Below are 55935 nucleotides of genomic sequence, written 5' to 3' on the forward strand. Positions count from 1 at the left end.
CCGTTACCTACCGGCCCGGCGCACACTGGACACGTGGATTACACCGCCCAAGACTTCACCCCCGAGCAGATCGAGCGCTCGCGTGCCTACAAGCACGACGTCCGTCCGCTGCTGATCATCTCCACCGCCCTCGGGCTCGCCGTGCCGCTGGTCCTCGGGCTGACGCCGGCCGGGGCCGGGTTGGTGCGGGTGGCCGGGGACGTCGCGGGCGGGGGCTGGGTCGCCCAGGCGGTGCTCGGCAGCCTCGCCATCTCGCTGCTCGGGCTGCTCCTCAGGATCCCGCTGAGCATGTGGGGCGAGACCGTCAGCCGGCGGTGGGGTCTCTCGCGACGCGGCTGGGGTCTGTTCGCCGCCGACACCGCGAAGGGCTTCGTCATCGGTGCGGTGCTCACCGCGGCGGCTGTTCTCGGCCTCTACTACCTGCTGCGTCACGCCGGCGACGCCTGGTGGGTCTGGGCCGCGCTCGCCGCCGCCGGGCTGGCGGTCCTCGGGTCGTTCATCATGCCGGTGCTGATCGAGCCGTTGTTCAACAAGTTCCGGCCGCTGCCCGAGGGCCCGCTGCGCGACCGTCTCATGGCGCTGGTCGAGGAGTCCGGCGTCCCCGTGAGGGACATCCTCGTCAGCGACAGCTCCAAGCGCACCACCGCCGCCAACGCCTACGTCTCCGGCTTCGGCAAGACGCGCCGCCTCGTCGTGTGGGACACCACCACCGACAGTCTCGACACCGACGAAGTCGCCGCCGTCGCCGCCCACGAGCTCGGGCACGCCGCCCGGCGGGACGTCCTCGTCGGCACGCTGCTCGGCGCGGTGGGCGCCGCCCTCGGGGTGGCGCTGCTGGCCGCGGCGCTGCACTGGACCGCGCTCCTGGACGCGGCGGGGGTGACGCACGCCGACGACCCGCGGTCGCAGGCGCTGGTCCGCGCGATCCTGGCGGTCATCGGCCTGCTGGGCGAGCCGTGGGGTCTGGCCTTCAGCCGCCACATCGAGTCCCGCGCCGACGGCTACGCGCTCGATCTGTTCCGCGAACCCGACACCATCGTCCGCATGGAACGGTCCCTCGCCGTCCAGAACATCGCCGACTTGCGTCCGCGCCGCTACGAGATCCTGCTGCGCTACACCCACCCGCCGATCCCCGCGCGCATCGCGCACGCGCGCCGTTGGGCTGCCGAACAAGGTGTGCCTATTCCTAAGCCACTTTCAGCGACATCTAAGGAAATCGGCGAGACTTAGAGGTGGGGCAAAGGGACTGAAGGAGGTGGAAGCCCATGAATCCCCGCCCTTGGTACGGACCAGGACACCACAACATGCACCAGGGCCTCGGTTGGGGTGGCTGGACGTTGTGGGTGTTGTTCATGATCGCGCTGTTGGCATTGGTGATCATGGCGATCATCTGGCTCGCGCGCAGTCTGAGTGCCCACAGGCAGGACACGGGCATCGGCGCCGGCACTGGGACGGCCTCAGCCGAGCAGATCCTCGCCGAACGGTTCGCGCACGGCCAGATCGACGAGAACGAGTACCGGACCCGACTCGCGGTGTTGCGGGGCGGGCAGCCGACGGTGGCCCAGGGACCGCCGCCGTCGCAACCGCCACCGGCCGGGCCACCGCCCGCGCCGCCACCGCCGGCCTCACCGCCGGCACCGCCGGCACCGCCGGCACCGCCACCCGGGAACCCGTAAGCAGTCAGAAGAACAGCAACGCCGGATGCCGAGGATCGTCCATCCGCGCCGTCAGGGACGCGGCGCGCGATGGATCGATCTCGGCGTCGTAGCGCGCGTACGCGGGCAGGCTCCACGCCATCGCCTCGGGCGTCCGGCGGGCCAGCGCGCCCTTCGACAGCCACAGGTGCACCGACACGTCGAACGGCAGCCCCACCCCGAACAGCAGCGCGCCCTCCAGGATCAGCACGCCGCCCGGCGGCAGCTCGACGTACTTCGCCCGGCTGGCACGGTCGCGCGCGGCGTCCCACAGTGTGGGCAGCACCCGTCCGGAACCGCCCGCGGTCAGCGGATCGAAGACCTCCCGCATCAGGCCCTTGACGTCCAGCCACTCGGTGTAGAAGACGTCGGGATCCTCGCGCCCGTGCTCCAGCCGCAGCGACCGCGGACGCAGGAAGTCGCCCGCCGAGATCCGCAGCACCGGCCGCCCCACCGCGGTCAGCGCGGCCTCCACCGACGCCGCCAGCTCGGCCGTGCCCGACCCCGGAGCGCCGTCGATCGCCACTCGCGTCCACGACGCCGCCGGCCCGTCACCCGCGTAGGCCGCATCATCCGTGTCGCCCGCGTCAACCGCATCAGCCCGCGGGGCAGAGCCGGCAGCCTCAGCCGCCTTCAGCACAAGGTCCGCCACACGCTCCGTCAGCCGCTCCGGCGAGATGGGTTCAGCCCGCATCAGGAATCCGCGATCGCCGCCACGATCGACACCGACGCCGCCCGTCGCCCCGGCAGCACCGCCGCCAGCAGCCCGGCCACCGACGCCAGCGCCACGTACCCGGCCAGCGTCACCATCGGCACCGACAGCACCGCGCCGCCCTCCACATTCCCGATCAGCTCCTCCAGCGCCCACGCCACGCCGACGCCGAGCGCCACCCCCAGCAGGGCGCCGACCGCCGACATCAGCACCGCCTCGACCGACAGCATGCGGCGCATCTGGCCGCGGGACAGGCCCAGCGCCCGCAGCAGCGCCGACTCGCGGGTGCGCTCCACCACCGACAGCGACAGGGTGTTGGCGATGCCCAGCACCGCGATCCCCACCGCCAGTCCCAGCATCGCCGTGAACAGCGACAGCGTCGCGTCGGCCGAGCCGGCCAGCGAATCCTTCTTCTCCGCCAGGCTCCCGGTGTGCAGGAACGAGTACTGCGACACCACCGAGTCCACCGCGGTGCGCGAGTCCACCAGGCTCACCCCCGGTGCGGCCAGGATCCGGATCTGGGTGTCGCCGTCCGGCTTGAACACCGCCAGGAACTGCTCACGCGGCAGCAGCACGTCGTACCAGTCGACGCCGTGCCCGGTGGCCACCTGGTAGATCACCGCCACCTGCGCCGTGACCGGGCCGGCGGAGGCCGTGTCGATCGTGATCGGATCGCCGACCTTCAGGTGCTTGAGGTCGGCCATCTCGTTCGACAGCCCCACGGTCCCCGGGCCGAACTGCGCCAGCGATCCGGACTTCACCACGGGTTTGAACAACGTGCCGTAGGCCGAGGACTCCACCGCGCCGATGTCGATCGACGTCCCCGACAGCACCGCCCGCGCGCCGTCCACCGCCGCCACGTGCTGCAGCTGCGGCTTGGCCCGCAGTTGGTCCGCGACCTGGAACGGCACCGTCTGCCCGGTCCCCGGCGGGTCCACGGAGTAGTCGTACGGGTTGTGCGCCTCGATCCACTGCGACTGGGTCACGTGCACCGAGTCCTGCGTCACCGTGAACAACGACATCAGCGTCACGCCGATGGTCAGCGCCGCGGTGGTGGCCGCGACCCGGCCCGGGTTGCGGCGGGCGTTGGATCCGGCGAGCCGCGTCGGCGTCCCGAAGAACCGGCCCGGCAGCCAGCCCAGCGCCCAGATCATCGGTCCGATGATCAGCGGCCCGGCCACGATCAGCGCCGCGAACACCAGGGCGCCGCCGAGGCCGATCAGGGTCACACCGTCGACCAGCTCCTTCTTCCCGGTCCCCAGCACGGCCAGCGCGATCCCGGCCACGCCCAGCACCGCCGAGACCACCACCCGGGTGCGTCCCACGCGGCCGTGCGTGGTCTTCACCTCCTGCTGGGTCCGCAGCGCCTCGATCGGAGGCACGCTGGTCGCCATCCGGGCCGGCAAAACGGCGGAGGCCACCGTCACCGTGAACCCGACGGCGATGCCGAGCAGCACCACCCCGCCGGTCACCACGATCCCGCCCGGCGGCAGCTTGGTCGTGGTCAGCACACCGACCAGGGCGTGCAGGCCCCGTGCCACGCCGATCCCGCCCACCACGCCGACCGCCGAGCCGATCAGCCCGACCAGCGCCGCCTCCGCCACCGTCGCGCCGAAGATCTGCCTCTTGTGCGCTCCGATGCAGCGCAGCAGCGCCACCTGCCGGATCCGCTGCGCCACCAGGATGGTGAACGTGTTGTAGATGACGAACGCCGCCACCAGCAGCGCCACCGCCCCGAAGACCTCCAGGATCTGCGTGACGTGCGCGGCCGCCGGCGCACGGTGCTCCAGGACCGCCTTCGTGTACTGCGCACCGGTCAGCACCGTGAACTCGGGGCCGCCGCCCAGCGCCGCGCTCACCTCGGAGGCCAGGTGCTGCTGCGAGGCGCCCCCGGTGGCGTGCAGGTCGATCTGGTCGTAGCCGGGCCTGCCGGTCACGTCCAGCGCCACCTGCGGCAGCAGCCCGACCAGGGTCCAGCCGTTGGCGCGGTTGTCCACCCCGTACTCGGCGACGCCGGCGAGACGGAACGTCCGCACCGACAGGTCGTGGGCCACCACCTGGATCGTCTGCCCGACCCGCAGCTTGTGCTCGGCCGCGGTGTCCTTGTCGACGACCGCGTCACCGGGCCCGGCCGGCCCGCTGCCCGCCACGATGGTGCCCGGGAACAGCGCCGGGTCCGCGGGGAAGGACACGGCGTTGCCGGTCAGGCCGTCGGTGCGCATGGCCTTCCCGTCGGCGTCCAGCAGCGGGGCCGAACCCCGCACCTGCCCGGCGACCACGGCGCCGGACCCGACCCGGGCCTGGATCCGCTCGGCCACCGCCGGCGTCAGGTCGGTCGGCAGCTTCGGCGGCGCCGTGGTGTTCGGGTACACCGCCGACCCGGTCTGCTGCACCGCCACGTCCACGTTCTGGGCGGCGCGCGCGTAGCCGTAGTCGAAGGCCCGGTCGATGGAACTGGTCAGCAGGAACGTCCCGGTGACGAAGGCGACACCGAGCACGATGGACAGGCAGGTCAGGGCCAGCCGCACGGCGTCCGCGCGCAGCCCGGCCAGAACTACCTTCGGCATCGGCGCTTCCTCCGTGGTCCCCGCGTGGTTCCGTGACACAGCCCCTTGGCGTGTCGGGTCATCGTAACTATCCTGTCCGGCCCGGGGCGGCGCCGCATCGTCCGGCGGGAGGGGGGCGGCGTCAGCCCTCAGGGCTACGCGTCCGCGGCTCACCAGCTCTCGGCGGCCTCTTCCAAGCCCCGCGGCGTCCGGACCGCTCCGCTCACCTTCAAGGCCAGGAACGGATAGATCAGCACCGACAGCATCCCGGCCCCGACCATCGCCGCCGCGTCGGACGACTTCAGCGTGCCCCGGTCGACGCCGATCGAGGTGATGGCGACGATCAGCGGCAGCCCGGTGGCCGCGTAGAGCGCGAGGGCGCGGCGCAGGCGCGGGGACGAGCCCTCCGGCGCGGTGAGGAAGCTCGGCAGCCCGCGGGCGACCAGCATCAGCGACAGGAACAGCGGGACCAGTGCGAGTGTGCCCCAGTCGCCGGTCAGGGCGTCGAGGTCGTAGCCGATCCCGGTGTCGATGAAGAAGATCGGGATCAGGAACCCGAAGCCGATCGCCTCCAGCTTGGCGGTCACCCGCTCGGTGCGCTCGGCGTTCCCGCTGTGGAAGAGGATCCGCATGATCACCCCGGCCGCGAACGCGCCGAGCAGCATGTCCACGCCCAGTGCCACCGTCGCGGCGATCATCACCATCAGCAGGGCGATGACCAGGCGGACGGCGAACTGCCCGGAGCTCTCCATGGTGGCGTCCGCCAGCCGGTTCAGCGCCGCGTGCCGCCCCCGGACCGCGAACAGCACCCCGGCTGCGGCGATCAGCGCGAAGGCGGTCAGGTAGATCATGGCCTGCCCGGGCTTGCGGCCGTCCAGGAACAGGGTCATGGCGACGATCGGCGCGAACTCCCCGACCGCGCCGACCGCCATCACGGCGTCGCCCAGCGGGCTGCCCAGCTGTCCGGCGTCGCGCAGCACCGGCAGGATCGTGCCCAGGGCGGTGGTGGTGAGCGCGATGCCGATGATCGCGCCGCTGCTCACCGAGGAGGCCAGCAGCAGGCCCACGCCGACGCCGATCACCACCGACATGGCCCAGCCCTGCAGGGCCCGGGTCAGCGGGCCGCCGCGCAGCCGGTCGAAGTCGATCTCGTAGCCCGCCATGAAGAACAGCATCGCCAGGCCGAACTGGGACAGGGAGTGGACCAGGCCGTCCTGCTTCGCCCAGCCCGCCACGTCCGGTCCGGCCAGGATGCCGAGCACGATCTCGAACACCACCAGCGGCACCGGGGCCCAGCGCCCGACCGCGTCGGCCAGGGGCGGCGCCACGACGGCGATCAGGGCGACCAGCAGCAGCGTCGACTCGGAGGGGGTCACAGAGGGATTCTCCGGGGGTTCCCGCCGCAGGTCGGGGAGCGGAACCGGGGCCGCGTGGCGTTCACCCCGACGGAGCAACGGCGGCCGCCCAGAAGGGGCAGGCGGCAGGAACGGGGGTTGGAATGGCCTTGGGGGCACAGAGGAGAAGGAGGGCACCACCATGGCGCAGTACACGGCGGACCCGGGCGCGAGGCGCGGCAGCCCGTGGGCCTACGGTCTGACCCTGTTCGCGGGGATCATGATGGTCATCAGCGGCGTCATGGACCTCTTCTACGGAATCGCCGCCGCGGCGAAGGACGACATCATCGTCAGCACCCCGAACTACTGGTTCAAGCTCAACACCACCGGCTGGGGCTGGATCCACATCATCCTGGGCCTGCTGCTCATCCTGGTCGGCGCGAGCGTGCTGATGGGCCAGACCTGGGCCCGCTACGCCGGCATCGTCGTCGTCGGGCTGGCCGCGATCGGGAACTTCGTGAGCCTGCCCTACTACCCGTGGTGGTCGGCGATCCTGCTGGCCATCGACGTCTTCGTGATCTGGGGCCTGGCCACGGCCAGGCCGGTGGAGTCCGTCTGACCCGGCGCCGCGACCGCCCTCGAACCGTTCCACGACGGCTCAAGGGCGGTTGGCGGCGTGCTTCACTCCTTTGGCATAGTCAGGCGGCATGGCAGAGCATGAACACGAGCACGACGAGTGGGGCAATTCGCCCGGCCGCTTCCCGCCGTTCGAGACGATCGAGATCGACCCGCACGACATCGGCCCGGTCCACACCTTCTACGCGCCCAAGCACGACGGGCTGCCGGACCCCGGCGAGATCGTCTGGACCTGGGTGCCCTACGAGGAGCACGACGGCCGCGGCAAGGACCGGCCGGTGCTGCTGGTGGCGCGCGGCAAGCACACCGGGATGCTGCTGGGGATCAAGCTGACCAGCAAGTGGCACGCCGACGCCGACAACTGGGTCAGCATCGGCACCGGCGGCTGGGACCGCGAGGCCCGGGAGTCGTGGGCGGTCATCGACCGCGTCGTGCGCGTGCACCCCGAGGGGATCCGGCGCGAGGGGCACGAACTGGACCGCGGTGACTACGACACCGTGATCGAGCATCTGCACAAGCGCTACGGCTGGACCGGCGAGGGCTTCTGAGCCCCGCTCGCTGTCCACGAGCACTGCGAAGCCCCCGAGCCTGAGCTCGGGGGCTTCGCAGTGGATGACACGGGGGTCCGGTGCGGATCAGTAGCCGTACCAGCAGGAGCCGCCGCAGCGGGCCGCGACGACGGAGTCGAGCGAGCCGTAGCGGGCGGCGGCGTAGCGGACGCCGGCGATGATGTTGTCGACCGGGTTGTAGATGTTGGTGTGGCCCGGCAGCGCGTAGGCGTTGAACGTCGGGGCGATGGTCTGCATCAGGCCGATCGACGGGTGGCCCGCGGCGGCGTTCGAGTCCCAGCCGTTGGTGGCGCTCGGGTTGCCGCCCGACTCGTGCATCACGGTCTGGTAGATCGCGTTGTACGACACGTAGTAGCCGTGGGCGTTGAGGATCGAGATCGCCTGCTTGATCCAGCCGTCCAGGTTGTTGGCGTAGGAGCCGGTGGCCTGGGTGGCGGTGGCCGACTTCGTCGTGGTCTGGGCCGGCTTGGCCGGCGCCTTCTGCACCTGCGACTGGACCACCGGCCGGCTCGGCGCGGCGGCCGGAGCGGTGGAGCCGTCCGGCAGGGTCAGGACCCAGCCGATCAGGATCAGGTTCGGGTCCTGCAGGCTGCGGCCGTCGTGCTGGGCCTTGCCGGCGTTGGCCTTGAAGATCTCCGGGTAGCGGTCGCCGTTGCCGAGGGTGGCCTGGGCTATGCCGGAGAGGGTGTCGCCGGCGTGGACCTTGTAGGTCTTCGGCTCGGCCTTGGGCGCGGCGGCGGGCGCGGCGGCCGGGGCGGCGGCGGGCGCGGCCTGGACCGTCTCGGCGACCGGAGCGGCCAGGGTGGAGGCTGCCTGCGCGACCGCGGCGGCGACCGCCGAGGCGGGGGCCGGGGCCAGGGCGGCCGGCGCGGTGGCCGGGGCGGACTTCGGCGCCGAAGCCGGGGACAGGGTCACCGCCGAAGCGACGGTCGGGACGGCGACCGCGCCGAGGGCGGCGGCGGTCAGGGTCAAGCCGCGGGACCGGCGGCCGAACACCAGGGGTGTGCGCATGTGTGTCGTTTGTCTTCCTCTTTGGCCGCCTACCGGGTTAGCTGACGGGTTCGAGCAAAAGAGGTTGCTCTACCACTTCGGAAGCGGATTCACCCCATTGGGACGTGGGTCCCCGGTTCCCGTCCGGCGCTTTGCGCGCTTTTGGGATTCGGCGTGCGCGCCGGTGTCCCGATTCTTCGGGTCTGGGACCGGCGCAACTGGTCTGTGACCGTAGCGGTCCGAACTGGGAAAACGCACGTTGATACGGTCACGAATGAATAACGGTGCGGTGCGTAGCTGCGTGTTCTATATCCAGTAGTTGATTTATGAGAGGACAGATTGGGCGAAAGCGGACATTGATGGCGATACCGCGAGCGGCGGGACGCTCTGTGAACAGACCTGTACTGCGGACTCGCCAGGAGGCGGCGTGCGGGAGGACACTTCGATGCGTGAAGGACGCACCAGCGATACTCGGCCGCCAGCAGACGCTCGAGAAGTGCATGGCGGCGTTGGCTGCCGGCGGCGGCGTCCTGGTGACCGGACCGGCCGGGATCGGCAAGTCCGCACTGCTGGACGCGATCGGCTCGGCGTGCGCGGCGGCCGGGCAGCTGGTGCTGCGCAGCGCCTCTTCCGCCGCCGAGTCGTGGCTGCCCTACCTCGGGCTGTACGACCTGTTCTCCGACGCCGTGGCCGCTCGCCCCGAAGTCGTGCCCTACCACCTGCGCCCGGCCTTCGACGGGGTGCTGCTCCGGTCGGTCCCGGACGGTGCCGCCACCGACCAGCTGGCGATCAGGGTCGCCGTGGTGGAGGCGCTGCGCGCGCTGTCCGCCGAGCGGCCGGTGCTGTTGATCCTGGACGACGTGAACTGCCTGGACTCGGCCACGGCCGAGGTGCTGGCGTTCGCGGTCCGCCGCCGCCAGGGCTCGCGGGTCCGGGTGCTGGCCGCCGAGCGGCTGTCCGAGGGCCAGGAGCCGACCTGGTGGGGGCTGCTGCCGGAGGACGCGGTGGAGATCGCGCTGGGCAACCTGCCCGGGCCGGTGGTCTCCGAGCTGCTCCGCACCCGCCTGGGGCTGCGGCCCACCGACAAGCTGTCGCAGCGGATCCGCGACGCCAGCGGCGGGAACCCCTTCTACGCCCTCGAACTGGGCCGCTCCGCACTGCGCTCGGGGACCGTGGTGCACGCCGGCGACCCGCTGCTGGTGCCCGAGCGGCTGCGGGGGCTGCTCGCGGACCGGCTGCACGCGCTGCCCAAGGCGGCGCGCGAGGCGCTGCTGGTGATCGCCACCGCCGCCCGGCCCCCGCGTGAGCTGCTGGCCGGTCACGAGTGGGGGCTGTCACAGGCGCTGGCGTCCGGGATCATCGTCAGCGGCCGGGACCTGGAGCCGCGGTTCGCGCACCCGCTGATGCGCGAGATCGTCTATGCGGACGCCGACGTCGAGGCACGCCGGGCTTGCCACGCGAAGCTGGCGCGGGCGCACGACGATCCGCTGGAGCGCGCTCGGCACCACGCGCTGGCGACGGCGGAGGCGACGGAGGAGCTGGCCGCCGAACTGGAGGAGGCCGCGCGGATCGCGGTGCACCGCGGGGCGCCGGGGACGGCCGCGGAGCTGTTCCGGATGGCGGCGGAGCGGACGCCGACGGAGGGCGGGGGTGGGGACTCCGGGGCTGCCAGGGCTTCCGGGGCTTCCGGGGCCGCCGCCGGGGTTGCCGACGGGATGTCGGAGGTGAAGCCTGATGAGGCTGGTGGGGGTAGTAGGGCCGGTGGTGTCGGCGACGTCGTGAGCGCTCCGGCCGGGTCGGACGTGTCGGCTGGATCGGGCGCGTCGGGCGTGTCGAGCGCCTCGGGCGTGTCGAGCGCGTCGGCTTCCCCGGACGCGTCGAGCGTCCCGGCTGCCCGTGCCGCCGGCCGCCTCCTGGAGGCCGCTCGCGCCGCGTTCGACGCCGGCCTGCCCCGGCAGGCGCGCGAGGCCGCCGAGTCGGTGGCGTCCGGACCGGATCCGGCCTCCCGGGTCGGCGCCCGGCTGCTGCTCGTCGAACTCGACGACGACATCGCCGCGCAGGCCGTGCTCCTGGAAGCCGCCGAGGCCGACGCCGCCGGGAGCCCGGAGCTGCGGGCCCGGGTGAGCCTGCAACGCGCCGACCACGCCTACCGTTCCGGCAACATCGACGCGGCGCTCGAAGCGCTGCGGCGCGCCGAGGAGTACGCGCTGGCCACCGGCGACCGCAACCTGCGCGCCGAGTCCATCGCGATGCGGGTGCCGGCCGAGATCCAGGCCGACCCGGAGCGCGCCATCGAGTCGCTGGAGCAGGCCGAGGCCCTGGGCGCGGGCCGCGACCTGACGCTGCCCTCGATCGCCGTCCGCAAGGCCCTGATCATCTGGTTCCTGCGCCGCGGGGACGTCGCCGACGCACTGGCGACCGCGGCCCGCCTGCGCGCCGACGTGGAGCGCGCCGGCCGCCTGCGCGACCTGGGCGACGTGCTGCACCTGGTGGCGTCGGTCAACGAGCGCGCCGGCCTGTGCCGCCAGGCGCACGAGGCGGCGTCCCTGGGCAGCCGGCTGCGCGCCGAGACCGGCTCCTCCAGCGTGCAGGCGCTGATCCTGGCCGCCGCCGGCGAGCTCAACGGCGGCACCGCCGAGGCGGCCGCGGACGTGGCCCAGCGCGCGATCGAGGCCGGCACCGTCTCCGGCGACTCGGAGTACACCGGCTACGCCCACGCCTTCCTGGGCCGCGCCGAACTCCTCCTGGACCGCACCTCCCAGGCCGCCCACCACCTCGCCCGCGGCCGGACCCTGATGCGCAACGTCGGCATGGTCGACCCGGCCACCTTCCTGGTCGACGCCGACCTCGCCGAGTCCCTGGCCCGCTGCGGCTCGTTCACCGCCGCCGACCGGATCCTGGACGAGGCCCAGGAGATGGCCCGGCGGCTGGAGCGGGACGTCGTGCGCCTCGGGCTCACCCGCGCGCGGCTGCTGCGCCACGGGCTGGCGGGCGACGCGCGCGAGGCCGCGGACCGGCTGCGCGACGCGCTGCCGGCGGAGCACCCGTACCCGCTGGAGATCGCCCTCGCCGTGGTGACGCTCGGCGAGCGACCGCGGCGCGCCCGGCGCCGGGCCGCGGCGCGCGCGGCGTGGGAGTCGGCCGCGACGGCGTACGCGGCGGCGGGATGCGGACCGTGGCTGCGGTTCGTGCAAGGCCGGCTGGAGCGGCTGGACTCGCCGGCCGAGCCGCTGAGCGCGACCGAACGCCAGATCGTGGAACTGGTGCGCTCCGGCGCGACGAACCGCCAGATAGCGGCGGCACTGCAGGTGTCGGTGAAGGCGGTGGAGGGGAACCTGACCCGGCTGTTCCGCCGCTTCGGCGTCAGCAGCCGGGCGGAGCTGGCCGGGGCGGAACCGGCCCGGGCGGAGCGGACGGAGCGGGTCTGATCCGTGTGGGGAGACTCACCCCCGGCCAGGAATAGGGCGGGATAGTTCACGGTTGAACGACATGTGCGGGCCCGTCCCCCCGGGGCCCGCACCTCGCTATGTGACCCCCGGCACAGACGAAGGAAGCGAACACATGCGTGTCGAGATCTGGAGTGACGTCGCCTGCCCCTGGTGCTACATCGGCAAGGCACGCTTCGAGCAGGGCTTGGAGGCCTTCGCCCACAAGGACGACGTCGAAGTGGTCTTCCGCTCCTTCGAACTCGACCCCTCCCTGCCCAAGGGCACCGTCTCCGACGTGATCCCGATGCTGGCGAAGAAGTACGGCATGTCGCTCGAGCAGGCCCACCAGGCCGAAGCCCGCGTCGCCGCGAACGCCCACGACACCGGCCTGGACTACATCCTCGGCGCCCACGACGTCGGCAACACCTTCGACATGCACCGCCTGATCCACTTCGCCGCCGAACAGGGCCGCCAGAAGGAACTGGTCGGCATCCTGTTCGCCAACCACTTCGCCGACGAGCGCTCCCTGTTCGACGACACCCGCCTCCTGGAACTCGCCGTCGAGGCCGGCCTCGACAAGGACGAGGCAGCCGCCGTCCTCGCCGACGAGACCCGCTACGCCGACGCCGTCCGCGCCGACGAACGCGAAGCCGCGATGCTCGGCGCGACCGGGGTCCCGTTCTTCGTCCTGGACCGCAAGTTCGGCGTCTCCGGCGGCCAGCCCGCCGAGGTGTTCACGCAGGCCCTGGAGGAGGCGTGGGCGGCACGGACGCCGGCGCTGAAGGTGGTCGGGGAGGCGCCGGAGGGGGCGGTGTGCGGGCCGGACGGGTGCGAGATTCCGTAACCAGCCGCAGGAGCTGTTCGATCGGCACTCCCGGCGACCGATGCCCGTCCCGGCCGGTCATGCCCCGCGACGCTGCCAGAACGTTGAGCACCGCTTCCTCGACCACGGCTTCGTAGAACGCGTCCATCCGGTTCCAGGGGATGAAGCGCAGTTCGCCATAGCCGGGTTCGGCCTCCTTGTCCGGGAATCCCATACCGCTGCCGAACGCTTCCTCGTTGGCGGTGGAGAAGGCCAGGAAGAGGTCGCCGGAGAAGTGCGAGCCGGTGGTTCCGGTGCGGGCCAGTCCCAGTGGGACGCGCCGTGCCAGGGCCGTGCACTGCTGCGGGAGCAGTGGGGCGTCGGTGGCGATGACGGCGATGACCGAGCCGGCGCCGGGTGGTCGGCGTTGGCCCGCGGCCTCTGTGGGGTTGTCGGCGGACAGCCACGGGCCCACGTGGATGCCGCACACTGTCAGTTCTCTGCGAGAGCCGAAGTTGGCCTGGAGGAATGCGCCGACCGTGTAGGTCTCGCTTCCGTAGGCGACGCGGCGGGAGGCGGTGCCGTTGCCGCCCTTGAAGCCGTAGCAGATCATGCCGGTGCCGCCTCCGAACGAGCCTTCCGGGACGGGGCCGGGGCGGGCGGCGTCGATGGCGGCCACGGCGTGGTGGGGCTGGACGGTGGGGGCGTTGATGGCGTTCAGGTAGCCGTCTCAGGTCTCGGCGACGACCGGCAGCAGCCATTCGGCGGCGATGGGGGGCTTCTCGCGGGCCGTCCAGTCGATCACGCCGCGGTGCGCCGGGCCGATGGCGTGGGTGTTGGTGATCAGGACCGGGAGGCGGAGGGTGCCGGTCTCGGTGAGCCAGGCGGTGCCGGTCATCTCGCCGTTGCCGTTGAGGGAGTGCCAGCCCGCGGCGCAGGGTGTTTCGACGCTCGCGGGCGGGCGCGGCAGGATCGCGGTGACGCCGGTGCGGACGTCGTCGCCCTCGATGAGCGTGGTGCAGCCGACGTGGACGCCCGGGACGTCGGTGATCGCGTTGTTCGGCCCCGGGGTGCCGGGCAGCGGCAGGCCGAGGTCGCGGGCGCGGGGTGCACGGTCAGTCATCAGGGTCCTTCCCTAGCTGCGGGCGTTGAAGGGGGCTGATGGTCTGTCAACGAGAGCTACGCCATGTCCTGCTCCCACTTCGCCAGCTCCGCCGGGCTCCCGTACCGCACCGACGACGCGATCCGCGAGGCCGAGCGCATCCGCGGCCGGCTGCCCAGCTCCGCCACCGTGGCCGACGGCATCGGCGCCTCCGAGTACCGGCTGCGCTGGCATCAGGCCCACCATCTCGGCGTGCTCGGCGAGCACCGGATCGCCGACGAGATCCGGCGCCGGGCGCTCGAACTGCCCCAGGCCGGGCCGGACCTGGTGGGGCGGGCCGTCCTGGAACTGGACGAGGCGGCGATGTTGCTGCGCAAGGGCGAAGTCGAGCATGGCGCGGCTCTGATCCGCCAGGTGTGGCGCTCGCTCCCGTCCGAGTTCCAGCACGGCCAGGTACCTCGCCGCATCAGCCAGATCATGAGCGAAGCGTCGGCGGCGCAGCGGTTGTCGCTGGCGGGATGAGGCACCGGTCCGTCGCGGGCGCGAGCGTCCGTTCTCGATGAAGCTCACATGCCGCGTGGACACCCCGCTTGCCGAGGAGATCTCCAGCTGGCTGATCCGCCGATCCCGGCGCGGCGTTCGCAGCAGGCCGCTGAACCGGACGTCGGTTGTGGCTTACGCGCTCCCCTTAACAACGTGTGATGATGTCGCGTCAAGAAGAGGGGTCTCCCCATCTCCTATGCAGCGTAGTAGATTCCTTTTATGGACGATCCGGGAGGGATGCTTCCCGCCGCAGGAATCTATTGCTGCGTCCCCCACATCGACGACGACGACCAGAGCACCGTCGATCGCCGTGAGCTGCGATGCCGCGACTACGCGAGGACGCACGCGATCGGTGTCGCGCCGGCCGCGGTGTACGCCGACACCGCGCGAGCCGTCTGGAAACCCGAGGGCGCGCGCCCCGGGTGGGACGCGCTGCTCGCCGCGGTCCGGCGCAAGCAGATCAGGGCTCTGATCCTTGACAGCCCGGGCGCGCTGGCCCGGCACCGGGCCGCGGACCTGGCCCGCCTGCTGAGGGCCTGCGCCCAGCACGGGGTCGCGCTGCACAGTGTGGGCGACGCCTGGAACCTGGCCGATCCGGGCGACCGGCGCGCCCTGCTGGAGCGGGCGACGGCCACGAAGCGGTCGGCGCAGGCCGTGTCGCGGGCCTCCCGCGCCGCCCACCAGGACGCGGCGGCGGCCGGCCGCCCGCACGGTGGCGGGCGCCGGGCGTTCGGGTACGAGGCGGGGATGGGAGCGCTGATCCCGGCCGAGTCCAAGGTGGTCCGCGAGGTCTTCTCCCGGTTCCTGGAGGGCGAGACCCTGCGCGCCATCGCCCTGGATCTGAACGCCCGCGAGGTGCCGACCTCGCTGGGCTCGGCGTGGACGGTCGGCGGCGTCGCCCGTATCCTCGACGCCCCGCGCTACGCCGGCATCCGCGTCTTCCGCGGGGAGGTCCGTGCCGAGGGCGGCGGCTACCAGTTCGGCGCGTGGGAGCCGTGCGTCAGCGTCGAGGAGTGGGAACAGGCCCGCGCGCTGCGGTCCGGCGGCACCGCCAGGGCGGCCGGCGCCAAGGCCCGGGGCCGTGGCGGAGACCGCCGGGACGGCGACGCCGCGCGCGCCGCGCAACGCCACGACTACCTGCTCACCGGACTCGTGGAGTGCCTGACCTGCGGACACAGCATGGTCGGCTCCATCGTCGGCGGCTACCGCATGTACGCCTGCGCCTCGACCCGCGGCCAGCCGCCGGAGCAGTGTGCCCGGTCCATAGGCGCCGCCTCCTTCGAGGGGCACGTGGAGCAGGACGCGATCCGCATCCTCGAACACTGGGACGCCGCGCGGGTGGCGTCGCTGCCGATGGTCGGCCACCGCCGTCCCGAGATGATCGGGGCCGGCGGCGCGCCGCCGCCGGGCCAGGCACCGTACGACGCCCTGCACGCCGGTGTGGTGGTCCGCTCGGCCGCCGCGATCGACGGCATCGTCACCGGTCCCGGCGCCGGCCTGCACTGGCCTCGCGTGCCGCTGCGCCGCCGGGCGGACGTCCTGCGCTTCCTCTACACCGTGATCCGCGTCGGCCCCAAGACCACCAGCCGCGGCGTCTTCGACACCGGACGGATCGCGTTGGTGCCGCATCCGCTGTAGGCGGACACCGGCGCGGGCCCGGCCCTCCCGAAGGAGAGCCGGGCCCTGATCCCGTCGCCGCTATGCGGTCAGCTCACGTTCAGCGCGTTGTCGTCCAAGACGAAGGACGTCTGCAACGAGCTGTCCTCGGTGCCGGTGAACTTGATGGTCACGGTCTTTCCGATGTAGCTGGACAGGTTGTAGGAGTGCGCGGCGTAGCCGGTGGCGGCGTTCGCGTTGGAGAACGTCGCCAGGGTGCCGAGCACGGTGCCGGAGGAGTTCAGCACCTGCACCGTGAACTTGTCGTACGCGGTGCTGCCGGACTCGCTGGTGTCGATGTGCAGGAAGAACGACAACGTCGCGCTGGTGCACGTGGCCGGGATGGTCACGGACTGCGAGGCGGTGTCGGTGTGCGTGCTGCCGTAGCCGTCGAACCACGCGTCCCACGAACCGGTGTGGGCCGGCTCCGAGGACGCGTTGTTCAGCACGCCGCTGCTCAGCGACCACGGGGTGGCCGCGCCGCTCTCGAAGCCCCCGTTGCCCAGGAGCTGCGCCGCGGTGCACCCGCCGCCGCTTGAGGTGACGGTCCACGAGAACGTGGTCGAGCCGGTGGCGGTGCCCGAGGAGGCGGTGACCGTCACGGTGGAGGTCCCGGCCGTGGTCGGGGTGCCGCTGATCAGGCCGGAGGAGCTGATCGCCAGGCCGGCCGGCAGGCCGGTCGCCGAGTAGGTCAGGGTCTTGCCGGCCGAGTCGGTGGCGCTGATCTGCTGCGAGACCGCGGTGCCGACGACGCCGGACTGGCTGCCCGGGTTCGTCACGCTCACGGTCTCGCCGGTGCTCCCGCCGGAGGCGAAGGCGGTCACGCCGTTCGGGGTGCCCAGGCCGGTCGGGCCGTCGTAGCCGGCCGCGGCGGTGCAGAAGTACGACGGCGAGCACGAGCCGTTGTCGCCACTGGTGACGTCGTACAGGCTGCCGGTGTGCGCGTAGGCGTAGGAGGCCGGGATGTCCGACGCGCCGGGGGTGCCGGCCAGCGCGTACACCGAGGCGATGATCGGCGAGGACGCCGAGGTGCCGCCGTACACCGCCCAGCCGGAGCCGCCGTAGGTCTGGTAGACCGCGACGCCGGTGGCCGGGTCGGCGACCGCCGACACGTCCGAGACCATGCGCTTGGCGCAGCCGGTGTCCTTCTGCCAGCTGGGCTTCGCGACGTCCTGCGAGCAGCCGGAGCCGGCGCCCTCGCTGGAACTGGTCTTCCAGACCGACTCGGTCCAGCCGCGGGTGGTGCCGCTGGACCGGCTCAGCGCGGTGCCGCCGACCGCGGTGACGTACTGCGACGAGGCCGGGTACGACGTCCCGGCGGCGTACGCGCCGTCACCGGAGGAGGCGGTGATCGCCACGCCCGGGTGGTGGAAGTACTGCGAGTCGGCGGTGCCCTCGCTGCCGTCCTCGGTGCCGCCGTAGCTGTTGGAGACGAACTTCGCCCCCTGCGCCACGGCCTGGTTCACCGCGGTGCCCAGGTCGTCCATGCTCGCCGAGGTGGCTTCGACCAGCAGGATGTGGCAGCTCGGGCAGACGGCCGAGACCATGTCGACGTCCAGGGAGATCTCCCCGGCCCAACCGCTGTCCGCGCTCGGGTAGTTGGTGCCGCCGTTCTGGTCGATCTTCTTGAAGCAGCCGTTGGCGGTGGTGCACGCCGGCAGGCCGTAGGTCGACCGGTAGGTCGCCAGGTCCGACTCGGCGTTCGGGTCGTCCTGCGCGTCGACGATCGCGACCGTCTGGCCGGACCCGCCGCTGGACGGCAGGTTGTAGGCCGAGACCAGGTCGCTGCGGCCGTAGCCGGACGGTAGCGCGTTCGGTGACAAGGCCATGCCGGTGTTCGGCAGCTTGTCGGTCCGGCGCAGCGCCAGGCAGGCCGCGTGGTGCGGCGCGACGTGCTGGTCGCAGACGTTCACGGCGGGCACCTGGGACGTGCTCGCCGCGGCGGTCTGCGCCGTCGCCTGGGCGGCGGCCTGCGGGACGGCCTGGGCCGGGGCGGTGGAGCCCAGGGTGACGAGGGCGAGTGCGCCGACCAGCGCGTAGCCGGTGCGCAGCAGAACCCTGCGGGTTCTGCCGGGTGGCAGGTGGGACACGGAGTCTCCTGTCGTTGTGGGACGATTGGGACCGTGCTGGGTTGCGGCGCGCGCCCGTCTCCGGCCCGTTTTCGGGCAGGAGTGAGTCCGGGAGGAACGCCGATTCCGCCCCGGTGCCGCGAACGGCCAGTACTAAGGTGGGCAGTACTGAGGGGCTAGTACATCGCGGACCGTAACAACGCCCTGAAACACGGTCAAGGGTGTGTCGACGGTCAAGGGTTGGACAAGGGAGACCCTAGAGGGTGCCCTCTCGGCGTGCGGCGGCAATTGTGCCGTCGCCGTGAGGTCGGCAGCGTCTTGACAGGTCAGGCGCCCGGATCGATGGTGTAGACCACATTGCAGGGGCCACTCGTCAGGGAGCGTCGATGCGCGCACGACTCAGAGGTCTCAGATTCCTCGCCGCGATTGTGACGTCGGTCACCGCGGCCCTCACCCCGGGCGCGGTCGCCACAACCGCCGCCGCCGCTACGAGCACCCCCCTCCAGGTCTACGGGGCATGGCACTGCTCCGACGACGCCTGTCTGTGGGGGACCGTCCGCGACATGACGGACTTCGACACGAACAACCACTGGCTCATCGACCGCGGGGACGGCCACCCCTCGGTCAACGTGGTCGTGCTCAGCTTCGTCAATCCCCTGAAGCTGCTGAACGGCACGAACGACGCCGGCGACGCCGACGGCGTGCCGGTCGGCATGACCCCGGCGGTGGTGAACTACTTCACCAGCCACGGCGTCCGGGTGATGCTCTCGATCGGCGGTATCACGTACGTGTCCGCGTGGGACTCCGCACTGAGCCAGAACGCCGCGTTGCTCGGCCAGAAGGCGGCCGCGCTCGCGACCCGGCTGGGCGTCGGAATGGAGATCGACTACGAGAACAGCTCGAGTCCGAACCTGGCCGGGCTGCAGAGCTTCGTCAGCGCCTACCGGGCCGCGCATCCGTACGACGCGACCGGTGCCGACCCCACGGCGCGGTTCACGATCGACGTGGCGGCCGGGGACCGGTGGCTGATCGGGCTCGACCAGTACGCCACCGCCAACTGGCTCACCACGGCGAACCCGGTTCTGGACTACGCGAACGCGATGGTGCCCAGCAAGCAGCCCTCGGCCTCCACCGCCGAGTCCAACTGGCAGGAGCACCTCACCGGCAAGGCGAACTACAGTCCGCCGATCCCGCCGCTGGCGCCGGCGAAGTTCACCGGCAGCCTGTACATCGCGGAGGGGTCGCAGGTCCGGCCCGAGTGCACGGACTTCGGCTCGTCGCTGCAGAACGCCACCGGCAGCTGGGTGCAGTCGGCCGCGCCGAACGGGGCCGGGACGACGCCGGGCATGCTGGGCTACATGTTCTGGGCCGCGGAGAGGCCCTCGACCCGGGGCGTGACGACGGATCCGCCGAACACGTGCCAGGGCGGGGTGGGCGTCGGGGCGGCGACGTTCAACGTGCCGATCCCGATGCCGGCGCTGCGACAGAGTTGACGGGTTCTGATTCGCTGGGGCCCCGCCGTGTGCGGGGCCCCAGCCGTGCCGGCTTCGGCTGCTCGTGTCCTCGGCCCAGCAAAGGATGTGGCGTGGTTGACGCAGCGTTCCACGGTGTCGCGGTCCCGGTAGTGCTCGGCGTCGAAAGACACCGGCCGGCCGCCGGCGCCGCCAGGCTTCTTGCGGTTCGCGGCTTGATCGGGGACGTTACTTGTTCCACTCCGGCGTAAAGAGGGCATTCGCGGCGAACGTGACTGCCGCGGTGGCCGGTTCCCATGTCCGCGGATCGGTCCCTCGGATCAGGCAGCACGCGACGAGCCCGAGCGGCCACAGCCGCCACCGGTCGTCGCCCAAGCTGCGGGCCACCGCTTCCGCGCGGCCGGGATCGAACCCGGCGACGAGCGTCGCGGCCGTTCCGAGAGCCGCGTCGCGGGCCGGGCCGGCGGGCACCGCCTCGGCGATCCGGAGCAGCGCGTCCGGCAGGGTGCGCGCACGGTCCGGGTCCGCGGCCGCGCGGGCGGCCGTCGACAGGAGGTCGACCACCGCGAAGAAGTCCGGATCGTCCAAAATGCTGTTCTCGGCGTCGTCACACAGTCGGCCGGCCAGGTCCGGGGCACGGTCGGCGATCGCCTCCGCGAGCTGCACCAGCACGGCGAACCGGTGCTCGGTGTCGACGATCGCCCGCGCCCGGCCCGCTGCCAGGTACGGGTCGGTCGCGGCGGCTGCCAGCACCGATGAGGCGGTGGGCGGTGTCGCGGCCCTGAGCTGCGCGCCCACCTCCGGGTGGCTGACCGCCAGCCGCGCCAGCATCTCGTCTCGCTGATACTTCCACGTCAGCCCGGTGGCGATGCGTTCGGCGAGGTCGGGGAAGGCGCCGGCCAGTGCGGCCGCGGCATCGACCGAGTAGTAGCCGTATTCGGTGTCGGCGACGTGCAATGCCGATTCGGCCAGGCGGCGCGCCCGGTGCGGATCGGTGGCGACTGATGCCAGGGCGAGGTGCGCGAGCATCTCGACGAAGGGCGACTGATCCACGAAGCCCAGGTGGAAATGTTCGGGAGAGAACTTGGCAGCTTCGGCTTCCTCCGCCAGCTGCCATCCCCGGCGCGGGTCGGTCGGCGCGACCACAGCGGCCACAGCGGCCAGCGCCGGAGGGAACCATTGCACAGCGTCACCGTCGACAAAGGTCCCTTGCCGGACGCGGCGTCTCTCCCGGCGATCGAGCGGCTCCGTGATGCTGCGGGCGATCTGCTCGGCCCGGTGCGGATCGAACATCGCGACCGCGCAGGTCACCTTGTACAGGGCTTCCGACCGTTCCGCCCGGTCGGTCAGTGCGGCGGCGGCGATGACCGCCTCTTCGGTCAGTTCCCGCGCGCGCCCGGCGTGCGCCGCCGCGATCACGGCGGCGACACGGGCCAGTGCCGCCGGCCGCTCCTCGTCTGACGGGACGCTTCGGGCCAGGCGCTCGCCCTCTGCCGGGTCGACCGCCGCCACCGCTGTGGCGAGGACGGTCAGATCGTTGGACTTCCAGCCATCGGACTCGTCGGCGGAGTGGATCAGGCGCTCGGCGGCCCGCACGTCGATCCGGCACACCGTCATCAGCATCTCCCACCGGTCGCCGGCCTCGACCTGCGGAGCGAGGTTGGCTATCAGGCGTCTGGCCTGCTGTGGATCGGTCGGCCAGACGGCTTGGGCCAGAGCGATCCGCGCCTCGCCGGACCAGCCGGTCTCCGGGATGGCGTCGACCAGCCGCTCGGCCATCCGCGGGTCGTGGTCGGCCAGCCGGAGCGCCATCGCCCACAGCACGCGCTGCGCCTCATCAGCCTGGTCGCCTGCGCCGGCGGCCAACCGGATGAGTTCGTTCGCCAGGTTCCGACCGTGGCGCCGGCCGGAACCAGCCTCGGGACCGCCTACTGCGCCGGCTGTGGCGGCCATGGTCTCGGCGACCGGGGCCGAGGACGCGACCGCGACCCGGGCCGAAGCCGTCTCCGGCCCGCCGGCCGGTACCGGCGCGGCGACCGTCGCCACCACAGTCGGCGCGACGGGCGGCGCGGGCGCAACCGTCGCGCCCGCGACCGACCCCTTGATCATCGCCAGCGCCGTCCGGGCGTCGGGCCGGGCTGTGTGATCCTTGGCCAACAGTGCGAGCACCAACGAGGTCAGGTAACCCGCATGCTTCGGCGGTTCCGGGTGCTGAAGGACGACCGCGGACATCACCGCGGTCATCGAGTCGCGGGCGAACGGCGACACTCCCTCGGTCATCTCGTACAGGGTCGCGCCGAGCGCGAACAGATCCCCGGCCGCCAGGTCCCGGCCGTCCAGACGCTCTGGCGCCATGTACGGCAACGACCCGATCACCGTGCCCAGAGTGGTCTGGGCGGTGTCGACATGGTGTTTGGCGATCCCGAAGTCGGTCAGCAACACGGTGCCGTCGTAGGCGAGCATGATGTTGGCCGGTTTGATGTCCCGGTGCACGATCCCGGCATCGTGTGCCGCCGCCAACGCCGACAGCACGGCCTCGGCGATCGGCCCGGCCTCGTCCGGGCTCAGCCGGCCGCGCGCGGCGAGTTCCTGGTGCAGCGACCTGCCCGCCACCAGTTGCATCACCAGCCACGGCGCGCCGCGTTCGGTGACCACGTCGTGGACCGCCACGATGTGCGGATGGTCGCGCAGCCGGGCGGCGTTGCGTGCCTCGTGTTCGGCCCGGGCCACGGCCTTGTCCCGCTCGGCACCGGTGGCCGACGGGTCGAGCTTCACCTGTTTGACGGCCACCTCCACCCGCAGCGCGGTGTCGAACGCCGCCCAGACGGTCCCGAACCCGCCGGCCGCCAGTTCCCGGTCCAGCCGGTACCGGCCGCCGATCAGCTCAGGCACACGCCCTCCATCCCGAGGTCCCACCATCTGGCGGGAGCCACGCATGGCCCCCGGCGGACAGCGTACTGAGGATTCAAGGCTCTGATCAGATCGGCACCGCTTCAGGTCGCCGTGAATGCGTCGTACACCACCGTGTCTCCCGTCCCGCACGCGGGCGGAGCCTAGTCGTGCGCGGCCTGCTTGCTGCGCCACGTGCTCTTCTTGGCCTGGTTGCCGCAGCGGTCCATCGAGCACCAGCGGCGTGTCCCGGGGCGTGAGGTGTCCAGGAACCAGGCGCCGCAGTTCGGGCCGGCGCAGTCGCGGACGCGGGCCAGCAGGGGCGAGGTCGCCAGGTCCAGCGCGTCGCGGGCGATGAGGGCCAGGAGCGCCGCGACGGGGTCGGCGGCGGTGTGGGTGAGGGCGCCGTGGACGTCCAGGACGGGGTACGGAGTCGGCGCGGCGGCGATCGTGTTCAGCAGGCCGCGGGCTTCGGGCGGGCAGTCGGCGGCGCCGGTGGTCCGGGCAGCTTTCAGCAGCGCGTAGACGGCTTCACGCGTCTCGTGAGCGGTGCGGAGAGCGCGCGCGGAGGGCGGGGGGATCGCGATGCCGGTGGTGTAAGGGCCGAGCTGCGACACCCAAGCGGCGAGGGCTTCCGGCGCGTCGAGCTCCTCGACCTCCCCGGCGGATCCGCGCCATCGCAGGGTTCGGATGAAGTCGAGGCTGATCCGGCCGGAGCCGGTGCGGAAGGCGGGCGTGCTCACCCCGGCAGTCTAGCGCGGAACCGGTTTAACTGGTGTACGGTGTCGGGAACTTGTTAAACCGGTTCCCTGGGGGGATAGTGCTGCGTCGGCCTTTGATCCTGTTGTTGTCTGTGGCGTGCGGCGTCGCGGTCGCGAACATCTACTTCCCGCAGGCGATCAGCCCTCTGATCGCCGATGGGCTGGGAGTGGGCAGGGCTTCTGCCGCTCTCGTCACCACCTGCTCGCAGCTCGGCTACGCGGCGGGCATCTTCCTGCTGGTGCCGCTCGGCGACCGGCTGCGCCATCGGCGGCTGATCACGACGCTGCTGTTGCTCACGGCCGGCGGTCTCGTGGTGGCGGGGACGGCGACCGCGCTGCCGCTGCTGGCGGTGGCCAGCGCGCTGATCGGGCTGACGACCGTGGTCCCGCAGATCCTGATCCCGATGGCCGCCGGGCTGGCCGCGCCGGAGCGGCGAGGCGAGGTGACGGGGACGCTGCTGTCCGGGCTGATCGGCGGGATCCTGCTGGCGCGGACGTTCTCCGGCGTGCTGGGGGAGTGGCTCGGATGGCGGGCGCCGTATCTCATCGCGGCCGCGGTGGTCCTCGCGCTCTCGGCGGCGATGGCCGCGTTCCTGCCGCCGACGACGCCGAGCACCGATGAGCGCTATCCCGCGCTGGTGGCGGCGTCACTGCGGCTGGTGTGCACCGAACCCATGCTGCGGCGGTCGTGCCGGTACCAGGTGCTCGCGTTCGCGGCGTTCAGCGCGGCGTGGACGGCCCTCGCGCTGCACGTCACCGGCCCGCGCTACCACCTCGGGACCCCCGCGGTCGGCGTCCTGGCGCTGGTCGGGGCCGGGAGCATGCTCGTGACACCGCGCGCCGGCCGGGCGGCGGACCGGCTCGGACCCGACGCCGTGAACCTGCGAAGCCTGGCCGGGCTGTCGGCCGCGGCGGGCGTGCTGCTCCTCGGGAGCGTCGGAGGCGCCGTCGGCCTGGCCGGGCTCGGGGCCGGGATGCTGGCCCTGGACGTGGCGATGCAATCGGGCCAGGTCGCCAACCAGGCGCGCATCTTCGCCCTGCGGCCCGAGGCCCGTGCGCGGCTGAACACGGCCTACATGACGTGCGCGTTCCTCGGCGGCAGCGCGGGCTCCTGGCTCGGGGTGCGCGCCTACTCGGCCTTCGGCTGGAACGGGGTGTGCGGCGTGGTGGCGGTGCTCGGTGCGGTGGCCCTCGGCGCTAGCGCTGCCGCGCAGCCTGCTGCCGGCGCCCTCGGGCCCCGGCGCCGTACGAGCTGAGGTCGCACAGGAAGCCCAGGACGACCAGCACCCAGCCGAAGCCGGTGACGCCGCGCACCGGAGCGTAGACGAGGACGTACAGCAGAGTCGTGAAGGGCAGGAAGATCGCCCCGGCCAGAGGGGCGAGCCAGCCGTTGTCGAAGGCGACGTCCACGCGGTCGGTGAACAGCCACGTGAACAGCAGGGCCAGGCGAGGAAAGGCCGATCCGAACAATGCCAGGAGGCAGCCGCAGCCCATCGTCGTGTCCCGCTTTCTTGATCCGTGGTGTGAGTCCGCTGGGTGCGTCATTCCACGGTTCGGGCGATCCCAGTCCGGGACCTGCGGCGACGCCCGCCGCCTGATACCTAGAATGTCGAGGTATGGGGGCGGGTCTCACCGTCGCCCGGGCCACGCCGGCGCCGGCGGCGTTCCGTAAGCCGTCAGTTCACGCAGGTGATGCCGTCGTCCATGGCGATGCCGGCCGGCGGCGGGGGCGGCGACGGGGCCGCCGACCCCGCGGTCGTCCCCGGGCCCGAGGGGCCGGTCGGGGTCGCGGCGGTGGGGTCGTCCTGCGGGCCGGCCGACGACGTGTAGTCGGCGCCCAGGCGGACGATCACGCGGTCGGCGGCGGCGCGGGCCGACGGCATCGGGACCGCCACGACGCCGAGCTTCGCGGCGAGCTGGGCCGCCGCCTCGGCCGCGCCCTTGCCGTACAGGATCGTGGTGTGGTTCTGGGCGGTCGAGGCGCCGGTCTTGTCCACCGGCCAGCCCGAGGAGGTCAGCAGTTCCGCGACCGAGGTGGCCAGGCCGCGGGTGGTGGTGGCGTTGTAGACGTCGACGACGGTGTGCGAGGGGACGGTGGCCGCGGACGCCGACGGTCCGGGCGCGGCGGGTGCGCCGCCCGGTCCGGGCAGCCGGGCCGGGCCGGGGTCCCGGGTGCCCAGGGGACCGCCGCCGGTCGGCAGGCCGGTGGGACCGATTCCCCCCGGGCCGTCGCCGCCGTCGGTGCCGGGACCCTGGGGTGTGTCGCCGGTGTCGTCCTTCACGTCCCCGAACGCCGACGTCACGATCCGGCGGATCTGCAACGGGTCCACCGTGTTCACCGAACCGTCGCCGGGCAGGACCGGCTGGCCGGTGATGGGGAGCTCGCGGAAGTCCGCGTTGCCCGCGGTGAGGTTCTGCGCGCGGGTGGCGAAGTCGAGCACGTCCCAGGAGTCGTCGATGACCAGGTCCTTCTTCACCACCTGGAACAGGGACCGCATCTTGCCCAGGTCGCCGATCACGCCCTCGCTGCGCAGCTTGTGCATCACCGAGGACAGGAAGGCCTGCTGGCGGCGGTTGCGGTCGAGGTCGCCGCGCAGGAGGTGGAAGCGCTGGCGGACGAACTGCAGCGCGGTGGCGGCGTCGAGCTCGGAGTGGCCGGCCGGCAGTTTCAGGCCGGTCCCGGCACCGTCCTCGATCGGGTCGTCGACCGGGTGGTTCAGGCACACCTCGATCGGGCCGACGGCCTGGGCGATGTCGTAGAAGCCCAGGAGGTTGATCTCGGCCAGGTGGTCCACGTGCTCGCCGGTGAGCAGCTGCACCGCGCGGATCGTCGACTCGCGCCCGACCTCCCGGCTGATCTTCTCGATCTGCGCCTTGTCGGTCATCCCGGAGTCCTTCAGCCGCTGCTCCGCGATGCCCTTGGCACGGCCGTACGCCTCCTTGATCTTGTGCGTGCCGAGGTCGGGGATCTCGCCGACGCTGGACCCGCCGCCGGGCTCCTCGACGTAGTCGTCGCGGGCGATCGAGAAGGCGGTCACCCGGCCGCCGTCGGCCGGGATGTGCATCAGGATCAGGACGTTGGTGTTGTAGCCGCCGATCTCCGAGGAGCCGGCGTGCAGCTCCTGCTCGACGAAGTCGGTCGGCAGGTCGTTGCCGTCCATGTCCTTGCGCGAGTCCAGGCCGATCAGCAGCAGGTTGACCGAGCCGTCCAGGTGCGGGGCGACGTAGCCCTTCTCCCCGGAGCGGATCGCGTTGATCGCGTCCGAGGTGAGCAGGCCCGAGGTCAGGTTGTGGTACGCGGCCCAGGTCGCCCCGCTGGCCAGCAGGACCGCCGCCGCGGCGGCGGCGAGCAGGGCGCGGGCGGCGACGGCGACGCGTCCGGTGCGGCGCGCCGGCGGCGCCGGTGCCGGCTGCGGGCGCCGGTAGCGGAGGTCGTCCTGCACGCGGGGGTAGATCGGCGTGTTCGGTGTCAGATCGTAAGGAGGCTGCATCCGCGGGCGCTGCGGTACCCCGTCGTTCTTCCCGCCCCCGCCCCCGCCCCCGCGACCGCGATCGCGCCCGCGCTCGGGGCCGTTCCGGTAGTCAGGCACGGACCGACCTCCCGCGGGCGGCCGACCGGCGCACCACGGCGACCAGCGCCGCCGCGGCCAGCGCGAGCACCATCGCCGGGAACGCGTCGATCATGCCGTGCGCGACGGCGACCGCCTGCTTCGCTCCGCCGTCGGGCGCGTCGAGCAACAACCGCCGGCCCACGCTCACCGTCCAGATCGCCAGCGGTACCGCCGGCAGCACCCACCACAGCCCGTCCGGCCGCACCCGGACCGCCGCCACCGTCGCGGCGGCCGTGCACAACAGCACGAACAGCGCGCCGCCGAAGAACAGCCCGATCGTCGGGGCGAGCACGAGCATTGCGACGACCTGCGCCGCCGGGAGCGGACGCTTCGGCCGCCCGCGCCGGGTGGGCGAGCGGTGGCCGCTGCCGGGGGTGCCGGGGGTGTGTGGCATGAGGCACATCTTCACATCTTGGGTGGCAGCGATGGGATAAGACCCGAGAAGTGTCTGATGCCGTATTCATCAGCTGATGGGAAGATCGGTCGACATCCGCCGACGGGCGCGCATGGGGCGAGCGAAGACAGGTGCTAGCACCCCTGTTTCCCCGAACGCTTCCCGGAAGCCTGGAACACATGACAGCCATGGAAGACGCGCTGCGTCTGGAAAAGGTGAGCAAGACCTACGGCGACAAGGTCCGCGTCGCCGCCTTGGATGACGTCAGCCTGGCACTGCCCTACGGCACCTTCACCGCCGTGATGGGGCCGTCCGGATCCGGCAAGAGCACGCTGCTGAACACCGCCTCCGGGCTTGAGCGGGCCGACTCCGGCCGGATCCTGATCGGCGGCCAGGAGTTCGACACCTCCGACGAGACCGCCGCCACCCGCTTCCGGCGCGGCCGGGTCGGCTTCGTGTTCCAGGCCTTCAACCTGCTGCCGACCCTGACCGTCTGGCAGAACGTCCTGCTGCCGGCCCGGATCGCCGGGATCACCGTCGACAAGCGCCGCGCCCGCCAGGTGCTGGACCGCGTCGGCCTGAGCGACCGCCTGAACCACCGCCCGGCCGAACTGTCCGGCGGCCAGCAGCAGCGGGTGGCGATCGCGCGGGCCATCGTGACCCGGCCGGCGCTGCTGTTCGCCGACGAGCCCACCGGCGCTTTGGACTCGGCGCGCGCCGCCGAGGTCCTGGTGCTGCTCGGCGAAGCCGTACGGGAGTACGGGCAGACGGTCGTGATGGTGACCCACGATCCGGTGGCGGCCGCCTACGCGGACCGTGTGCTGTTCCTGGCCGACGGCCGGATCGTGGACGAGATGCGGGCGCCGGAGGCGACCGGCGTGGCGGCCCGGATGGCGGCGTTCCGGCCCGGGAAGGTGGCGGCCTGACATGTGGACCCTGACTTTCAGCAACCTGCGTCACAACCGGGCGATGTACCTCGCCACCTTCCTGAACCTGTACCTCGGCGGCGCCATCCTCACCGCCTTCGCCTCCCTCTACGAAAGCGGCAGTGCCCCGGGCGTGTCCAAAGCCGACCGCGACACTCTGCAGACCATGGCGCTGGTCATCGGTGGCTGGGGCGCCCTGATCATCGCCTTCGGCACCGCCGCGACCCTGAGCCTGGCCGTGCGGCAGCGCGAGCGGCAGATCGCGCTGCTGAAGGCGGCCGGCGCGCTGCCCGGCCAGATCCGGCGCATGATCATGGTCGAGACCGCGGCCCTGCTGGCCGCCTCGGCGATCCCGGCCACGCCGACCGGGATGGCGCTCGGCCGGGCGGTGACGGCCGCCCTGAAGTCCAGCCACCAGGTCTCCCACGGCGTCGGCCACCGCTTCGGCGCCACCGCGCTGAGCATCGGGTTCGGCGACATCGTGCTCGCCGCCGGCGGCGCCGCGGTGGTGGCCGGACGGCGCGCGGCGAACCAGAGCACCGCCGCCGCGCTCGTCACGTCCGCCACCGACGACGCGGGCCTGGGCCGCAAGCGCGTGATCTGGGCGGTCGTGCTGCTGGGGCTGGGCGTGAACGCCGCGGTGATGGTCGCGACCATGATGAAGGACGAGGGCTACGACGCCATGTCCGTGGCCGGACAGGCCTGCATCCTCACCGCCCTCGGGCTGGCGGTGCTGGCGCCGGTGCTGATCCGCGCCACCGCCGCGGTGCTCGGGCCGCTCATGCGCGGAACCGGCGGCTACCTGGCCGAGGCCGAGCTGCGCCAGCACTCGCGGCAGGCCGCCGGGGTCCTGATGCCGGTCATCCTGTTCGTGGCGCTCGCCAACGGCGCGCTGTACCAGCAGTTCATCCAGGACGACGCGAACCGCGCCGCGCACCTGACGCCCACCGCCGACGACAAGGGCGTGCAGACCCTCAGCTTCCTGGTGGTCGGCATGATCGCGCTGTTCGCGGCGGTCGTGGTGGCGAACCTCGCCGTCGCGGGCACCCTGCACCGGCGCCGCGAGTTCGGGCAGCGGCGGCTGATCGGCGACACACCGGGGGAGGTGCGGCGTTCGCTGGGCTGGGAGGCGGCGGTGGTACTGGTCGCGGGGCTGGTGTCCGGAACCCTCGCGGCGCTTGTCGGCATCCTTCCGTTCAGTTACGCCCGGACCGGCGACTGGCTGCCGGACCAGGGCATCGGGGTGTTCCTCGGGGTGACCGCCGTCGTCGTGGCGCTGACCATGGCCGCCTGCCTCGGCGCGGCGCGCCGGGCGTTGCGGACGCCGGCGCTCGCCGCCGTCGGCGCGTAGGGCCCGCTAGTGTCGGGTCGCGAAGGGGGGATACGGATGGCCGGGCAGGCGGAGATATCCGCGGACCGCGGCGACGTGTGGCGCGAGCGTGCCTCGGCCGCCGTCCTGGCCGCGGGGCGGGGGGTGGCGATCGCGGCGGTGTCGCTGGCCGCCGGCATCCCGCTGTTGGTGCTGGCGCTGCTCGGGCTGGGCCTGATGCCGCTGGCCGGGGGCGTGGTGCTGTTCGCACCGGCGGTCGGCATGGTGCGCGCCGTGGCCGGCCGGCAGCGGCGGATCGCCCGGGAGTGGAGCGGGGTCGAGATCCCCGTCCCCTACCTGCCGCGGGTCGGACGCGGGCGGCTGCGCTGGCTGCTCGGCGATCCCGCGACGTGGCGGGACCTGCTGTGGCTGTTCGTGAACGTCCCGGTCGGCCTGGCGCTGGGCCTGCTGCCGCTGACCCTGGCCGGCTGGGGCGTGGTCGGGATCTGCTCGGTCCCGGCGCTGGCCCTGAGCGACGACCCGTTCTGGCCCTTCGGCCTCGCCTTCGGCATCCCGGCGCTGGCCCTGGCGCCGTTCGCCGGGCCGTCCCTCATCCGGGCGCAGGCGCTGGTCGCCCGCGGGCTGCTGGCGCCGAGCGACGCCAGCGAGCGCATCAGCACCCTGACGGAGACCCGCGAGCGCGCCACCGACGACGCCGACGCCGAGCTGCGCCGCATCGAGCGCGACCTGCACGACGGGGCGCAGGCCCGGCTCGCGGCCGTCGGCCTGAGCCTGGGGATGGCCGAGGACCTGGTGCGCGAGCACCCCGAGCAGGCGATCGCGCTGCTGGCCGAGGCCCGCCAGCACAGCGGCGCGGCCCTGGCCGAACTGCGCTCCCTGGTCCGCGGCATCCACCCGCCGGTGCTGGCCGAACGCGGACTCGGCGACGCGCTGCGGGCGCTGGTGTACGCGTCGCCGATCCCGGTGGAGGTCCGCTACGAGCTGACCGAGCGGCTGCCCGCGCCCCGCGAGTCGGCACTGTATTTCGGGATCGCGGAGGCGCTGGCGAACGTGCTGAAGCACAGCGGGGCGGACAACGCCCGGATCGCAGTGTTCGCGGACGCCCACCGGGTGACCGCCGAGGTGTGGGACGACGGCGGCGGGGGCGCGGACGTCGAGCGCGGGCAGGGGCTGGCCGGAGTGCGACGGCGGCTGGCGGCGTTCGACGGGACGGTGTCCGTGGCCAGCCCCGTCGGCGGGCCGACGTCAGTGGTCCTGGAGGTAGGGCGCCTACGGATATCTCGGGCTGAAGCTCCGCAGGAGCGGGGCCGGGAGACGGGTGGGTAGGCATGCGCGTAGTGCTGGCTGAAGACCAGGCTCTCCTCCGGGACGGCCTGGTCCGGCTTCTGACCGCGCACGGCTTCGAGGTGGTGGCCGCGGTCGAGACCGGGCCGGACCTGCTCGACGCGCTGATCTCGCACCGCCCGGACGTCGCGGTGGCGGACATCCGGCTGCCGCCGACGTTCAAGAACGAGGGCCTGGTCGCGGCGCTGGAGGCGCGCAGCGCGCTGCCCCGCCTGCCGGTGCTGATCCTGTCGCAGCATGTGGAGCCGCTGTATGCGCGCGAGCTGCTGTCCGACAGCGCGGGCGCGATCGGGTACCTGCTGAAGGACCGGGTCTCCGACGTGCGCTCGTTCGTCGAAGCGGTGCGGACCGTCGCGGCCGGCGGCACCACGATGGACCCCGAAGTCGTCGCGCAGATGCTGGCCCGCCGCTCGCGGGACGAGCGGCTCGGCGCGCTGACGCCGCGGGAGCGGGAGGTGCTGGCGGCGATGGCCGAGGGCCACGCCAACGCCGGCATCGCCGCGCGGTTGGTGATCACCGAGAAGGCGGTCAGCAACCACATCAACATGATCTTCTCGAAGCTGGGGCTGCTGCCGGACCTGGACGGGAACCGGCGGGTGCTGGCGGTGCTGGCCTTCCTCGACGCAGCGTGATGCCACGGCTGAGCCAATCGGAGCCAAGCTGAGCCACATTGGTGCCAAACATGGTTGCGTGGCACCGCGAGTGGTGCCATAGTGGTGCCATGAAGTTGAACCCCTACGTCGCCGGAGTCCGTTCCGAGCTCCTCACCGTCGCCGAGGCCGGCGGGGACGCGGCGCTGGAGCTGGCCGAACGGCTCACGTCCCCCCTGGAGGCGGCCATCCGGCTGACGCTGCTGCAGGCGCTGAGCGCGGCGGCGGAGGAGATCACCGCCGAGATGGCGCCGGGGTCGGTGGAAGTGCGGCTGCGTGGTGCCGACCCGGAGTTCGTGGTGGCGGTGCCGGCCTCGGCCGCGCCGGGTCCGGCGGCGGAGACGGCGGCTGAGGAGCGGTCGGCTTCGGTGTCCCAGGTTCAGCTGCCCAGCGCGCCCGAGGACGGCGACGGGCAGATGGTCCGCATCAACCTCCGGCTGCCCGCGCACCTGAAGTCCCGCGTCGAGGAAGCCGCCGACGCCCTCGGGTTCTCCGTCAACACCTGGCTGGTCCGGGCGGCTGCCGCGGCGCTGGAGAACGAGGCGCGCCGGCCGCGCCAGCCGCGCAACACCATGACCACGGGGCAGAGCCTTTCGGGCTGGGCCCGCTAGCCCTTCCCCCGGCACGTCGCGTCACCCAGCAGTCCATCAAAGCTCCCAGCATCGAGAGAAGGATTCGCCATGCCCGTTTTCACCACCCCCGGCCCCATCAACGCCGTCCTCGACCTCGGCGTCGGCAACACCACCATCGTCGCCTCGGAGCGCGGGGACACCGCCGTCGAGGTCCGCCCGGCCGACCCGAACAACCCGAACGACGTCAAGGCCGCCGAGGCCACGCGCGTCACCTTCGACGACGGCACCCTGCGCGTCGTCGGGCACAAGCCCAAGTGGTACACCTCCGCCAAGAAGTCCGAGAACGTGCTGGTCCGCGTCGAGCTCCCGGCCGGTTCGGCGGTCCGTGCCACCAGTCCGTTCGGCGACTTCGACCTCGGTGGCAGCTTCGGCGCCGTGTCGCTGGACACCGCCTTCGGCGAGATCCGGGTGGAGCAGGCCGAGAGCCTCAACGCCAAGACCGCCATGGGACAGGTCGACGTCGGCCACGTGGCCGGGCGCGCCGAGGTGCAGACCAGCTCGGGCACCCTGCGGGTGCACCGGGTGGGCGGCGAGGCCGTGCTGAAGAACACCAACGGCACCAGCCACATCGGCCGGGTCGACGGCGACGCGCGGGTCACCAACGCCAACGGCGACATCTTCGTCGACTACGCCGCGGCCGGGGTGACCGCCAAGACCGCCAACGGCAAGATCCGGCTGGACCACGTCGAGAGCGGCGACATCGAGGCGCTGACCGCGGTCGGGACCGTGGACGTCGCCGTCCTGCGCGGAGTCCCGGCCCACCTGGACGTCGCGACCACGATCGGCCGCGTCTACAACGAGCTGGAGGCCGGGGCCGCCCCGGCGCCCGGCGAGCGTTCGGTGCGGCTGCGGCTGCGCAGCACCACCAGCGACATCACCGTCCGGTACGCGGAAGAGGGCTGAGCGGGCCGCGCCGCGAGTGATCCGGGAGAGGGATCAGAGGGGGACCGAGGTGTCCACACCCGCGATAGCCGTGGAGGGTCTGCGCAAGTCCTTCCCCGGCACCAAGAAGAGAGACGCGCCCAAGCTCGTCCTCGACGGCCTCGACCTGACGGTCGCGCCCGGCACGGTGCACGCCCTGCTCGGCCCGAACGGGGCGGGCAAGACCACCGCCGTGCACATCCTCACCACCTATCTGCGCCCGGACGCCGGACGGGTCACGGTCGCCGGGCACGACGTGGTGGCCGAGCCGGACCGGGTACGCGCCGCGATCGGCGTCACCGGCCAGTTCTCCGCCGTCGACTGGCTGCTCACCGGCCGCGAGAACCTGAAGCTGATGGCCGACCTGAACCATCTGGGCAAGGCCGAGGGCCGCCGGGTCGCCGACGCCCTGCTGGAGCGCTTCGACCTCGGGGAGGCGGCCGACAAGATCTCCTCCACCTACTCCGGGGGCATGAAGCGGCGCCTGGACCTGGCCATGACGCTGGTCGCCAAGCCCGCCGTGGTGTTCCTCGACGAACCCACCACCGGGCTGGACCCGCGGAGCCGCCGCACCATGTGGGACTTCGTCCGCGACCTCGTCGCGGGCGGCACCACCGTTCTGCTCACCACCCAGTACCTCGACGAGGCCGACGAGCTCGCCGACCGGGTCTCGGTGCTGGACCGGGGGCGGATCGTCGCCGACGGCACGGCCGCCGAGCTCAAGCGGCGCATCCCCGGCGGGCGGATCGACGTGGAGTTCACCGATCGCGGCGAGCTGGACGCCGCGGCGCGGATCCTGCGGGTGCCGGCGCCCGACGGCCTGACCCTCCAGCTGCCGCACGACGGCGGCCTGCGCTCGCTGCGCGCCGTGCTGGACGCTCTGGACGACGCCGCGGTCGACGTCGCCGGGCTCACCGTCAAGGCCTCCGACCTCGACGACGTGTTCTTCGCCCTGACCGGGCACGCCGCGGAGAAAGAGGCGATGGCATGAGCTCGCACGCGTACACCGACACCATGACCATGGCCCGCCGCGACTTCAAGCACACCGCGCGCTACCCGATGATGCTGGTCTCGACGGTCGTCGCCCCCGGCTTCCTGCTGGTGATGTTCGTGACGATCTTCGGCGGAGCGATGAAGGGGGCGCTGGCCGGCACCGGCTCGTCGCACTACGTCGACTACATCACGCCCGCGATCCTGATCCAGACCGTCGCCTTCAGCGCGCAGACCACCGCGATCATGGTCAACACCGACATGACCGAGGGCGTGATCGCCCGGTTCCGGACCATGGCCGTCTCCCGGCCGTCGGTGCTGACCGGCGCCGTCGTCGGCTCCTTCCTGCGCACCCTGATCGCGATCGCGATGCTGTTCGCGGTGGCGGTCGGCCTCGGATACCGTCCGCGCGGCTCCGTGCTGGGCTGGCTCGCCGCGCTGGGCATCACCGGCCTGCTCACCGTCGGCTTCATGTGGCTGGCCGTCGGGTTCGGGCTGAACGCCGAGACCGTGGCCGGGGCCAGCTCCTCGGTGGTGGCGCTGGAGTTCCTGCCCTTCATCTCCGGGGCCTTCGTGCCGACCGGCTCGATGCCGGCCGCGGTCCGCTGGGTGGCGGAGAACCAGCCGTTCAACCCGATCATCGGCGGAGTGCGCGGTCTGCTCGGCGGCACGCCGGTCGGGAACCAGGGCTGGATCGCGCTCGGATGGTGCGCCGGCTTCGCCCTGCTCGGCTACGTCTGGGCCCGCCGGCTCTACGACCGGGAACCCGGGCTGTGATCGGTCCGTGATGTGGCCGTGATGAGCTCGTGACCGGCGACACGGTGCCTCGGCGCGGCCGCTGACATCGCCACCCGCTTCACCGAGTTTGGATTCGGTGGAGCGGGTAGCGGTGTTCGCGGTGGCGCCGTCCGCTCCGGGCGGCGTGAGGAAGGGGTGGCGATGGCCGACCGTCAGCTTCCGCTGCCGCTCCCGCTGAAGTCGAGCACGAACAGGTCGGCGACGCCGGCCAGCTGGAGCACCCGCAGCACCGCCTCCGAGGGGGAGGCCAGGGTCAGGCGCGCCCCGGAAGCGTCGGCCTTCTGCTGCGCGCGGATCAGCGTGCGCAGCCCCATGGAGTCCAGGAAGGCGACCTTGGAGCAGTCGACGACCACGGCCGTGTCCGGCCGCACGTACTCGTCCAGCACGCTCCACAGCGTGTCGGCGGCGGCGAGGTCGACATCGCCGACGACCGTCACCACGGCCGCACCCGCGCTCTCAGGCCGAAGGCCCGCGCCGACCCGTTCCGGATCGCCGTCGACCTCGACCGAGAACCCCTCGACCGCCATGGCGCCTCCTGTCACACCCAGCCCGCGTGATCCCCGATCGCTACCGACGATATCGGGTCCTGTTACGGCTGGGAATCAGGCGCGATGAGTCCGCGCCGCCTCGCCCAGATGCGCCTGGCCCCCGGGCCGTCCGCCCCCGGCCGCGCGCGCCGCTTCCTGGAGGACACCTGCGGCCGATGGACCGCCCTGGACTTCGTCGCCGACGCCGCGCTCGTGGTCAGTGAGCTGGTCACGAACGCGGTACGGCATGCTGGGACCGAGATGCGGATCGCCCTGGAGTTACGTGACGGCACGCTCACCGTGAGCGTCCACGACGGCGGGCCGGGCCTGCCGCGCGTGATCCCGGCGGCCGAGCGCCGGCTCGGCGGACGCGGGCTGGCGATCGTGGTCCGGCTCGCCGAGGCGTGGGGCGTGGCGGTCGGCGACGACGGCGGCAAGGCGGTGTGGTGCCGGCTGCGGCCCCGGGCCGCGGCCGCGGTGGGGGCGCAGTGGGCGCGGTGGAAGGGGAGTCAGGACGCATGGAGCGTTTGAACGACGGCGGCGGAGCCGGTGGGACCGGCGCGATCGGCGGCATCAGCGGAACCGGCGCGGTCGGTGACGGGTTCGATGCTGAGGGTGTCGACGGCGGGCCGGAGGCCGGACCCGGAGCCGGAGACGCGTTTAGCCCGGGTGTCGATGTGGAAGCCGGAGTCGGGGAACGCGGGACGAGTGTCTTGGAGGTCGGCGTGGACGGAGTCGGGATCGGGGACGGAGCAGTGCCGGTGACGCTGCGGATCCCCGCCGACCGCGATTTCGTGGTGCTGGTCCGCTCGGCGGCCGGGCACCTCGGGGCCCGGGCCGGCTTCTCGATGGCCGAGATGCAGGACTGGCGGCTGGCCGTCGACGAGGCCTGCGGCCTGCTCCTGCTGCCCGACGAGGTCGACGCCACCGGGGAGGAGCTGGAGTGCGTGTTCCGGCTCGGCCGGGACGGCGTCGGGGTCACGGTCTCCGCCGAGGCCCGGCCCGGCTCCAAGCCGCAGGTCGGCGGATTCGGATGGTCGCTGCTCGCGGCGTTGGTGGACAGCCTGACCTGGGCCGAGGAGGGCGGCCGGGTGCGGGTGGACATCGTGAAGCGGGCTTCGGGCGCCGAGGACGGCCGCCGGGCGGAGGCGCGGTGAGCGGGGGCGTGCGCGGGTCCGGTCCCGGCGCCGGCGACGTCGCGGACGATCGCGGCGGGCGCACCGGGGCGCGGGAACCGACGGTGCGCAGGCGCGGGGTGCGCGGAGGCGACAGCGGGGACGAGAGAGCCGGCGCGGTCGGCGACATGAGTGTGCCCGGCGACCTCGGTGTGCCCGGTGTGCCCGGCGACCTCGGTGTGCCCGGCGGGATCGGCGCGACCGGCGGTGACCCCGCGGATCAGGGGCCGGAGATACCGGGGCAGGCGCAGCGCGCCGGCCGCGACAGGCCGTCCGCCTCCGGCCGCGAAACCCTGCCCGACCGCGACGAACACCCCCTGGAGCTGCACCCCGAACTGACCACCCGCCGCTTCCCGGCGCCCCGCTCCGGCGGCGCGCCCCGCGACCGTGCCGAGCACCGGGCCGCGATCCACCGGCGTTTCGAGGAGCTCGCGGCGTGCCCGCCGGGCGGCGCGCGCCATCGGGTGCTGCGCGACGAGCTGATCGCCGAGCACATGAACTACGCGCGCTACGTCGCCTCGCGGTTCAGCGTGCCCGCCGACAACGCCGAGGACCTGGAGCAGGTCGCGTACCTGGCGCTGATCAAGGCGGTCGACAACTTCGACCCGGCGCGCGGCACCGCGTTCCTGGGCTACCTCACGCCGATGGTCACCGGCGAGATCAAGCGCTACTTCCGCGACGCCACCTGGGACGTGCACGTCCCGCGCCGGATGCAGGAGCTGAGCCTGGCCCTGCACGGCGCGCCGGCCGAGCAGCTGGAGCGCCGCCTCGGGCGCTCGCCGACGATCGCCGAGCTGGCCGAGCACCTCGGCGCGCAGCCGGAGGAGATCGTCGAGGCCTTCGACGCCTCGGCCGCGTACAGCGCCACCTCCCTGGAGCGGCCGCTGGTGCCGGGCGACGAGCAGGGCGCGAGCCTGGGCGAGACGCTCGGCGAGGACGATGACGCCTACCAGTGGGTGGTGGACCGCGAGGCTCTGAAACCGCTGCTGGCCGCGTTGCCGGAGCGGGACAAGCGGATCCTGCTGATGCGCTTCTTCCGCGGGATGACGCAGAGCCAGATAGGCGCCGAGCTCGGCGTGTCGCAGATGCAGGTGTCGCGCTACCTGACCCGCATCCTGGGCACGCTGCGGGACGCGGTGCTGGTCGACGACGACGGTGCGGACGCCGGCGGGGAAGCGCCGTCTTGATCGCGTCCTGATCGCGTCCTGATCGCGTCCTGAGCGCGTCCTGAGCGGGTCTCGGGCCCGGGCCCGGGTTCGTCCGGGGCTACCCGATCAGCGCGTGCAGCACGCGCAGCAGGAGCTCGACGTCGACCGGCTTCGGGACGTGCTCGTCCATGCCGGCGGCCAGACACTTGGCCCGGTCGGCGGCCGACGCCTCGAACGTCACCGCGATGATCGGGAGGCCGCCGCAGCCGTCCAGCCCGCGGATGGCCGCGGCGGTGGCGTAGCCGTCCACGTCCGGCATCGCGATGTCCAGCAGCACCGCGCGGATCCCCGGGTCCTTCCGCAGCACCGCGATGCCCTCCCGCCCGGTGGCGGCGTGCACGACGGTCAGGCCGCGCAGCGCCAGCGCGCTGCCCAGCGCGTAGACGCCGCGCGGGTCGTCGTCGACGATCAGCACCTTCTGGCCGTCGAAGGCGGGCGGCGCGGGCCCGGCGGGGGCGCGGGGCGTGCCGGCGGCCGGGGCGCGCCGGGCGTCGGGATGGTCCGCCATCCCCCCATCCTCCGCTGCCGGCGGGAGTTTGAGAACACTGATTCGCGCCGATTGGCGCGCGGTGGAGCGGGTAACGGTCGCGTTCGGGCCCCCGTGAGTGCCCGGTCCAAGGCTCCGCGGGAGCGCGGACCGGGAGCTGTGGGGATGGTCGTCGTGTTGTGGAGCGTGACACCATGCTGATTTTTCTCATCGTCTTGTTGGTGGTGGCCGCCGCCGCCGCGGCCGCCTGGTTCCTGGGCCCGCCCGCGTGGCGGGAGTCGGTGACCGGCTCGGTCGGCGGATTCGGCTCGCGGATCGGGAGGTTCATCGAGAGCGGCCGGGCCGCGGACCACCCGGCGGCCGGTGCCGGCGGTGCGGCCGCGACACCGCCCCCGCCCCGGTTCACGGACGGGGACCGGGCCTATCTGAACGGTGTGTGGAAGCACGTGGAAAGCACTTTCGTGTCCAATCCCCGCGTGGCGGTGGACCTGGCGCACAGCACGGCGTCCGGATTCTTCACCGCGCACGGGGTGGCGGTCGACGGTCTGCCGGAAGGTCTGGACGGCCAGGAAGAGGACACCGAGACCCTGCGGCTGCGGCTGCTCGCGATCAAGGCGTGGTCGGACCGGGAGGCCGCGCGCTGAGCCGGCGTGGCTGCCGTCGCCGTACCCGGCAGCCACGCCGCCGTTCCATGGCGCCCGCCACTGCCGATGCCACGAGGGCGAAGGTCGCCTGATGCGGCATCAGCGGCATCAGCGGTATCAGCGGCGCAGCCAGCCGCGCCGCGACCCGCCCGGCCGCCAGCCGGCCTGGAACCCGAGCAGGTGGACGGCCAGGCACGCCAGCCCGGCGAGCATCAGGCTGGTGGGGCTGAACCACGCGCTGCTCACCGAGGTCGCGGTGCCGTTGACGATGAAGGCGATCACGAACAGCGCGACCGCCGCGAATCCGAACATGAGCCGCTCCTTCCCGGTCATGGCTCCGTCTGCTCCGCCCGTTTCCGGACGGCCCCGCTTCCTCACCGATAACCCTGCGGGCGGTTTCAAACCGTGTGACCGGGTAGCGGGGCTGGGGGCGCGGTGCCGAGGCGGACCGCGCAGGCAGTGAGGAGGCTGCTCATGAGCACCACGCAGGAAAAGGAGAGTCCGTATGAGATCGGCGTGGGCGTGGCCTGCGCCGACGGGGACTGCGGCCAGCTGCACCGGATTCTCATCGATCCGGCCAGCCGCGCCATCACCCACCTCGTGATCGGCAAGGACGTGCACGCTGCGCGCCTGGTCCCGGCCAGCCTGGTCGACCACGCGCAGGCCGACGGCATCCGGCTGATCTGCACCACCCTCGACTTCGACCGGCTGGAGCCGGCCGAGGCCACCGAGGTCATCCAGCCGCCCAGCCCGCCGACCGGCAGCATGCCGGCCAACGGCGGCGCCCTCGGCGGCTACGGAGGCCGCGCCAAGCCCGAGACGGTCACCTACGACCGCGTCCCCGCCGGCGAGGTCCAGCTCCGCCGCGGCGAGCGCGTCCACGCCGCGGACGGCGACATCGGCCGTGTCCAGGGCCTGGTGGCCGCACCGGACCTCCACGTGACCCACATCCTGTTGACCGAGGGCCACCTGTGGACGAAGAAGGAGGTGGCGGTCCCGATCCGCAACGTCGTCGACGCCACCTTCGGCGTCCAGGTCGACCTGACCCGCGAGGAGGTCAAGGATCTCCCCCCGGTCGACCTCGCGAGCATCAGCTAGCACCACGGACGGCGGCGCGCACCGCGCGGTGGCCGAAGGACTGGCGCGTAGTGCGGCGCCAGACGGGGAGCCACCGCCGGCCGGGCGCACCGCACCGGAGGGCCGGCCCATTCGGCCGCACCGGACCGAAGCGAACCCGGGACCGCAGGCGGGTGCGGGCCCGGGTTCGCTGCGCTCAGTGTGGGGGCGGCGCGGCATGGCGCGCACGTCCTGCGCGGGCTTGATGGTTACCGGTGGAGGTCGCGGCGGAGCGGCGGGGCTTACGAGGTGGCGAGGCGCGAGGCGCTGAGCTGGGTGTTCGTCGCGGCCGCCGGACGGGTGGGGCTGGTGTGGCGAAGGGGTGGCGGACGGAATGCGGGTTAGCACTGAGGGACCTTTTGAGGTCGCGGGGCGGCCGGGGGTCGGTTTTCGGGGGATTCGCGGGGACAGCGGTCTGCGACCGGGTCAGCACTCGCCGACCCGTCCTCACGGCGCCCGGCGTCCAGCCCCTCCCGTGCGGCTCGCACTCGCCGACGTCGGCGCCGCGCTGTGGGACGCCGACGAGCTCGGTGTCGTCGACGGCGTCGAACTCGGCGTGCTGCTCGGCGTGGTCGACGGCGTGGAGCTCGGCGCGCTCGAAGCGCTGGAGCTGGATGTCGTCGTGGTCGGCGACACGGTGTTCGTGCTCTGGGCCGTGGTGGGCGCCGTCGGGACGGAGGAGTTGCTGGTCGCCGTCGGCGAGGGCGCCGTCGAGGTGGTGGCCCTGGTCGGGGTCGAGGTGTGGGCTGAGCGGGGGAGCGGTGCCGAACTCGTGCTGGCACCACCGGTGACCGAAGCGGCCGGCGGGGTGCCGGGGTTGTGGCCGCCGCTGCGGAGTACGAGGACCAACGCGGTCGACAGCGCCGCGATGACCGCCACCGCGAGCACGCCGACCACCCAGCCCGCGCCGCCCGCGCCCCGGGCCTCCCGCGGCGGCTCGCCGACGCCCACGCGCTCGCTCGGCGGTGCGCCCGCCCGATCCGGCGGCAGCACCAGGGTCTCCGGCGCCGGCGCCTCGATCCGTGTCTGGCGGGTGCCGGGCTCCACGGGTGCTCCGGCCGCTGCGTGTCTTCCAGTCCCCGCCGCGTGCCGGCCGTTCCCGGCAGGCGTGTCGCGCTCCGGGAACACCGCGATCCCCTCGTAGTCGAGGATCTCGGCAGCGTTCTGCGCTATGGCCGCGGTCAGCGCCGCGGGGAGCCACGGACCCTCCGGCTTCGCCGCCGTGTGCCGGATGATCTGCGCCGTCGTCGGGCGGTGCGCCGGGTCCTTCTCCAGGCACGCGCGAACCAGAGGCACCAGGCGGTCCGGGACGGCGTCCAGGTCCGGTTCGGCGTGACCGATGCGGTACAGCAGGGCGTGGTCGGGGCCGGCACCGAAGGGGTTGTGGCCGGTGGCGGCGTAGGCGAGGACGGTGCCGAGGGAGAACACGTCGGTGGCGCCGGTCAGGCTGTGGCCGCGGGACTGCTCAGGCGACATGAAGCCCGGGGAGCCGACGATGGTCCCGACGTCGGTGCGCGTGTAGTCCGTCGCCGCGGTCACCCGGGAGATGCCGAAGTCGATCACCCGCGGCCCCTCGACCGCCAGCATCACGTTCGACGGCTTCAGGTCGCGGTGCACGACGCCGGCCGCGTGGATCTCCGCCAGCGCCCGCGCCAGGCCGCCGGCCAGCACCAGCAGCGAGCCCTCCGGCAGCCGCCAGCCCTCGGCCACCGCCGCGCGCAGCGTCTGCCCGGACACGTACGCCGTCGCCAGCCACGGCATCGCGGCTTCCGGGTCGGCGTCCACCACGGGCGCCGTGTGCGGCCCGGACACCAGCCGTGCGGCCGCCACTTCCTGCCGGAACCGGCGCCGGAACTCCGGGTTCCCGGCCAGCTCCGGCTTGACCGCCTTGACCGCGACGGTGCGGCCGCCGCGGGTGCGGCCCAGGAACACGTGCCCCATCCCGCCCGAGCCCAGGCGTGCGATCAGCACGTAGGGCCCGACGGTACGCGGATCGCCGGGCTGAAGGGGTTGCACCTCGCGGACCTCCCCGGTCGGGCGCTGTCTTCTCGCTGTCTTCTTGTGGCGAAGCACAGCATCGCAGCGGACTGCGGCAGCAGCCGGGAACTGATACCCGCGACGCGCCCGTATCCACCCGAACGAGGCATGATCGGTGCGAAAAGCATGCGCGCCGACGACTCACGACACGGTCAGCACGACCTCCCGCAGCCCGAACACCACCGGCGACCCGTTCCACACCGGCGCACCCGCGACATCGATCCGCACCCACCGGTCCAGCGCCTCCTCCAGGACCAGCCGCAGCTCCAGCCGGGCCAGGGGCGCGCCGAGGCAGAAGTGGGGACCGTGGCCGAACGCCAGGTGCGGGTTGTCGGTGCGGGTGACGTCGAAGGCTGTGAGATCCGGACCCGCCGTGCCGGAGCTGGAAACGGAGCTGGAAACGGAGCTGGAAACGGCACCGGCGTCGAACCCCGCCGCCCGATAGTCCAACAAGACGCGCTCGCCCACCGCCACCGGGCAGCCGTCGGCCATGGCGCCCGTCCCGGAAGCCGTCCGCAAGAAGTGCCGCACCGGCGCCGTCCACCGCAGCACCTCCTCCACAGCGCCCGGCACCCGCGTCCGATCCGCACGCAGCAACCGCCACTGCTCCGGACGCTCCGCGAACGCCAGCAACCCGCCCGAGATCGCATGCCGCGTCGTCTCGTTCCCGGCCACCAGCAACTGCACGAGGAACATCGCCAGCTCCGCGTCGGACAGCTGCTCGCCGTCCAGCGTCGCCGCCGCCAGCCGCGACACCACGTCGGATTCCCCGGCCGGCTCGTTCCGCCTCCGCTTGGCGATCCCGACCAGGTACCCGAAGCACTCGCCCATCAGCGCCCGGCGCTCCTCCTCCGGCAGCTCGGTCGCCCCGGGCACCGCCGCGTCGGACCACGCCGCGAAGCGCTCCAAGTCCGCCGCCTCCCCGCCGACCCCCAGCAGCTCCGCGATCACGGCGAGCGGCAACGGCAGCGCCAGCCGTGTGACGACGTCGAACGGCTCCCCGGGTGCCACGCCGTCCAGCAGCGCCCGCACCCGCCCCCGGATCGCCGGCTCCAGCGCCCGCACCACCGGCGGCGCGAACGCCGGCTGCACCAGCCGCCGATAGCGGGTGTGCTGGGGCGGGTCGGAGTGCAGCAGTGTCCTCGGCACGCCGTCGGCGGGCGGCACGTCCGTCACGAGCACGCCCTGCCCGGAGCAGAACGAGCCCGGGTCGCCGCACACCGCGACCACCCCGGCGTGCGTCGCGACGCGACGCAGGCCGTGCGCGGCGGCGTATGCGGCGAGGTCCGGACCGGCCTGCCCCTCCGGCCCCTCCCGCCCGCCGCTCACGTCCTCACCCCAGCACCCCGCTCGGCGGCTCGAACCCCTGTGCCTCGCACAACTTCTGGTACGCGGCCAACGTGCTGCTCCCGTCGGTGACGGACTCCACCGAGCCGTCCTCCGCCAGGTTCAGATTCGCGCCCTCCATCACGAACACCACGTCCGTCAGTTCCGTGTTCTCCTCCGGAACCGTGAGCGTGTGCACGGAGTTCGCGGGCTCGAAGATGAACGTCCCGGCCGTGTAGTCGATCCCGTACTCGGCATAGCGCCAGCGGCCTGCGATCGTGAACCCGTGCACGGGCCCGGTGTGTCGATGCCGCTGCACCACCGCCCCGGGCTTGAAGCGGTTGCGCACCACCCACACCCCGGTGTCGGCATTCACTCGCAGTACTTGCAGCCCGACCTTGTCTATCCATACCCACGGCACGTCTTCTTCGCGGACGTGCCCGACCATCGGCAGAAGCGTCACGCGGCGCACCGTAGGTCGGGTTGCGTGAAGCCACAAGAGCTGCCGGGCCCGGTCCCCGCCGTCCGGTCCTAGGATGCGTACAGCAGTTCTCGTCGACGGGGGTGGAGAATCCCATGCGGTATCAGCGGGTCGTTTCCGGATTCGCCGTGGCGGCGGCCTTCGTGCTCACCGGCACCGCGTGCTCGTCGGGTGGCACCGCCGGCGCGGGTACCGCGCCCGCGGATCCGGCCGCCGCTGGTGCCCGCGCCCAGGGCCTGACCGCCCTGGCCAAGATGACGGCACCTCAGGCTGTGGCGCAGACGACCAAGGCGGTGACCGCCAGGCAGAGCGTGAAGATGCACATGGTCGTGACGATGCCCTCGTTGACCGAGACCGCCGACGGCGCCATGAACTACGGCGGCGATGTGAAAGCGGACGTGACCATGACGATGTCCTCCACCGACCCGAAGGCGGGGGCCCTGTTCGCGAAGATGGGCACGATGGAGATGCGCATCATCGGCTCAGTCGGCTACGTCGACATGGGCAAGGACCCGGAGTTCGCCGACGCGTTTCACGGCAAGCCCTGGGTCAAGGTCGACTTCGGCCAAGTGGACAAGGTCCCCGCGCTGAAGTCGTTCTCCTACCTGAAGGACATGACCAAGAACCAGGACCCCGGCGCCCAGCTCGACGCGCTCCTGGCCTCGCCCGACCTGAAGCTCGTCGGCACCGAGCAGCGCGCCGGCGTCCAGGCACTGCACTACTCCGGCGTCGTCTCGCCGGACGACGTCCTCAGCGCCACGAAGGCCGGATCCGGCCTCACACAGCAGGATCTGGACTCCGCCAAGGCCCTGATGCAGCAGTCCGGGGCCACCAAGGCCGACTTCGACCTCTGGATCGGCGGCGACGGCCTGCCGGTCGCGATCACCTTCAGCGAGGACACGAAGGCGGGCAAGGTTTCCGGCGACGTGTCGTACAGCGACTGGGGTGCTCCGGTCGCCCCCACGGCGCCGCCCGCGGACCAGACCGCCGACCTCGTGCAGATCCTGGGCGGGCACTGACGAAGGGTCTTCGGTCGTCATGACCCTTCTCACCCACGTCACCGACTCACCGCCGTCTCCCGCTCCAACCACACCAACTTCTCCGGATTCCGCACAACATAGAGTCCACTGATCAACCCGTCATCGAACCGGAACGTCAGCACGCTGTCGATCTCACCGCCGACCCGGACCAGCAGCCCCGACCCCCCGTTGACCTGGATCGGCTCGACCGATCGCGGAAGTCCGCCGGTGAACCAGCGCCTGGCCGCCAACCGCGCCACCTTCCCGGCCCCCACGATCGGCCGGGGCAAGGCGTGGCGGACCCCGCCGCCGTCGCTCAGTGTGACGATGTCCGGTGCCATGACGTCGAGCAGCCGCTGCAGGTCACCGGTCTCCACCGCGCGCTGGAAAGCGTGGAGCACCGCCTGGTTCTCCGCCCTGCTGACGGTCCCGCGCGGTCGGCGCGCCGCCACGTGGTCGCGCGCACGGTGGGCGATCTGCCGGACCGCGGCCGCCGTCTTGCCGACGGCTTCGGCGATCTCGTCGTAGTCCAGGCCGAAGACCTCGCGGAGCACGAACACCGCGCGTTCCGTCGGTGTCAGCGTCTCCATCACCAGCAGCATCGCCATCGACACGCTGTCGGCCAGCTCCACGTCCTCGGCCACGTCCGGAGTCGTGAGCAACGGCTCCGGCAGCCAGGGCCCGACGTACGACTCCTTGCGCCGTCCGAGCGCCCGCAGCCGGTCGAGCGCCTGGCGGGTCACGACCCGCACCAGGAAGGCGCGCTGGTCCCGCACCGTCTCCAGATCGACCGTGGTCCAGCGCAGCCACGTCTCCTGCAGCACGTCCTCGGCGTCGGTGGCGGAGCCGAGCATCTCGTAGGCGACCGTGAACAGCAGGTTGCGATGGGCGACGAAGGCGTCGGTCGCCGGATCCGGGGTAGCCATGCGCACAAGACGTTCGTTCCGAACCGTTTGTGACGCTGCCTGGGCGTGGCCCACGTCACACCGCCTGCCCTGTCACACCTCCGGGGAACCCGTCGTCTCGTGACCGCCGGGACGCTCCGCGTTCCGCGTCTCGCAGTCCCAGACGAAGGAGGAGATCGTGGCAGCACAGAGTGCAGCCTCCGCAGGCGGGCCTTTCGCGGTGCGGCCCGCCGGCGCGGATCCGAGACGGTGGCTGATCCTCGCGGTCATCGCCGTCGCCCAGCTCATGGTCGTGCTCGACCTGACCGTCATGAACCTCGCGCTGCCGTCGGCACAGCGCGCGCTGAAGTTCTCCACCGCCGACCGGCAGTGGGTCGTGACCGCCTACGCGCTGTCCTTCGGCGGCTTGCTGCTGTTCTGCGGGCGGCTCGCCGACCTGATCGGTCGCCGGACCACGTTCCTCGCCGGTCTGGTCGGCTTCGCGGCCGCGTCGGCTGTCGGCGGCGCCGCGGTGAACTTCCCGATGCTGGTGACGGCGCGCGCCTGCCAAGGCGTCTTCGGCGCCCTGCTCGCGCCGTCCGCGCTGTCGCTGCTGGCCACGACGTTCCGGGACCCGAGGGAGCGCGCCAAGGCGTTCGGCGTCTACGGCGCGGTGGCTGCCGCCGGGGGCGGGCTCGGGCTGCTGGTCGGCGGGGCGCTGACCTCCTCGCTGTCGTGGCGCTGGTGCATGTACATCAATGTGCTGTTCGCCACCGTGGCGGTGGTCGGCGGCGCGCTGCTGATCGGCCGGCAGGACAAGACGCCGGGCGGCCGGCTCGACGTGCCGGGCGTGGCGCTGGTGTCCAGCGGGATGTTCTGCCTGGTCTACGGCTTCGCCAACGCCGCGTCGCACACCTGGGGCACCCCCTCCACCTGGGTGTTGCTCGCGGCCGGCGGCATGTTGCTGCTGGCTTTCGCGGCGTGGCAGTCCCGGGCGGCGCATCCGCTGCTGCCGCCGCGCGTGGTGCTCGACCGCAACCGGGCCGGCGCCTATCTCACCGTCCTGATCAGTGGCGGTGCCATCTTCGGGGTCTTCCTGTTCCTCGTCTACTACATGCAGGTGACCCTGGGATACTCGGCGGTCCGCTCGGGTACGGCCATGCTGCCGATGGTGGCCGTCAGCGGCGTCATGGCCAACGTCGGCAACATCAAGCTGCTGCCGCGGATCGGGCCCCGGCCGATGGTCGTGGCCGGGATGCTGCTCAACGCCTCCGCGATGGTCTGGCTGACGCGGATCGACGTGCACTCCGGCTACGGGTCGGCGCTGCTCGGACCGCTCCTGGTGAACGGCGCCGGGATGGGGCTGATCTTCGGGATGATCGCCGCCACCGGCACCTTCGGCGTGGCGCCGCGGGACGCCGGTGTGGCCTCGGCGAGCATCAACACCGGCCAGCAGCTCGGCGGCTCGGTCGGCACCGCGCTGCTCAACACCATCGCCGCGGGCGCGAGCAGGGACTATGTGGCGGGGCACCCGCACGCGCAGCCGGGGCCGGCGCTGTTCCAGGCCGCCGCGGTGCACAGCTACGCCACGGTGTTCTGGTGGTGCGCCGGGATCTTCGTCCTGGGTGCCGTCGTCGGCGGCGTGATGTTGCGGCGCGGCCCCCTGGCGCAGCCCGAGGGTGCCGCTACGGCGGAGGAGGCACAGGTGGTGTTGCTCGACACCGCGGTGTGATCGCCGGGCCGAAGGGCTAAGTTTTTCGTAACGGCTGACTGCGGTGACGAAAACGGTGGCGCGGATGGTGGACGGCGGCAGGTGCTCGGTGTGCGGGGCGGCTCTGCCACCGCGGGGGCGTGGTCGCAGGGCCGTGTACTGCTCGGCGGGCTGCCGCCAGCGGGCGTACCGGGAGCGGACCCGTCCCCAGGCCGACAAGGACCCCGCGACGCTGGTCGCGGACGTGGAGCGCCGGGCCCGGGAGATGGTCCTGGACCCGGCCGCCGTGTTCCGGAAGGAGGTCGAGGCGCTCAGCGGGGTGGTGCGGGAGCTGCGGAAGGTGGCCCTCGCCGTCAAGGAGGACCGGGCCCGCGAAGAAGAACCCGGACCAGGCCCGTCGGAAGAAGCCTTCGCCGACCTCCTGACCAGCCACCGCCGTCATCTCCACCTCCTGTGCTATCGCATGGTCGGGTCCTACGACGACGCCGACGACCTGCTGCAGGAGACCTTCCTGCGGGCCTGGCGGGACCGTGACTCCTTCGAGCACCGCTCGGCCGCGCGCACCTGGCTGCACCGCATCGCGACCAACGTCTGTCTCGACCACCTGCGGCGCACCGGCCGCCGTCCGCAGCGCTACACCCCGCTGCCCGGCATCGACTCCGGCCCCGGTGAGCCGCCGGAGCGGATGCCCTGGTTGCAGCCCTATCCCGACCGCCGTCTCGACGACATCCTCGACGAGATCCCGGCCGTCGACGAGTCCACGGCGCCCGAGTCCGCCGCCGTCTCCCGCGAGACCCTGGAACTGGTGTTCCTCGCCGCGCTGCAGCACCTCCCACCCAGGCAGCGGGCCGTGTTGATCTACCGGGACGTGCTCGGCCGGCCGGCGGAGGAGACCGCCGGGATCCTCGCCATGTCGGTCCCCGCGGCCAACAGCGCGCTGCAGCGGGCGCGGCAGACGCTGCGTGAACGCCTCCCGGCGCGGCGCACCGAATGGACGGCGGCCGGGCGCACCCGCGAGGAGCAGGACATCGTCGAGCGCTACGTCTTCGCGGCCGAGCACGCCGACCTGGCGATGATGGCCGAGTTGCTGAGCGCGGACGCCGTGCTCACCATGCCCCCGAACGCGGTCTGGTTCACCGGCCGCGAGGCGATCCTCGCGCAGGTCGCGGCCACGTTCGATCCGGCGTCGCCACGGTTCTTCGGCCGCTGGCGCTTCGTCCCCACCGCCGCCAACCGCATGCCGGCGGTGGCCGGATACGTGCAGCGACCTGGGACGTCGGTCTACCGCGCGCACAACCTCGACGTGCTGCGCGTCGAGAACGGACGGATCGTGGAGATCACGACCTTCGAGACCCATCTGATCGCCGCCTGCGGCCTGCCGCTGACGCTGCCGATGAGAAATCCCGTGGCCGACGTCTAACCCTTTCGACAAGACGGCGTACAGAGAACTGGAGTCACCACGATGACCACCGAGCCCCGCAAGGCCACCATCGAGCAGGACTACCCGGCCACCCCCGAGCGCGTCTGGGAGCTGTGGACCACGGCGTCCGGCATCGAGCGCTGGTGGGCTCCCGACGGCTTCGAGGTCCGCGTCGACCACCTCGACCTCCGCCCCGGCGGCACCCTGACCTACACCATGACCGCGACCGGCCCGGACCAGGTGGCGTTCATGGAGGGCGCGGGCCTGCCCCTGAGCACCACCTCGACGAAGACCTTCACGATCGTCGAGCCGCACAGCCGCCTGGCCTACACCACCCTCGCCGACTTCATCCCCGGCGTGACCCCCTACGAGTTCCTGACCGAGGTCGAGCTGACCCCGAGGGACGGCGGCGTCCACGTGACGATGACGGTCGACGAGATGCACGACGAGGAATGGACCCAGCGCCTGGTCGGCGGCCGGCAGAACGAGCTGGCGAACCTGGGGAAGCTGGTCGGCCAGAGCTGATCGCGTTCCTTTGAGGGCCCGGCTCGCCGCGGCGAGCCGGGCCCTCATCAGGTCTCACAAGGAAGCGGAACCGTTTCGGCGCGCGGCCGCGCAGGAGCCGGGCGATCTGGCCGGCGGCGAACCCCGCGATCGGATGCTGGAACCTCAGGGCATCAGCCCGGCCGCGACGGTCGCGCCCAGTTCCCAGCAGGCTTCCAGGTCGGTCTTCGCCGGCGTGCCGGTCACGGTCACCGGCTGGAACACCCGCTCCCACCCCATCCCGCCGGCGATGGACTCGATCGCCCGCAGCGCCCCGCCGGTGTCGTTGTTGCCGTGGATGTAGGCGGCGTAGGGCAGCTTCTTCGTGGCGTCGAGACAGGGGCCGGGTCGCTTTCATAACGATCTGCGACCTGCCCGCGATCTCGGCGCGGGGAGTTCTTGATTGTTCGCGCCGGGCTAAACCCGGTCGAGAACGCCGGCAGCTACACGCGAAGGGCTCCGGCCGACGTGCTCCAACTCGCTCTCGATGGCGTCTCGAACACTCTCTTCGACGGACTCCACACCGATGCGTCGGATGACCTCGTTGAAGAAGCCACGCAACACCAGGCGTCGGGCCTCGTGCTCAGTGATGCCGCGAGCCATCAGGTAGAACAGCTGCTCGTCATCGAAGCGGCCGGTCGCGCTCTCGTGACCGGCGCGCTGAATGTCGCCGATCTCGATCTCCATGTTGGGTACGGCGTCGGCGCGGGCTCCGGGCGACAACAGGATGTTGCGGTTGGCCTGGTAGGAGTCGGTGCCTTCGGCCCCGGCTCGGATCAGCGCGTTTCCGATCCACACGCTACGGGCGTCGTCTCCGTGTGCTGCGCACTTGTAGTTGATATTGCTGCTGCAGCGCGGTCCCACGTGGTCGGCAACGGGCCGGTGCTCGAAGAACTGCCCGTCGTTCGCGAAGCACAGGCCGTTGTGGTCGGCGGACGCGCCGGGTTCGGAGAACGTGAGCGTCGGGCTGATTCGCACCAGGCTTCCGCCGAGAGTCACGACCGTGTGGCGCAGGCGTGAGAACCGTCCGAGGCCGGTGTGGTGAGCGGACACGTGAACGGCGTCGTCTTCCCACTGGTTGAGGAAGACCACGTTGAGGTCTGCGCCCTCGTCCAAGATGACTTCGACGTTCTCGGCGTACGTGCCAGAACCCCGGTAGTGGACGATGATCGTTGCCCGGCTGTTGCGGCCAGCGTGGATCGCGACGTGACCGAAGGCCGTCCGCCCAACGCCTTGACCCGTCACCACGAACGAGGCTGGCGCCTCCAGAACGGCGTCCTCAGGGATCGACACCGAGAGCCCGTGACCGAACCTCCGCCATGCCTGCGCAGCGATACGGTCGGCAGGCGCGACCACGCGACCGAAGGCGGCGTCACCGGACGGAGCCACGCGGACCTCAACCGGGCTGTCAGACGCCTCGCGACCGTAGAGGCCGTTGTCCGTCGCCAGGGCCGAGCCGTCGAGCAGCCCGCGGAGCGGGGCGAGCGGGGTGTAGCGCCATTCCTCCTCGCGGCCGGTCGGCATCTCGAAAGCTTCCACGTCTCGGGACGTGAACCTGTGGATCTTCGACAGCGGGAGCAGATCTCCGTGACCTTCGGTAGTCAAAGCATCCTCCTGAGCGACTTGTTTTTCGTCATGCAACTGTAGCGAAAATCCAGAGCGCCGCATCACGGGCGGGTGAGCACCACGTAGATGACGGCCGGGTACGTCGAGGCGAACGCCCAGACGAAGCAGTTGAGCCCCATGACGATGGCAATGATCAGGTGGAAGCCAAGGCCCGCCCCGATCAGCACAGGCAGCATCCACGAGGGGGCCAGCAGCACCAACGGGAAGCCCGCTTCGGCGCTGATCATCGCCCGCGAGAGCCAGCGACATGCCGTCGTATGGCTGTCGAGCCAGCGTGCGGCCCCCTCGTTGCCCCAGGTCCGCGTCCGCATGACGCCGAGGAGCGCGGTCCCGTTCCGCCAGTCGCCGTGGAGGATCTTCGCAAAGCCCGAGGTGAAGTACGACAAGGCCACCTGAGCGGCGATGAACCACAAGGCCATCCGCTGACCACCGAAAGTCGCAGCAAGCGCCAGCGCTCCGCAGACGAGGAGGAAGACCTGATCCGAGCCCTCTCCGCCATACGGTGTCCTGAGCCCGCGCAGGGCCAGAGAAAGAGTGACGACCCACAGGAGCAGCGCGCCGAGCGCGCCATCCGGCCCAGTGAGTGCGAGGACGGCAGCCGCGACCGTGCGGACAGCGATGACCACGAGGTACTGAGGGTGGTCCAGCGCCAGGGAGAAGGCGCGGCCGGTCCAGCCCGCGGCGCTCCACGACCGGCGAAGGCGGAGCACGCGCCAACTGTTCCAGGACACATCGTTCGTGGCCTCGGGCCGCGCCAGGATCTCAAGCGAAGAGATGACGACCCCGATTCCGACCACGATCTCTGTGATGCGAGTTGCGCTCGCTGGAGTCATCGCGCTCCCCAAGGCTATGAAGATCCGATTTGTAGACGACGCTCGGCTCCTCGGTGCTCAGAACGCCGTGCGAGATCGCCAGGACGAACTGAACGTGCGACGCGGAAGGGTCCTGTGACGCGGCGTCCGTGATGTGGTTGAGAATCGCGAGGTACGGAAGCGACGTCTGAACCGCCCGCGGCTTGCCCTCGTCGAAGCGGTACGCGACCGCCATCACGTCAGACAGGATCTTGAAGGCTCGACGGTCCGGGTTCCACACGACATGCCACCAGCACCGTTCCGGAGGCCCGGCTACCTGGCTCCACGGTCCGTGCTCGCCGTCGACGACGGTCCGCATGAGGAGGTGAAAGTCGTGCTGAACCGGCTGGGGCGCGAAGAACTTGAAGTTCGGGATCAGCCCGAAAACGTCCCGCGCCCGCAGCCGGTCCAGCGGTCGTTCACCCCAGGGAACCGTCAGCTGACAGGCGGCCGACAGGCCGAACCACACCGCCAGAACGGCGGCCACGATGACGGTCCCCATGGCGTCAGGCCGCGATCAGGGCCGCGTGCCGGACGCCGAGCAGGGAAACGAGGCCGGCGTCCTGGCGGGTCGAGTCCACCAGGCCGATGGCGCGCATGTCCGCCTCGGTGAAGCAGTTGTTCGCGCAGACCGTGACCTGGCCCGTGGTGGTCACCTCGGGCGAACCGGCGAAGATCCGCTTGACCTGTGGGTCCGGACCGATGGCCAGTGCGATGTTGTGCTGTGACATAGCTGTCCTCTCTCTATCGGTGAGCTGGGACGACCGACCAGGACGAACGCCTGATCGGAACCTAGGGAGGTCATTACGCGGCGGGTCGGTCGACGAGCGACAGGTCACGCGGCTCGATCAGCCAGGCGTGGGCGTCTGCCGCGCAGCCCGGCGTGACCGGCCAGAGCAGGACCAGCGGGACGCAGCACAGCGTCATGACGGTGGTCTCGTCGCAGCCACGCGGGTCGCGCTTCTCAAGAACCTCGTACAGCTCGGGACGCTCGCGGATGGTCACGATGTCGCCGGCCTCGAAGTTGTCGATCAGGGCATCGACCTCAGCGACCAACGCGGCGCGCTCGGTCATGGTGTACTCGCGATCGCGATGCGGACCTCGATCAGCGTGTCCACGGGCATTGGTCGAGACTGCGAGCCGTCCGTGTAGCAGAGCGAGACCCACGCGCCGGACGGGCTGAGATCCAGGGCCGGGTTGTCCAGCTCCGTCGAGTCGGTCATCGAGCCGGGCTTGAGGACCAACGTCCCCGGCTTCAGCTCACCGGCCTTCTTGTTCACGCCTTCTCCTTGGTCCGGGGGTGGTGTACCAAGGAACGACGGTAGGAGGGTGCTGATCTGGGGATCAAACAACTTCTACAGACTTGCGAAACTCACCCAAGAGCCTCAATTGCCGCGGTGATGAGCTTGGTCGCGTCGCGGCCGTAGACCGCCATACTCCCGAATCGGCTGAACGCAGACTCGTAACTCTGGATCTCGCTCGGGGCCGTGACCGTCACGAAGGCCGCGAGGAGTTCGACCTGAACCTCCGCCTCGTCGAAGATCATGAACGTCTCGACGGTCCACATGCCCTGATCCCGTTGAGAGCCTGACGGGATGATGCCGAGAACAACGTTCGGCCTCCCCAGGATCGTCAGGAGAGAGCCGAGCTGCGCGGTCATCGTGTCAACGTCGCCGAAGCGGTTGCGGAGTACGGACTCCTCGATCAGGAAGACACAGCGGTGGTAGCCATCGTTGACGACCTTCGAGCGCTCGACTCGGGCCGCGACTGCCGCCTCAACGTCGTTCACGATGCCGCGATAGTCCACGATGGTGGACATCAGCGCCGATGCGTAGTCGGGGGTCTGGAGCAGGCCGGGGATGACATTCGAGGTGTAAACCTTGATGACCTTGGTCCGCTCGTAGAGCGGGATGTACTGCCGCTGGGACTGCCTCAGACCTTCGCGCTGGATTCGGCTCCAGGAAGCGTACGAAGACTCGGCGGCCTTGCTGGCGGCCACGAGATCAGCGGCTTGGGAGTCAGCATCACACGCCGTACACCACAGGCGGATGTCTGACTCGGAAGGCGGGGTAGTCCCGCTGAGCAGCCGAGAGGACTTCGACTCGTGCCAGTTGCAGCGCCGCGCTACCTCGCGGGCCGAGATCCCCGCGTCTTCCATCAACTCACGGAGCCGTTGAGCTACGACAGCGCGAGCCTGTTGGGCGCTGGAGAGCGGGGATCGGGCCACGGACGGATCAGAGCGTGATCTGGTCGTGAGGCGTGGCTAGGTTCCACACCTGGTCGAAGGACGTTCGGCAGAGTGAGATGACCTCTTGGTCCTCTGTGTATTGGGGATCGGCGAGGCCGCCTTCCCCGGTGAACAGGTTGAAGCGGACCGCCTTGTCATCGATCAGCCAGAAGTCGTTTCCGGGGAGGGCCAGGCCCGAAGCCTTCGAGCGCGGCAGCCACCGGACGTCTTCGCCGGCATCGACGACCGCCTGAGTGCCGGAGTGCTCGAACCGGACGTACTCGGATGCCGGCTCGGAGTAGATCCGGGCACGGCGGACAGCGACTCCCTTGCTTGTGACCTCACGAATCAGGTCGAGCCACGGCTTCCAGTAGTCGGACTCCGGGTCGATCTCGCGCTGATAGCCAGCCTCACGCCACGCGGCGATCTGCTCGACCTCACGGCCTACCGCGTAGGAGTCGCGCATCTCCAGATGGAGCGCCGAGTACTCGGCCGAGCGAAGCAGCTCATTGAAGTCAGGGACCTTCAACCGCGTCACACGCCTTCCTGATGAGGTCAACCATTCGAGCCGGGATGCGGATCACGTCCTCGTGGTCCGGGATGGCACCGATGGACAGGCACTCTCCGCGCGTAGCCCCGTCCACCTTCCAACCCTGGATCACGAAGTCCTTCGTCGCGTCATCGACCCACACGTTGGGGCAGTTCCCTTGCTCCGAGTTAGGGTCGGTGCCGATGTGACGCAGCGCCATGATGCCCTCCGTACGCCGAGTGTTGCTAACTGTGGGCACAGCCTTGCACGCAGTCGGTCATGGACGCCAGGAACTTCTACAAGCTTGCACAAGGCGATCTACGCAGGTCAGCCCACATGCCATCTCTCAGCTTGTCGCTGTCCGAGGGAGGCGGGAACTGTGGCGACTCAGGTGATCGGTGAACTGAGAACCTTCGGCCATCGCTTGTGCCAGTTCCGCCACCGTGGCGGCTACGACAGGATCCGATAGACGGAACCGTTCTCGGCGAACTCCGCAACGTACAGTGTCCCATCTGCGCTCTCGGTGAGAGCATCTGGATAGCGTAAGCCGTTAACGACAGGCACCAACGCCTGGCCGTCTAGCCGCAACACCCTTCCCCCATGGAAGTCGGTAGCGTATACGCCACGCGAAGTAGAGGCGACGGCGCTCAATGACCAGGAGACGGGCTCGGTCAAGAGCTCTTCAGGTTCCTCGGGATGTTCAGGATCAAGACGCCAGAGGTGCAGAGTTCCGGTGCCGGCCACTGCAAGAAGGCTGTTACCTGCTTCGTGCGGACACAAGTAGGTGACGGCCTGGGGAGCGGTGCCGAGGAGAACGGCATCGCCCTCAAGAGGGACACGATAGAGCGTCCCCGAATGCATCGCGACGATGAGATCGCTTCCGTGCCAAGCGAGTGCGGTGATGGTGCCGTCTGGCTCCGGCTTTTCCAGCACGCGGCTAGCGGCATACTCCGAGATGGCCGTAAGAACGTGAATGTTGGGCTCGCCGTAGAGCAGTACCGCAAGGTTGCCATCCGACGAGGAGGCGATAATATTGCAGCCTCCATACATTGGCGGGCGAAGAGGTAAACTCGCACCAGCACTGAAGCGGCCGTCAGAGACATTCACGCGCCATAGTTGTGATTCACGAGTAGCCAACAGCAAGCCCGTTTTCGCCCACGCCATACTGGTAACTGGCGGCAAGCCTGTGATCCACTCGGCAACCGTGTCACGCGAATGAGCGGCGACTTCAATATCCGACTCCGCATACAGTCCGTCGCATTCAACATGCGCTACGAATTTCCCAGGCCCTTTCACGAAAATAGCGCCATCGTTCCATGCTGCAA

54 protein-coding genes, 3 pseudogenes and 1 riboswitch (1 of these 58 cut by a window edge) are annotated in these 55935 nt (G+C 71.7%); of the genes and pseudogenes, 27 read left to right on the forward strand and 30 right to left on the reverse strand.

What is annotated here, in order from left to right:
- Positions 1-33: 33 nt before the first annotated feature.
- Positions 34-1230, forward strand: coding sequence for a M48 family metalloprotease (locus ABD466_RS18085; RefSeq protein ID WP_344658250.1), 1197 nt, complete (start codon positions 34-36; stop codon positions 1228-1230).
- A 35-nt stretch (positions 1231-1265) separates the two neighbouring features.
- A complete protein-coding gene (locus ABD466_RS18090) occupies positions 1266-1676 on the forward strand; it encodes an SHOCT domain-containing protein (protein ID WP_344658251.1) in 411 nt (136 codons plus the stop codon).
- Positions 1677-1680: 4 nt separating this feature from the next.
- Here ABD466_RS18090 and ABD466_RS18095 read toward each other — a convergent pair whose 3' ends face one another.
- The 3 genes from ABD466_RS18095 to ABD466_RS18105 all read right to left on the reverse strand — a co-directional run bounded on the left by ABD466_RS18095 (position 1681) and on the right by ABD466_RS18105 (position 6328).
- The gene (locus tag ABD466_RS18095) at positions 1681-2388 is read right to left on the reverse strand and encodes a nucleoside/nucleotide kinase family protein (RefSeq protein WP_344658252.1); all 708 of its coding nucleotides are present in this window, start codon (positions 2386-2388) and stop codon (positions 1681-1683) included.
- A complete protein-coding gene (locus ABD466_RS18100) occupies positions 2388-4973 on the reverse strand; it encodes an ABC transporter permease (protein ID WP_344658253.1) in 2586 nt (861 codons plus the stop codon). Before ABD466_RS18100 ends, ABD466_RS18095 begins: the two co-directional genes overlap by 1 nt.
- Positions 4974-5122: 149 nt before the next feature.
- On the reverse strand, positions 5123-6328 hold the full coding sequence (locus tag ABD466_RS18105) for a cation:proton antiporter (RefSeq protein WP_344658254.1): 1206 nt from the start codon (positions 6326-6328) through the stop codon (positions 5123-5125).
- A 160-nt stretch (positions 6329-6488) separates the two neighbouring features.
- On the opposite strand from ABD466_RS18105, the gene ABD466_RS18110 reads away from it, so the two are divergent.
- Positions 6489-6905 carry a DUF7144 family membrane protein gene (locus ABD466_RS18110; protein WP_344658255.1) on the forward strand — a complete coding sequence of 139 codons (417 nt, stop codon included), beginning with the start codon at positions 6489-6491 and terminating at the stop codon, positions 6903-6905.
- A gap of 88 nt (positions 6906-6993) precedes the next feature.
- On the forward strand, positions 6994-7470 hold the full coding sequence (locus ABD466_RS18115; protein ID WP_344658256.1) for a type II toxin-antitoxin system PemK/MazF family toxin: 477 nt from the start codon (positions 6994-6996) through the stop codon (positions 7468-7470).
- Between the two features lie 87 nt (positions 7471-7557).
- On the opposite strand, the gene ABD466_RS18120 is transcribed toward ABD466_RS18115, so the two are convergent.
- Entirely contained in the window at positions 7558-8502 is a 945-nt protein-coding gene (locus ABD466_RS18120; RefSeq protein WP_344658257.1) for a transglycosylase SLT domain-containing protein, read from the reverse strand.
- A gap of 12 nt (positions 8503-8514) precedes the next feature.
- Positions 8515-8666, reverse strand: a riboswitch (cyclic di-AMP (ydaO/yuaA leader).
- Between the two features lie 264 nt (positions 8667-8930).
- Here ABD466_RS18120 and ABD466_RS18125 point away from each other — a divergent pair.
- Together ABD466_RS18125 and ABD466_RS18130 are read left to right on the forward strand one after the other, a co-directional pair.
- Positions 8931-11909: a helix-turn-helix transcriptional regulator gene (locus ABD466_RS18125; RefSeq protein ID WP_344658258.1), complete on the forward strand. Its 2979-nt coding sequence runs from the start codon at positions 8931-8933 to the stop codon at positions 11907-11909.
- A gap of 133 nt (positions 11910-12042) precedes the next feature.
- Positions 12043-12753 (forward strand): DsbA family oxidoreductase, encoded by a 711-nt coding sequence (locus ABD466_RS18130; protein ID WP_344658259.1) that lies wholly within the window; start codon positions 12043-12045, stop codon positions 12751-12753.
- Position 12754: 1 nt separating this feature from the next.
- Here ABD466_RS18130 and ABD466_RS18135 read toward each other — a convergent pair.
- Positions 12755-13834: pseudogene (locus tag ABD466_RS18135) on the reverse strand (DmpA family aminopeptidase); the annotation flags it as partial.
- Between the two features lie 63 nt (positions 13835-13897).
- Between ABD466_RS18135 and ABD466_RS18140 the strand changes: the two are divergent.
- Positions 13898-14335 (forward strand): hypothetical protein, encoded by a 438-nt coding sequence (locus ABD466_RS18140; protein WP_344658260.1) that lies wholly within the window; start codon positions 13898-13900, stop codon positions 14333-14335.
- A gap of 240 nt (positions 14336-14575) precedes the next feature.
- Complete coding sequence (locus tag ABD466_RS18145; RefSeq protein ID WP_344658261.1) at positions 14576-15994, forward strand: recombinase family protein; 1419 nt, start codon at positions 14576-14578, stop codon at positions 15992-15994.
- 68 nt (positions 15995-16062) lie between these two features.
- Here the strand turns inward: ABD466_RS18145 and ABD466_RS18150 are convergent, their stop codons facing one another.
- Positions 16063-18102: a hypothetical protein gene (locus ABD466_RS18150; protein WP_344658262.1), complete on the reverse strand. Its 2040-nt coding sequence runs from the start codon at positions 18100-18102 to the stop codon at positions 16063-16065.
- Between the two features lie 365 nt (positions 18103-18467).
- Here ABD466_RS18150 and ABD466_RS18155 point away from each other — a divergent pair, with 365 nt between their 5' ends.
- Entirely contained in the window at positions 18468-19574 is a 1107-nt protein-coding gene (locus ABD466_RS18155; protein ID WP_344658263.1) for a glycoside hydrolase family 18 protein, read from the forward strand.
- A gap of 207 nt (positions 19575-19781) precedes the next feature.
- Here the strand turns inward: ABD466_RS18155 and ABD466_RS18165 are convergent, their stop codons facing one another.
- On the reverse strand, positions 19782-22445 hold the full coding sequence (locus ABD466_RS18165) for a serine/threonine-protein kinase (RefSeq protein WP_344658264.1): 2664 nt from the start codon (positions 22443-22445) through the stop codon (positions 19782-19784).
- 161 nt (positions 22446-22606) lie between these two features.
- The gene (locus tag ABD466_RS18170; RefSeq protein WP_344658265.1) at positions 22607-23185 is read right to left on the reverse strand and encodes a CGNR zinc finger domain-containing protein; all 579 of its coding nucleotides are present in this window, start codon (positions 23183-23185) and stop codon (positions 22607-22609) included.
- A gap of 104 nt (positions 23186-23289) precedes the next feature.
- Between ABD466_RS18170 and ABD466_RS18175 the strand changes: the two genes are divergently transcribed.
- Complete coding sequence (locus ABD466_RS18175; protein WP_344658266.1) at positions 23290-24459, forward strand: MFS transporter; 1170 nt, start codon at positions 23290-23292, stop codon at positions 24457-24459.
- Here ABD466_RS18175 and ABD466_RS18180 read toward each other — a convergent pair.
- The 3 genes from ABD466_RS18180 to ABD466_RS18190 all read right to left on the reverse strand — a co-directional run bounded on the left by ABD466_RS18180 (position 24401) and on the right by ABD466_RS18190 (position 27208).
- Positions 24401-24673 (reverse strand): hypothetical protein, encoded by a 273-nt coding sequence (locus tag ABD466_RS18180; RefSeq protein WP_344658267.1) that lies wholly within the window; start codon positions 24671-24673, stop codon positions 24401-24403. The genes ABD466_RS18175 and ABD466_RS18180 overlap by 59 nt on opposite strands.
- Positions 24674-24879: 206 nt before the next feature.
- Positions 24880-26694: an LCP family protein gene (locus ABD466_RS18185; protein ID WP_344658268.1), complete on the reverse strand. Its 1815-nt coding sequence runs from the start codon at positions 26692-26694 to the stop codon at positions 24880-24882.
- A 91-nt stretch (positions 26695-26785) separates the two neighbouring features.
- Positions 26786-27208, reverse strand: a complete 423-nt coding sequence (locus ABD466_RS18190) for a DUF6542 domain-containing protein (protein WP_344658269.1) — start codon at positions 27206-27208, stop codon at positions 26786-26788.
- 188 nt (positions 27209-27396) lie between these two features.
- On the opposite strand from ABD466_RS18190, the gene ABD466_RS18195 reads away from it, so the two are divergent.
- The 8 genes from ABD466_RS18195 to ABD466_RS18230 all read left to right on the forward strand — a co-directional run bounded on the left by ABD466_RS18195 (position 27397) and on the right by ABD466_RS18230 (position 34778).
- Entirely contained in the window at positions 27397-28134 is a 738-nt protein-coding gene (locus tag ABD466_RS18195; RefSeq protein ID WP_344658326.1) for an ABC transporter ATP-binding protein, read from the forward strand.
- A 1-nt stretch (position 28135) separates the two neighbouring features.
- Positions 28136-29485, forward strand: coding sequence for an FtsX-like permease family protein (locus ABD466_RS18200; RefSeq protein WP_344658270.1), 1350 nt, complete (start codon positions 28136-28138; stop codon positions 29483-29485).
- A 36-nt stretch (positions 29486-29521) separates the two neighbouring features.
- A complete protein-coding gene (locus ABD466_RS18205) occupies positions 29522-30790 on the forward strand; it encodes a sensor histidine kinase (protein ID WP_344658271.1) in 1269 nt (422 codons plus the stop codon).
- 2 nt (positions 30791-30792) lie between these two features.
- On the forward strand, positions 30793-31440 hold the full coding sequence (locus tag ABD466_RS18210) for a response regulator (RefSeq protein ID WP_344658272.1): 648 nt from the start codon (positions 30793-30795) through the stop codon (positions 31438-31440).
- 89 nt (positions 31441-31529) lie between these two features.
- Positions 31530-32069, forward strand: a complete 540-nt coding sequence (locus ABD466_RS18215) for a hypothetical protein (protein WP_344658273.1) — start codon at positions 31530-31532, stop codon at positions 32067-32069.
- Positions 32070-32138: 69 nt separating this feature from the next.
- A complete protein-coding gene (locus ABD466_RS18220) occupies positions 32139-32993 on the forward strand; it encodes a DUF4097 family beta strand repeat-containing protein (RefSeq protein ID WP_344658274.1) in 855 nt (284 codons plus the stop codon).
- Positions 32994-33042: 49 nt separating this feature from the next.
- A complete protein-coding gene (locus ABD466_RS18225; RefSeq protein ID WP_344658275.1) occupies positions 33043-34002 on the forward strand; it encodes an ATP-binding cassette domain-containing protein in 960 nt (319 codons plus the stop codon).
- On the forward strand, positions 33999-34778 hold the full coding sequence (locus tag ABD466_RS18230) for an ABC transporter permease (protein ID WP_344658276.1): 780 nt from the start codon (positions 33999-34001) through the stop codon (positions 34776-34778). Before ABD466_RS18225 ends, ABD466_RS18230 begins: the two co-directional genes overlap by 4 nt.
- A 173-nt stretch (positions 34779-34951) precedes the next feature.
- Here ABD466_RS18230 and ABD466_RS18235 read toward each other — a convergent pair whose 3' ends face one another.
- Positions 34952-35326 carry an STAS domain-containing protein gene (locus ABD466_RS18235; protein WP_344658277.1) on the reverse strand — a complete coding sequence of 125 codons (375 nt, stop codon included), beginning with the start codon at positions 35324-35326 and terminating at the stop codon, positions 34952-34954.
- An 84-nt stretch (positions 35327-35410) separates the two neighbouring features.
- Between ABD466_RS18235 and ABD466_RS18240 the strand changes: the two genes are divergently transcribed.
- From ABD466_RS18240 to ABD466_RS18250, 3 genes are read left to right on the forward strand one after another with little or no spacing between them, the layout of a single operon-like run.
- Positions 35411-35857: an ATP-binding protein gene (locus tag ABD466_RS18240; RefSeq protein ID WP_344658278.1), complete on the forward strand. Its 447-nt coding sequence runs from the start codon at positions 35411-35413 to the stop codon at positions 35855-35857.
- Entirely contained in the window at positions 35845-36483 is a 639-nt protein-coding gene (locus tag ABD466_RS18245; protein ID WP_344658279.1) for an ATP-binding protein, read from the forward strand. Before ABD466_RS18240 ends, ABD466_RS18245 begins: the two co-directional genes overlap by 13 nt.
- The gene (locus ABD466_RS18250) at positions 36480-37688 is read left to right on the forward strand and encodes a SigB/SigF/SigG family RNA polymerase sigma factor (RefSeq protein ID WP_344658280.1); all 1209 of its coding nucleotides are present in this window, start codon (positions 36480-36482) and stop codon (positions 37686-37688) included. Before ABD466_RS18245 ends, ABD466_RS18250 begins: the two co-directional genes overlap by 4 nt.
- Before the next feature lie 79 nt (positions 37689-37767).
- On the opposite strand, the gene ABD466_RS18255 is transcribed toward ABD466_RS18250, so the two are convergent.
- Positions 37768-38217, reverse strand: a complete 450-nt coding sequence (locus ABD466_RS18255) for a response regulator (protein ID WP_344658281.1) — start codon at positions 38215-38217, stop codon at positions 37768-37770.
- 173 nt (positions 38218-38390) lie between these two features.
- Here ABD466_RS18255 and ABD466_RS18260 point away from each other — a divergent pair, with 173 nt between their 5' ends.
- Positions 38391-38840: a hypothetical protein gene (locus ABD466_RS18260; protein ID WP_344658282.1), complete on the forward strand. Its 450-nt coding sequence runs from the start codon at positions 38391-38393 to the stop codon at positions 38838-38840.
- A 117-nt stretch (positions 38841-38957) separates the two neighbouring features.
- Here the strand turns inward: ABD466_RS18260 and ABD466_RS18265 are convergent, their stop codons facing one another.
- Positions 38958-39152, reverse strand: coding sequence for a hypothetical protein (locus tag ABD466_RS18265; RefSeq protein WP_344658283.1), 195 nt, complete (start codon positions 39150-39152; stop codon positions 38958-38960).
- 162 nt (positions 39153-39314) lie between these two features.
- Between ABD466_RS18265 and ABD466_RS18270 the strand changes: the two genes are divergently transcribed.
- On the forward strand, positions 39315-39938 hold the full coding sequence (locus ABD466_RS18270; RefSeq protein ID WP_344658284.1) for a hypothetical protein: 624 nt from the start codon (positions 39315-39317) through the stop codon (positions 39936-39938).
- A 465-nt stretch (positions 39939-40403) separates the two neighbouring features.
- Here the strand turns inward: ABD466_RS18270 and ABD466_RS18275 are convergent, their stop codons facing one another.
- The 3 genes from ABD466_RS18275 to ABD466_RS18285 form a co-directional block, all read right to left on the reverse strand.
- Complete coding sequence (locus ABD466_RS18275; protein ID WP_344658285.1) at positions 40404-41972, reverse strand: serine/threonine-protein kinase; 1569 nt, start codon at positions 41970-41972, stop codon at positions 40404-40406.
- A gap of 162 nt (positions 41973-42134) precedes the next feature.
- Complete coding sequence (locus tag ABD466_RS18280) at positions 42135-43322, reverse strand: cytochrome P450 (RefSeq protein WP_344658286.1); 1188 nt, start codon at positions 43320-43322, stop codon at positions 42135-42137.
- A 4-nt stretch (positions 43323-43326) separates the two neighbouring features.
- Positions 43327-43782: a 2,4'-dihydroxyacetophenone dioxygenase family protein gene (locus tag ABD466_RS18285; RefSeq protein ID WP_344658287.1), complete on the reverse strand. Its 456-nt coding sequence runs from the start codon at positions 43780-43782 to the stop codon at positions 43327-43329.
- 113 nt (positions 43783-43895) lie between these two features.
- On the opposite strand from ABD466_RS18285, the gene ABD466_RS18290 reads away from it, so the two are divergent.
- Positions 43896-44819, forward strand: a complete 924-nt coding sequence (locus tag ABD466_RS18290) for an SCO4651 family lipoprotein (RefSeq protein ID WP_344658288.1) — start codon at positions 43896-43898, stop codon at positions 44817-44819.
- Between the two features lie 38 nt (positions 44820-44857).
- On the opposite strand, the gene ABD466_RS18295 is transcribed toward ABD466_RS18290, so the two are convergent.
- Positions 44858-45745 carry an RNA polymerase sigma-70 factor gene (locus tag ABD466_RS18295; RefSeq protein WP_344658289.1) on the reverse strand — a complete coding sequence of 296 codons (888 nt, stop codon included), beginning with the start codon at positions 45743-45745 and terminating at the stop codon, positions 44858-44860.
- 157 nt (positions 45746-45902) lie between these two features.
- Between ABD466_RS18295 and ABD466_RS18300 the strand changes: the two genes are divergently transcribed.
- The 3 genes from ABD466_RS18300 (at position 45903) to ABD466_RS18310 (ending at position 49359) form a co-directional block, all read left to right on the forward strand.
- Positions 45903-47435, forward strand: a complete 1533-nt coding sequence (locus ABD466_RS18300) for an MFS transporter (protein WP_344658290.1) — start codon at positions 45903-45905, stop codon at positions 47433-47435.
- A 64-nt stretch (positions 47436-47499) separates the two neighbouring features.
- Positions 47500-48834, forward strand: a complete 1335-nt coding sequence (locus tag ABD466_RS18305) for an RNA polymerase subunit sigma-70 (RefSeq protein ID WP_344658327.1) — start codon at positions 47500-47502, stop codon at positions 48832-48834.
- 42 nt (positions 48835-48876) lie between these two features.
- Positions 48877-49359: an SRPBCC family protein gene (locus ABD466_RS18310; RefSeq protein WP_344658291.1), complete on the forward strand. Its 483-nt coding sequence runs from the start codon at positions 48877-48879 to the stop codon at positions 49357-49359.
- Between the two features lie 144 nt (positions 49360-49503).
- On the opposite strand, the pseudogene ABD466_RS18315 reads toward ABD466_RS18310, so the two are convergent.
- The 12 genes and pseudogenes from ABD466_RS18315 to ABD466_RS18370 form a co-directional block, all read right to left on the reverse strand.
- Positions 49504-49719 (reverse strand): annotated as a pseudogene (locus ABD466_RS18315) (flavodoxin); the annotation flags it as partial.
- A gap of 75 nt (positions 49720-49794) precedes the next feature.
- The gene (gene sufD, locus ABD466_RS18320) at positions 49795-50916 is read right to left on the reverse strand and encodes a Fe-S cluster assembly protein SufD (RefSeq protein WP_344658292.1); all 1122 of its coding nucleotides are present in this window, start codon (positions 50914-50916) and stop codon (positions 49795-49797) included.
- 128 nt (positions 50917-51044) lie between these two features.
- Positions 51045-51800: a hypothetical protein gene (locus ABD466_RS18325; RefSeq protein WP_344658293.1), complete on the reverse strand. Its 756-nt coding sequence runs from the start codon at positions 51798-51800 to the stop codon at positions 51045-51047.
- Positions 51766-52356, reverse strand: a complete 591-nt coding sequence (locus tag ABD466_RS18330; protein WP_344658294.1) for a hypothetical protein — start codon at positions 52354-52356, stop codon at positions 51766-51768. The genes ABD466_RS18325 and ABD466_RS18330 overlap by 35 nt, the downstream gene beginning before the upstream one ends.
- Before the next feature lie 4 nt (positions 52357-52360).
- Positions 52361-52585, reverse strand: coding sequence for a hypothetical protein (locus ABD466_RS18335; RefSeq protein WP_344658295.1), 225 nt, complete (start codon positions 52583-52585; stop codon positions 52361-52363).
- Positions 52586-52658: 73 nt separating this feature from the next.
- Positions 52659-52928: a hypothetical protein gene (locus ABD466_RS18340; RefSeq protein ID WP_344658296.1), complete on the reverse strand. Its 270-nt coding sequence runs from the start codon at positions 52926-52928 to the stop codon at positions 52659-52661.
- Positions 52925-53134, reverse strand: coding sequence for a hypothetical protein (locus ABD466_RS18345; protein WP_344658297.1), 210 nt, complete (start codon positions 53132-53134; stop codon positions 52925-52927). The genes ABD466_RS18340 and ABD466_RS18345 overlap by 4 nt, the downstream gene beginning before the upstream one ends.
- Positions 53135-53226: 92 nt before the next feature.
- Entirely contained in the window at positions 53227-53853 is a 627-nt protein-coding gene (locus ABD466_RS18350) for a DUF5753 domain-containing protein (RefSeq protein ID WP_344658328.1), read from the reverse strand.
- A gap of 27 nt (positions 53854-53880) precedes the next feature.
- Positions 53881-54081: pseudogene (locus ABD466_RS18355) on the reverse strand (helix-turn-helix domain-containing protein); the annotation flags it as partial.
- 7 nt (positions 54082-54088) lie between these two features.
- Entirely contained in the window at positions 54089-54619 is a 531-nt protein-coding gene (locus tag ABD466_RS18360; RefSeq protein ID WP_344658298.1) for a DUF6879 family protein, read from the reverse strand.
- Positions 54597-54830 carry a hypothetical protein gene (locus tag ABD466_RS18365; protein WP_344658299.1) on the reverse strand — a complete coding sequence of 78 codons (234 nt, stop codon included), beginning with the start codon at positions 54828-54830 and terminating at the stop codon, positions 54597-54599. The genes ABD466_RS18360 and ABD466_RS18365 overlap by 23 nt, the downstream gene beginning before the upstream one ends.
- A gap of 230 nt (positions 54831-55060) precedes the next feature.
- Positions 55061-55935 carry the end of a TIGR02391 family protein gene (locus tag ABD466_RS18370; RefSeq protein WP_344658300.1) on the reverse strand. The gene runs 2014 nt beyond the window's last position, so only the last 875 of its 2889 coding nucleotides appear in the window; the start codon falls outside the window, past its right edge; it ends in the stop codon at positions 55061-55063.

It is taken from the genome of Catenulispora subtropica, assembly GCF_039531675.1.
Lineage (GTDB): Bacteria > Actinomycetota > Actinomycetes > Streptomycetales > Catenulisporaceae > Catenulispora > Catenulispora subtropica.

Coding starts and splice junctions, on each gene's coding strand:
- ABD466_RS18090 (WP_344658251.1), top strand. CDS start 1,266: ATGAATCCCCGCCCTTGGTACGGACCAGGACACCACAACATGCACCAG.
- ABD466_RS18095 (WP_344658252.1), bottom strand. CDS start 2,388: ATGCGGGCTGAACCCATCTCGCCGGAGCGGCTGACGGAGCGTGTGGCG.
- ABD466_RS18100 (WP_344658253.1), bottom strand. CDS start 4,973: ATGCCGAAGGTAGTTCTGGCCGGGCTGCGCGCGGACGCCGTGCGGCTG.
- ABD466_RS18110 (WP_344658255.1), top strand. CDS start 6,489: ATGGCGCAGTACACGGCGGACCCGGGCGCGAGGCGCGGCAGCCCGTGG.
- ABD466_RS18115 (WP_344658256.1), top strand. CDS start 6,994: ATGGCAGAGCATGAACACGAGCACGACGAGTGGGGCAATTCGCCCGGC.
- ABD466_RS18120 (WP_344658257.1), bottom strand. CDS start 8,502: ATGCGCACACCCCTGGTGTTCGGCCGCCGGTCCCGCGGCTTGACCCTG.
- ABD466_RS18130 (WP_344658259.1), top strand. CDS start 12,043: ATGCGTGTCGAGATCTGGAGTGACGTCGCCTGCCCCTGGTGCTACATC.
- ABD466_RS18140 (WP_344658260.1), top strand. CDS start 13,898: ATGTCCTGCTCCCACTTCGCCAGCTCCGCCGGGCTCCCGTACCGCACC.
- ABD466_RS18145 (WP_344658261.1), top strand. CDS start 14,576: ATGGACGATCCGGGAGGGATGCTTCCCGCCGCAGGAATCTATTGCTGC.
- ABD466_RS18155 (WP_344658263.1), top strand. CDS start 18,468: ATGCGCGCACGACTCAGAGGTCTCAGATTCCTCGCCGCGATTGTGACG.
- ABD466_RS18185 (WP_344658268.1), bottom strand. CDS start 26,694: ATGCAGCCTCCTTACGATCTGACACCGAACACGCCGATCTACCCCCGC.
- ABD466_RS18190 (WP_344658269.1), bottom strand. CDS start 27,208: ATGCCACACACCCCCGGCACCCCCGGCAGCGGCCACCGCTCGCCCACC.
- ABD466_RS18195 (WP_344658326.1), top strand. CDS start 27,397: ATGGAAGACGCGCTGCGTCTGGAAAAGGTGAGCAAGACCTACGGCGAC.
- ABD466_RS18200 (WP_344658270.1), top strand. CDS start 28,136: ATGTGGACCCTGACTTTCAGCAACCTGCGTCACAACCGGGCGATGTAC.
- ABD466_RS18205 (WP_344658271.1), top strand. CDS start 29,522: ATGGCCGGGCAGGCGGAGATATCCGCGGACCGCGGCGACGTGTGGCGC.
- ABD466_RS18210 (WP_344658272.1), top strand. CDS start 30,793: ATGCGCGTAGTGCTGGCTGAAGACCAGGCTCTCCTCCGGGACGGCCTG.
- ABD466_RS18215 (WP_344658273.1), top strand. CDS start 31,530: ATGAAGTTGAACCCCTACGTCGCCGGAGTCCGTTCCGAGCTCCTCACC.
- ABD466_RS18220 (WP_344658274.1), top strand. CDS start 32,139: ATGCCCGTTTTCACCACCCCCGGCCCCATCAACGCCGTCCTCGACCTC.
- ABD466_RS18230 (WP_344658276.1), top strand. CDS start 33,999: ATGAGCTCGCACGCGTACACCGACACCATGACCATGGCCCGCCGCGAC.
- ABD466_RS18235 (WP_344658277.1), bottom strand. CDS start 35,326: ATGGCGGTCGAGGGGTTCTCGGTCGAGGTCGACGGCGATCCGGAACGG.
- ABD466_RS18240 (WP_344658278.1), top strand. CDS start 35,411: ATGAGTCCGCGCCGCCTCGCCCAGATGCGCCTGGCCCCCGGGCCGTCC.
- ABD466_RS18245 (WP_344658279.1), top strand. CDS start 35,845: ATGGAGCGTTTGAACGACGGCGGCGGAGCCGGTGGGACCGGCGCGATC.
- ABD466_RS18255 (WP_344658281.1), bottom strand. CDS start 38,217: ATGGCGGACCATCCCGACGCCCGGCGCGCCCCGGCCGCCGGCACGCCC.
- ABD466_RS18260 (WP_344658282.1), top strand. CDS start 38,391: ATGCTGATTTTTCTCATCGTCTTGTTGGTGGTGGCCGCCGCCGCCGCG.
- ABD466_RS18265 (WP_344658283.1), bottom strand. CDS start 39,152: ATGTTCGGATTCGCGGCGGTCGCGCTGTTCGTGATCGCCTTCATCGTC.
- ABD466_RS18270 (WP_344658284.1), top strand. CDS start 39,315: ATGAGCACCACGCAGGAAAAGGAGAGTCCGTATGAGATCGGCGTGGGC.
- ABD466_RS18290 (WP_344658288.1), top strand. CDS start 43,896: ATGCGGTATCAGCGGGTCGTTTCCGGATTCGCCGTGGCGGCGGCCTTC.
- ABD466_RS18295 (WP_344658289.1), bottom strand. CDS start 45,745: ATGGCTACCCCGGATCCGGCGACCGACGCCTTCGTCGCCCATCGCAAC.
- ABD466_RS18305 (WP_344658327.1), top strand. CDS start 47,500: ATGGTGGACGGCGGCAGGTGCTCGGTGTGCGGGGCGGCTCTGCCACCG.
- ABD466_RS18310 (WP_344658291.1), top strand. CDS start 48,877: ATGACCACCGAGCCCCGCAAGGCCACCATCGAGCAGGACTACCCGGCC.
- ABD466_RS18330 (WP_344658294.1), bottom strand. CDS start 52,356: ATGGGGACCGTCATCGTGGCCGCCGTTCTGGCGGTGTGGTTCGGCCTG.
- ABD466_RS18335 (WP_344658295.1), bottom strand. CDS start 52,585: ATGTCACAGCACAACATCGCACTGGCCATCGGTCCGGACCCACAGGTC.
- ABD466_RS18340 (WP_344658296.1), bottom strand. CDS start 52,928: ATGACCGAGCGCGCCGCGTTGGTCGCTGAGGTCGATGCCCTGATCGAC.
- ABD466_RS18365 (WP_344658299.1), bottom strand. CDS start 54,830: ATGGCGCTGCGTCACATCGGCACCGACCCTAACTCGGAGCAAGGGAAC.